Source organism: Leifsonia sp. CL147, from assembly GCF_900114565.1.
Taxonomy (GTDB): Bacteria; Actinomycetota; Actinomycetes; order Actinomycetales; family Microbacteriaceae; genus Leifsonia.
On sequence record NZ_FOTM01000004.1, the window covers coordinates 159,468 to 215,940 of the forward strand.

Consider the following 56,473-nt stretch of genomic DNA (forward strand, 5'->3'; position numbering starts at 1 on the left):
GACGATTCGTCACGAATGTGGGTTCTGAGCGCTGCTGGGCGACGATTCGTCACGAATGTGCGTTCTGAGCGCGGTTGGGCGACGATTCGTGACGAATGTCCGGGGCGTGCGGGTTACGCAGCGCCGCCCGAGCGGACCTCGTGCAGGAAGAAGAGTCCGCCGAACGGGTCCGTGACCTGCGCGAAGCGGCCGAACTCGCTGTCCCAGGGGTCGCGCACGACCGTTCCGCCGAGCTCGACGACACGAGCGGATGCGGCGGTCGCGTCCGCGACGCCGAAGTAGACGACCCAGTGCGACGGGACGCCCTCCGGCAGCATCTTGTCCGCGTCGTAGACGCCGCCGCCGGGTGAGGCCGGATCGCCGAAGGTGACGTAGCGGAAGTCGGCCGTGTCGCCGAGTGTCTGTGTCGTCCAGGCGAACACCGAGGTGTAGAAGCCGACCTGCGCGGGGAAATCACGCGCGTACAGCTCGTGCCAGGCGGGCGCGCCGACCTCGGCCACCAGTTCGAAGCCGCGGTGCCGGTCGGGCTGCCAGAGTCCGATGACCGCTCCGCCCGGGTCGACGACGACGGCGAGCCTGCCCTGGTCGCCGACGGTCATCGTCGGGGCGACCACTTCGGCGCCTGCCTTCTCTGCGGCCTTCTCCGCCGCCTCCGCATCCTCCACCAGGAGGTACGTGGTCCACGTGTTCGCCTGCGCACCCTCCATCACCGCTCCGAGCCCCGCCACCATGCGGCCGTCGCGGCGGAAGGTCGTGTAGCCGCCGTACTCTCCGCCCCCGACGTCGGGGGTCCAGCCGAACAGGCCTGCGTAGAACTCCGAGGCGCGCGGGACGTCGGATGCGGCGTAGTCCACCCAGTAGGGCTCGCCGAGGCGGTGTGTGGTGACGACGGTCATGCGCACAAACTACTCCGGCCGCCCCGATCTCCGAAGTGCAGGATCGTGGCGGCCGGAGTGGGGCGGCGACGCCCTAGAGCGTCAGCGCCCGCTGGATGAGGATCTGCTGCTCCTGCGCGTGCCGCTTGGCCGAGCCGGCGGCGGGCGCGGCCGACGGCGGGCGCGACACGACGCCGAGCGGGCGCGGGCCGAGCTTCGAGGTCTCCAGGATCATGTACGGCCAGGCTCCCTGGTTCTCCGGCTCGTCCTGCACCCAGACGAGTTCGGCGTTCGGGTAGGAGTCGACGATGGCCTTGAGCTCCGCGGGAAGCGGGTAGAACTGCTCCACCCGCACCAGGGCGATCTCCGGGTTCGGGTTCTTCTCGAGATCGTTGAGCAGGTCGTAGTAGAGCTTGCCGGCCATCAGGAGGACCCGCTTGACCGAGCTCTTGTCCGTGATCCGTGCGTCGTCGATCACCGGCTCGAAACGACCCGTCGTGAAGTCCTCCACGTTGCTCGACGCGCCGCGGAGCCGCAGCATCGCCTTCGGCGTGAAGACCACGAGCGGCCGACGCGGACGCGCGTACGCCTGGCGGCGCAGCAGGTGGAAGTACGAGGCGGGAGTGGAGGGACGCGCGACGGTCATGTTGTTCTCGGCGCACATCTGCAGGTACCGCTCGATGCGAGCGCTGGAGTGGTCCGGTCCCTGTCCCTCGTAGCCGTGGGGGAGGAGCAGCACCAGCGACGAGCGCTGGCCCCACTTCTGCTCGGCCGAGGAGATGAACTCGTCGATGATCGTCTGGGCGCCGTTGGCGAAGTCGCCGAACTGGGCCTCCCAGAGCACGAGCGCATCCGCACGCTCCACCGAGTAGCCGTACTCGAAGCCCATGGCGGCGTACTCGCTGAGGAGCGAGTCGTAGATCCAGAAGCGTGCCTGGTTGTCGCTCAGATTCGCCAGCGGCAGCCATTCCTGGCCGTTCACGCGGTCGTGCAGCACGGCGTGACGCGAGACGAAGGTGCCGCGTCGCGCGTCCTGCCCGGCGAGGCGCACGGGCGTCCCCTCGGCCAGCAGTGTGCCGAGGGCGAGCAGTTCGCCGAAGCCCCAGTCGATGTTGCCGTTCCTGCTCATCTCGCCGCGCTTGGTCAGCAGCTGCTGCAGCTTCGGGTGGACGGTGAAGCCGGCGGGCGGGTTGTTGAACGCGTCCCCGATCATGTGGATGACCTGCTCGCTGACCGCGGTCGACGCCGGCTCCCCGACGTTGTCGTCCTGCGGGGCCGGCTGCTCCAGGTCGCCGGTCTCTTCGGACGTGAGGACGGGAGCCGGGTGGGTCTGCGCCGCGTGCGTCTCCATGAACGCGCGCTCCAGGCGTTCCTGGAAGTCGCGGTGGGCCTGCTCGTACTCCTCCTCGGTGATGTCGCCGCGGCCGACGAGCGCCTCGGTGTAGAGGCGCCGCACCGAACGCTTGGCCTCGATGAGGCTGTACATCAGCGGCTGCGTCATCGAGGGGTCGTCGCCCTCGTTGTGACCGCGGCGGCGGTAGCAGACGAGGTCGATGACGACGTCGCGCTTGAACTCCTGGCGGTAGGCGAAGGCCAGCTCGGCCACGCGGACGACCGCTTCCGGGTCGTCGCCGTTCACGTGGAAGATCGGCGCCTGGATGGTCTTGGCCACATCCGTCGAGTACACGGACGTGCGCGCCTCGGCGGGAGGCGTGGTGAAGCCGACCTGGTTGTTGATGTTGACGTGGATGGTGCCGCCCGTGCGGTACGCCCGCAGCTGCGACATCTGCATCGTCTCGACCACGACGCCCTGACCGGCCATTGCGGCATCGCCGTGGATGAGGATGGGCAGCGTGAGGAAGGTGCCGGCCGGCCGGCGGTCCTGCTTGGCGCGGACGATGCCCTCCAGGACGCCGTCGACGGCCTCCAGGTGGGACGGGTTCGCGGCGAGGTAGACCGGGATCTCTTCTCCGTGGACGCCGCTGAAGGTGCCCTCGGTCCCGAGGTGGTACTTCACGTCGCCGGAGCCCTGGATGGTGCGCGGGTCCTGCGTGCCCTCGAACTCGCGGAAGATCTGGCCGTACGTCTTGCCGGCGATGTTCGTCAGCACGTTGAGGCGGCCGCGGTGGGCCATCCCGATCGCGACCTCGTCGAGCTCCGCCTCCGCCGCTCCCTGGAGGATCGCATCCAGGAGGGCGATGGTCGACTCCCCGCCTTCGAGGCTGAAGCGCTTCTGTCCGACGTACTTGGTCTGCAGGAAGGTCTCGAAGGCCTCCGCCTCGTTCAGCTTGCCGAGGATGCGCAACTGCTCTTCGTGCGTCGGCTTCTCGTAGGGCCGCTCCAGCTTGTCCTGGAACCAGCGGCGCTGCGCCGGGTCCTGGATGTGCATGTACTCGATCCCGACCGTGCGGCAGTAGGAGTCGCGGAGCACGCCGAGGATGTCGCGCAGCTTCATCTTGCGCTTGTCGCCGAACTGGCCGGTGACGAACTCCCGGTCGAGGTCCCAGAAGGTCAGTCCGTGGTTCTCGATCTCGAGGTCGGGGTGCGTGCGCTGCTTGTACTCCAGCGGGTCGATGTCGGCCATCAGGTGGCCGCGCACGCGGTACGAGTTGATGAGCTCCTGGACACGGGCGGTCTTGTCGACGGCGCTCGCCAGGTCGACGCTGATGTCCGGGTTCCAGTGGATCGGCATGTACGGGATGCGCAGCTCGGCGAAGATGTCCTCGTAGAAGTTGCGCTTCCCGATGAGCATCTCGTGCACGATCTTGAGGAACTCGCCGGACCCGGCGCCCTGGATGACGCGGTGGTCGTAGGTGCTGGTCAGCGTGATGGTCTTGCCGATGGCGAGGCCCGCCAGCGTCTTCTCGCTGGAGCCCTGGAACTCGGCCGGGTACTCGAGGGCGCCGGCGCCGATGATGCAGCCCTGGCCCTTCATGAGCCTCGGGACGGAGTGCACCGTCCCGATCCCGCCGGGGTTGGTCAGCGAGATCGTGGTGCCGGCGAAGTCGGCTGCGGTGAGTTTGTTGTTGCGGGCCCGGTTCACCAGGTCTTCGTAGGCGGAGAGGTACTCGCCGAAGCGCATGGTGTCGGCGCGCTTGATGCTCGGGACGAGGAGGGCGCGCGATCCGTCGGGCTTCGGGAGGTCGATCGCGATGCCGAGGTTGATGTGCGCGGGGGCGACGACGGACGGCTTGCCGTCGACCTCCTCGTAGTACACGTTCTGGCTCGGGAACTCCTTGAGCGCCTGGATGAGCGCCCAGCCGATGAGGTGCGTGAAGGAGACCTTGCCGCCTCGGGCGCGCTTGAGGTGGTTGTTGATGACGATGCGGTTGTCGATCATCAGCTTGGCCGGGATGGTGCGGACGCTCGTCGCCGTCGGAACGGTGAGCGACGCATCCATGTTGGTCGCCAGGGACTTGGACATGCCGCGGAGCGGGGTGACCTTGTCCTCCTCGGCGGCCTCGACGACCGCGTTCGGGGCGGTGACCGGTGCGTCCGCCGGGACCGGCTGGGGCTTCGGTGCGATGGAGGTGGTGCGCGCGACGGGCTGCTGGCCGATGATCGGGATGGGCGTCGTCACCGGCTTCGGCTCGTTCGGGTGCGGCGCGGGCGCGCCTCCCGCGGCAGTCGCAGCGGCCGGGGGAGCCGGGGCTTCGGGCGGAGTCGGCGCGGCGGGGGGCGCCGGCGTCGCCGGAGGCGCCGGGACCGTCGGCGGAGCGGGTGTCGACGGCTCGGACGGGCTCGGAGCGTTCGGCTCCGCGGGGGCGGGGACGGTCGGCTCGGCCGGGGTCGGCACGGTCGGCTCGGAGGGGGTCGGGATGCCCGGCTCGGCGGGCGCCGGGGCGGGCGTCTCGTCCGGCGAGGGGATCGACTCGGCCGATGGAGCGCCGGCTCCCGCTGCGCCCTCCTCTTTCACCGAGGGGTGGTAGTGCTCGAGGATCGGCCACCACGACCGGTCGACCGAGTTCTTGTCGTGCACGAACTGCTCGTACAGTTCATCCACGAGCCATTCGTTGGCTCCGAATTCGCCCGTGGAGCCGTCCTCGGTTCCTACTCCGGTCACTTGGCTCGACACAGCCAGATCGCCCACTCTCTCCATTGATTCGTCTCGTCCGAGTGGCCCTGCGGCCACCCGCGTCCCCCGAAGATCAAGCCTAATCCCATCGATACGCCGGTGCGCTCCCGCAGCCCAGCGGGATAGCGTTATTCGCATGCAGTTCTATGGAACGTCCCCGCGCCATGACCTGACCTATTCCGACGTCTTCCTCGTGCCGTCGCGTTCGAACGTCAGGAGCCGTCTGGATGTCTCCCTGTCGCCCGGCGACGGTACCGGCGCGACCATCCCGATCGTCTCCGCGAACATGAACTCCGTCACGGGCAAGCGGCTCGCCGCGACCCTCGCGCGGCGCGGCGGCCTGGGCGTCCTTCCGCAGGACATGCACCTCCAGGACCTGGACGAGGCCATCCGCTGGGTGAAGGCGCAGCCGGTCGCGTTCGACACCCCGCACCAGGCCGGGCCCGACGAGAGCGTCGCCGACGTGCTGCGCCGCATCCCGGCCGTCGAGGGCCACGGGATCGTGGTGAGCGACGAACACGGCGCGTATCTCGGCTGCCTCGCCGCCGTCCAGCTCGGCTCCGCCCTCCCGGACGCGCGCGTGGGCGACCTGCTGCACGGCGCCCTGACCGCGCTCGACGCCGAGGACCTCAGCGACGGTCGCGCTGCGTTCCGGGCGATGGATGCGGCCGGCCTCGACTTCGCCCCGGTGCTGCACCACGGCCGGGTCGTCGGGACGCTCTCCAAGCGCAGTGCGCTGCGCTCCACCATCTATGCGCCGGCCCTCGACGCGCACGGCCGGCTCCGGGTCGCCGCCGCCGTCGGGATCAACGGGGATGTCGCGGGCAAGGCGAAGGCGCTGGCGGCCGCCGGCGTCGACGTGCTCGTCGTCGACACCGCGCACGGCGATCAGGACGGCATGATCCGCGCCATCCGCGCGGTCAAGGAACTGGACCTCGGCCTGCCCCTCGTCGCGGGCAACGTCGTCACCGAGCAGGCCGTGCGCGACCTCGTCGCGGCCGGTGCCGACATCCTCAAGGTGGGAGTCGGTCCCGGCGCCATGTGCACGACGCGGATGATGACCGCTGTCGGCCGCCCGCAGTTCTCGGCCGTGCTCGAGACCAGCGCGGCCGCGCGCGAGCTCGGGGCGCACGTCTGGGCGGACGGCGGCGTGCGCTACCCGCGCGACGTCGCGCTGGCGCTCGCCGCGGGCGGCGCCTCCGTGATGATCGGCTCCTGGTTCGCCGGGACGATCGAGGCGCCCGGGATGCTCGACCGCGACGCGAACGGCGGCCTCTACAAGGAGAGCTGGGGCATGGCCTCCACCAAGGCGGTCACGGGGCGCTTCGAGCGGCTGGACCCCTACGAGCTGGCACGCAAGGAGCTCTTCGCCGAGGGCATCTCCAGCTCGCGCATCTACCTCGACCCGCTTCGGCCCTCGGTCGAGGACCTGCTCGACATGATCACGACCGGAGTGCGCAGCTCGTTCACGTACGCCGGGGCGCGCTCGCTGGCCGAGTTCCACGAGCGAGCGCTGGTGGGCATCCAATCGGCGGCCGGCTACGAGGAGGGCAAGGCGCTGCCGGTCAGCTGGTAGACGCTGTCGCGCGTCTGCCGCGGCTACGACCGGCGGGTCGCGTCCTGCACCTCGCCGACGAGCTCCTCGATGATGTCCTCCAGGAAGAGCACGCCCGCGGTGGCGCCCTCGGCGTCCACGACCCGGGCGAGGTGGCTGCCCGAGCGGCGCATCGTCGCCAGCGCATCCTCGACGTCGCTGCCGGCGAAGACGGTGACGAGCCGGCGGATGCGCTTGGCCGGCACGGGGAGCTCGAACCCGGTCTCCTCGAGGTCGAGCACGTCCTTCAGGTGCAGGTAGCCCGTCGGCTCGCCGTCGGGGTCCGGGACGACGTAGCGCGAGAAGCCGTGCTTGGCGACGGCCTTCTCCACGTCTGCGGGAGTCGGGGTCTCCGGGAGGGTGACCAGCGCGTCGAGCGCGACGGCGACATCCCGCACCTTCTTCTCGGTGAACTCGAACGCTGCGGTGAGCGCGCCGGTGCGGTCCATCAGGAGGCCCTCGCGCGTGGACTGCGACACGATCGTGGCCACCTCGTCCAGCGTGAAGGTGCTCGCGGCTTCGCCCTTCGGCTCCACCCGGAACAGCCGGAGGACGGCGTTCGCGCTCGCGTTGAGTGCGATGATGATCGGCCGGACCGCCCGCCCGACGCCGACCAGCGGGGGAGCGAGCAGCAGGGCCGCCCTGTCGGGCATCGAGAACGAGATGTTCTTCGGCACCATCTCGCCGAACACCACGTGCAGGAACGACACGACCACGAGCGCGACGATGAACGCGATGGTGCCGATGACCTCCTCCGGCCATCCCGTCGCGTGGAGGGGCGCCTCCAGCAGGTGATGGATGGCCGGCTCCGAGACGTTCAGGATGAGCAGCGAGCAGACGGTGATGCCGAGCTGCGTCGTCGCCAGCATCAGCGTGGCGTGCTCCATTGCGAACAGCGCCGTCTTCGCGCTGCGCTTGCCGCGCTCGGCCAGCGGCTCGATCTGCGAGCGGCGCGCCGAGATCACGGCGAACTCCGCGGCGACGAAGAACGCGTTGACGGCCAGCAGCACGACCAGCCAGCCGATTCCTGCCCAGTCGCTCATGAGCGGCCCGCCTCTCCGATGGCGTCCGTTGCGTCCCCGGTCAGCGGGACCGGATCGGGCGTGTACCGGATGCGGTCCACCCGGCGGCCGTCCAGGCGCTCGACGCGCAAAGTGCCGCCGTCGATCGGGACCTCGTCGCCGACCTTCGGCAGCCGGCCGAGCTCGTTCATCACGAATCCCGCGACCGTCTCGTACGGGCCGTCCTCGGGCACGGTGACCCCGGCCCGTTCCTCCAGCTCGTCCGGGCGGAGGATGCCCGGGAACGTGATCGAGTCGCGTCCGCGGATGACGCCGGCGCGCGTCCGGTCGTGCTCGTCGGCCACCTCGCCGACGATCTCCTCGACCAGGTCCTCCAGGGTGGCGATGCCCGAGGTCCCGCCGTACTCGTCGACGACGACCGCGAGCTGGTAGCCGCGGGCCCGCAGCTCGCCGAGCAGCGTGTCCAGGCCCATCGTCTCCGGCACGCGCAGGGCGTCGGTCATCAGCGCCGAGGCGGGCACGCGCGAGCGGCGCGGCCGCGGGACGGCAACGGCCTGCTTGACGTGGACGACTCCGAGCACGTCGTCGATGTCGTCGCCGATCACCGGGAATCGCGAGTACCCGGTCCTCCTGGCGAGGTCGCTGACCGCCTGCGCCGGCTCGGTGCGCTGCACCGCCTCGATCCGCGGTCGCGGCGTCATCACGTCGGAGGCGCTCCGGTTGGAGAACGCGAGCGTCCGGCTGAGGAGCGTCGCCGTGTCCTCCTCGAGGAGGCCCGCGCTGGCGGAGCGGCGCACCAGCGAGGAGAGCTCGTCGGCGGTGCGGGCGCCGGACAGCTCCTCCTTCGGCTCCACGCCGACCAGGCGCAGCACGCCGTTTGCCGTGCCGTTCAGCAGGGCCACGAACGGACGGAACACCGCCGTGAACACCGTCTGGAAGGGGATGACCACCCGCGCGGTCGCCAGCGGGAGGGCCAGCGCGAAGTTCTTGGGGACGAGCTCGCCGAGAATCATCGACAGCAGGGTCGCCACGGCGATGGCGACGACGGAGGCGATCGGCGTCACCGCTGCATCCGGCAGTCCGGTCGCGGTCAGCGGGCCGCGCAGCAGGGAGCTGATGGCCGGCTCCATCGTGTAACCGGTGAGCAGCGTGGTCAGAGTGATGCCCAGCTGGGCGCTGGAGAGGTGCGTCGAGGTGATCTTGAGGGCCGCGATCGTCATCGACAGGCGGGACTCGCCGCGTTCCCGCCGCGCCTCCAGATCGCCGCGATCCAGATTGACCAGGGCGAACTCGCTGGCGACGAAGAGCCCGGTGCCGACGGTGAGCAGGAGGCCGACGGCCAGCATGATCCACTCAACGAGCACAGTGTCCACCTCGCTCGCTCGCACGCGGGCTCTGACGATCGAATGGGCTACGAGAAGGAGGGTCGTCCATGTGCCCGCAAGTATATCGGTCCCTCCTCGCGCGGACGGTCGGGGAGACGTTCAGTTCTAGGGGGCCCGTCAGCCCGGCGGACGCGTATCATGCCGCCCGGATGAAGGAGGAACACCATGTTCGAGTCGTATGTGACGTACTCCGTGCTTCCCGCTTCCGACCTGCAGCGTGCCACCGGGTGGTACCGCGACAAGCTGGAGCTGGAGCCGGAACGGACCACGGAAGGCGGTGTGCTGTACGGCACCGGGTCGCAGTCGAAGATCTTCGTGTACGAGACCGCCAACGCCGGGACCGCGCAGAACACCGCGATGTGCTGGATCGTGCCCGACATCGAGGGCACGATGGCACAGCTCAAGGAACGGGGCGTCGTCTTCGCGGACTACGACTTCCCCGGCCTGAAGACCGAGAACGGGATCGCGACGGACGAGATGGGCCGTTCGGCCTGGTTCCAGGACAGCGAGGGCAACTACCTGTGCCTGACGGAGGTCGCCTGACAGCCTCCAGGATCTGACAGCCTCCAGGACTGACAGCCTCGAGGATCTGAGGGCGCCCGCGGGCTAGTCTCGCCAGCGGGCGCGGAGGTACTGCGGCGGCCAGTCGATGGCGCCGCCGAGCTCATGCGCGGCCCGCAGCGGGAAGTGCGGGTCGCGGAGGAGTTCGCGCGCCAGCATGACGGCGTCCGCCTGCCCGCTCTCGACGATCTCGGCCGCCTGCTGCGGTGTGGTGATGAGCCCGACCGCGCTCACATCCACTTCGGACGTGCTGCGCACGTGATGCGCGAACGGCACCTGGTAGCCCGGCTCGACGGGGATGCGGATGCCCGCCTGGATGCCGCCGCTCGAGATGTCGAAGAAGTCGGCTCCCGCCGCCTCAGCCCAGCCGGCCACGGTCGCCGTCTGGTGCTCGTCCCAGCCCCCTTCGGCCCAGTCGCTTCCCGAGAAGCGGACGAAGAGCGGAGCGTCGCCCGCCTCCTCCCGCACCGCAGCCACCACGCGCAGCAGCAGGCGCGCGCGGTTCTCGAGCGAGCCGCCGTACTCGTCGGTCCGGTGATTGGCGATCGGGGAGAGGAACTGGTGCAGCAGGTAGCCGTGCGCCGCATGGATCTCGACGATGCGGAAGCCCGCCTCGATCGAGCGCCGCGTCGCGGAGCGGAAGTCGGCGACGACCTTCTCGATGCCGGCGGCATCCAGCTCCTCCGGCACGTCGTAGCCCTCGAACGCGAGCGCTGACGGGGCGACGGCGCGCCAGCCGCCCTCGGCCGCCGGGACGGTGCCGCTGCGGTCCTCGAAGCCCCAGGCCGGCCAGGTGGACGCCTTCCTCCCGGCGTGGGCGAGCTGGATGCCGGGGACGGCGCCCTGCTCCTCGACGAAGGCCGCGATCGGCTTCCAGGCATCCCGCTGCTCGTCGGTCCAGATCCCGGTGTCGCGCGGGCTGATCCGGCCCTCGGGACTGACCGCGGTCGCCTCGCTGAAGACGATCCCGCTCCCGCCCGTGGCGAACCCGCCGAGGTGGACGAGGTGCCAGGTCCCCGGGACGCCTGACTCGTCCAGCACCGAGTACTGGCACATCGGCGAGGTCCAGATGCGGTTGCGGATCGTCACACCGCGCAGAGTCAGGGGATCGAAAAGAGTGGGCATGTCATCATCTAAGCGGCGAGCGCATCCAGATATGCCCGGAGTCCCTGCGGAGTCGTGAAGACATGGCCCGCGATGCCCAGGGCCCGTGCCCCGAGGACGTTGGCTTCCTTGTTGTCGACGAAGACCGTCTGCTCCGGCGTGACCCCCAGCTCCGCCATCACGTGCTCGAAGATCTCGGGGCTCGGCTTGATCGTGCCGAGCTCTCCGCTGACGAACACCTTCTCGAACAGGTCGCCGAGCGTGCCGTGCCGGAAGTAGGAGCCGAAGTCGCGGCCCGCGTTCGAGAGCAGAGCCATCCGCGTCCCGCCCGCCTTGAGGTCGAGCAGAACCTGCAGGGTGTCGTGGTCGATGGACAGCCAGCTGCGGAAGTCCGCCAGCCAGAGCCGGTGGATGGTCGCGTCGCCCCAGCTCTCGCCCAGCTCCCGCTCGATGCCCCGCCAGTACGACTGGATGCTGAGGGTGCCCTGGTCGAGCGCATCCCTGTGCCGCCAGTACGCCGGCCAGAACACCTCGGCGTCGCCGCCGGCGAGCTCGGTCAGCGCACGCCGGTCCTCCTCGGTCGGGGTCACCGAGATGACCTCGCCGTAGTCGAACACGATCACCTTGCCGGGGATGCTGATCGCCATGCTCTCAACCTATCGTGAGGACGGCAGGGGTTCGATGGGACGAGGCGGCCGCGATCGGCGGCGGGCGACGAGCGAGCGGAGGCGACCGGTGACCGGACGACAGGGCGGGCCACAGGGCGGATGGCGGGCGTGGGACGAGCGGGACGCCGCGGGGTGGATCGCGGTTCCCCAGGAGTCGAGCGACAAGTACTCCCGCGGCGTGCTCGGGGTGGTGACCGGCTCCGAGCGGTACCCGGGGGCGGCGGTGCTCGGCGTCGAGGGCGCTGCGCGCACGGGAGTCGGAATGATCCGCTACCTCGGGGCCGGCCGGCCCACCGAGAACGTGATCCGCAGCAGGCCCGAGGTGGTGACGGCGCCCGGGCGCGTGCAGGGCTGGCTGATCGGCTCCGGCATGGATGCGGCCTCGCGCCCCGAGGACGACGCGCAGCGCCTGCGCGCCGCCCTCCGCGACGGCACGCCGCTGGTGATCGACGCGGGCGCGCTCGACCTGGTCGGCCGCGCATCCGCTCCCGTCATCGTGACCCCGCACTTCCGTGAACTGGCGGCCATGCTGCGGGAGGCGGCCGACGACGACCCGGACGCCGTGACGGCCGACGACATCGCCGCCGACCCGGGCGACTGGGCCATCCGCGCGGCGGACAGCATGGGGGTCACGGTGCTGCTCAAGGGCCACACGACTTACGTCGCCGCGCCCGGAGGCCCGCGGTACACGGTGACGGCGGGGCCGGCGTGGCTCGCGACGGCGGGAAGCGGCGACGTGCTCGGGGGAGTGCTCGGTGCACTGGTGGCGACCCACGCCCGCGAGATCGACGAGGACGGCAACGCCGCACTCGCCGCGCTCGCCGCCACGGCCGCCTGGGTGCACGGCCGCGCGGGCGAACGGGCCTCGGACGGCGGCCCGATCGTGGCGCTCGACATCGTGGGTGCGCTTCCTAGCGTGGTGCGGGACCTGGTGCGGCCGGGCGGCTGACCGTATTCAGGGGCCCGGCACGGGCATCCCCTAGGATGTGGCGATATGGGGATGGAAGCGGCGTCGATCGGCGCCCGATCGACCGCATCAGCCGATCCCGGGACGGTGCGCCGCGTCCTGTACAGCCCGCTGACGCTGTGGATCGCGTTCCTCGCCGTGCACCTGATCATCAGCGGGCTCGCGCTCAATCAGGGCAAGGGTCTGGGGGACGTCTTCCTGGTCTACAAGCCATGGGCGGAACTGGCGTCGCAGGGCACGCAGATCGTCGGGGTGAACTCCGACTGGGTCTACCCGTTCGGGGCGCTCGTCCCGATCATGCTGCCGCTGCTGTTCGGCGACGCAGGCTATGTCTGGGGCTGGCTGAACCTGGTGCTGCTGCTCAACGCCGCCGCCTTCGCCGTGCTCATCGTCGGCCGCGAGCCCCGGCGCCTGGTCGCCGCGTGGTGGTGGCTCGGCTTCCTCCTGCTGCTCGGTCCGATCGCGGTCGGGCGGCTCGACGCCGTCTCCGCGTCCCTCGCCATCGTGGGACTGCTCTGGCTGACGCTGCACGAGCGCGCAGCGGTCGTGGTGCTGACGGCCGCCACCTGGATCAAGGTCTGGCCGGCGGCCATCCTCCTCGCGGCCGTCGTCGCTCTGCGTACTCGGTGGCACATCGTCCTGGTCGGCGCCGTGACCTCGGCCATCATCGTCGCCGTCCCGCTGATCTTCGGGGCCGGCTGGCACGTCCTCAGCTTCATCGGCATGCAGACCGACCGCGGTCTGCAGATCGAGGCGCCGGTGAGTACGATCTGGATGTGGCAGGCCGCCTTCCACGTGCCGGGCGCCGCGGTCTACTACGACCACAAGCTGCTGACGTTTCAAGTCAGCGGCGACGGGACGGCGCTCGCCGGCTCGCTGATGAACCCGCTCTTCGGACTCACCGCCGCGGTGGTCCTGCTGGTCGGCGTGCGCGCGCTGCGCCGCGGCACCCCGTACACGCGCATCCTGCCGGAGCTGTCGCTGGCGCTGGTGACGGCGTTCATCGCGTTCAACAAGGTCGGGTCGCCGCAGTACGTGGTGTGGCTGGCCGCGCCCATCGTCATCGGGCTGGCGTACCAGGGCCGCGGCTTCCGCACGCCCGCGCTGCTCGTGCTGGTCACCGCTGCACTCACGCAGGTGTTCTATCCGTTCCTCTACGACACGCTCCTCGTGCCCGAGGCGGGGATGGTCGCGGTGCTGACCCTGCGAAACCTCATGTACTTCGTGATCCTGGGCTGGACGATCGCCGCGCTGTGGCGGCGGCGTCACCGCCAGGAGGCGGCCGACGACCTCGTCCCCGCGCACGCGTGGCCGTTCCATTCGGCGCCGGGAGCGCATCCCGAGCCGGTCGGCGGCGCGGCGCGCTGATGGGAGGGCGCCGACGGGATGGCGCTGACGGGAGGGCGCTGACCGGGAGGGCGCTGACGGGGCTGAACGCGGACGGAGTGCACGCAGATCTGGCGTGACCGACAGAAGGAGGAAGACATGCTGGTGGCGTTCTCGGTGGCACCGAGCGGTGGCGAAGGTCCGAACGCATCCGTTCACGATGCGGTCGCGGCGGCGGTGCGCGTGGTGCGCGAGTCCGGACTCCCGAACCGCACCGACGCGATGTTCACGACCATCGAGGGGGAGTGGGACGAGGTCTTCGACGTCGTCCGCCGGGCGACCGAAGCGGTCGGCCGCTACGGGTCGCGCGTCTCCCTGGTGCTGAAGGCGGACATCCGTCCCGGCTACACCGGCGAGCTCGACGGCAAGCTGGAACGGCTCGAGGCGGCGCTCGAGCAGACCGACTGACGTGGACGACCCGTTCGTCCTGATCGGCGAGCTGCTGCTGGCCTTCTGGCCGGTGGTCGTCATCGGCGTCGTGGTCGTCGTGGTCTTCGTCGGCGGCCCGCTCCTCGGCTGCGTCCTCTTCGCGATCGCCGGCGCCGCCGGAGCGCGGGTCGCGGCGTCGGACGAGACGCAGGATGTGGACGTGACCGAGTTCTTCGAGGAGCAGGCGGCGTCCGCGGCGACGGCCACGGCGGCGGCCACGGCGGCGGCCTCGGCGACGACGGGTCGAAACGATTCGATATAGGCTGGGCCGGTGACCCTCCTCATCGACGGGCCGACGCAGCTGTCGTCGGCCCGTACTCGTCTTGCCCTGCTGGCCCTCGCCCTCGGGGGCTTCGGCATCGGAGCCACCGAGTTCGTCGCGATGGGTCTCCTGCCCAACATCGCGCACGACCTCCTGCCGCAGCTCTATGCCGCCTCGCCGACCGACGCGAACGCCCAGGCGGGCTGGATCATCTCGGCCTACGCCCTCGGCGTGGTGGTCGGCGCGCCCACGATCGCGACGTTCGCGACCCGGTGGCCGCGGAAGAAGCTGCTGCTCTGGCTGCTCGTCGCGTTCACGGCCGGGACCATCGCCTCGGCCCTCGCGCCCACCTTCCCGCTCGTCATCCTCGCCCGCTTCGTCTCGGCCCTGCCCCACGGCGCCTACTTCGGCATCGCATCCCTGGTCGCCGCCTCCCTCATGGGTCCGGGCAAGCGGGGGCGCGGTGTCGCCTTCGTGCTCTCCGGGCTGACGATCGCCAACGTGGTGGGAGTCCCGACGATCACCTGGATCGGCCAGCACAGCGGCTGGCGCATCGCGTACCTGGTGGTGGCCGGGATCTTCGCCCTCACCTTCGTCGCCGTCGCCCTTCTCGTGCCGTGGCAGGCCGGCGACGCCACCGCGAGCGTGCGGAACGAACTGCGGGCCTTCACCCGCCTGCAGGTGTGGCTCGCGCTGTCCATCGGCGCCGTCGGCTTCGGCGGGTTCTTCGCGATGTACACGTACATCGCGCCGATCGTCGTCTCGGTGACCGGGATGCCGGAGGCCGCCGTCCCGCTGGTGCTCATCCTCGCGGGCCTCGGGATGACCATCGGCAACATCGTCGGCGGCCGGGCTGCCGACCACAGCGTGCCGCGCAGCATGCTGTTCTTCTTCGTCGTGCTGGTGCTCGGGCTCACGGCGCTCTGGCTCACCGCATCCACGGTCCCCGGCCTGCTGATCTCGGTCTTCGTGGTCTCCGGCGCCTGCTCGGCGCTGTCGCCGACCATCCAGACCCGGCTGATGGACGTGGCGCGCGACAGTCAGTCGATCGCGGCGGCGCTGAACCACTCGGCGCTCAACATCGCGAATGCGTCGGGCGCCTTCCTCGGCGGACTGACCATCGCGGCCGGGTTCGGCTACGTGTCACCCGTCATCGTGGGCGGCCTGCTCGCTCTCGGGGGCATCGCCCTCGCCCTGCTCACGTTCGGGATCGACCGCTCCCGCATCCGCCGCGGCGTCCACACCGGCGCGATCCGAGCTCAGCGCCCCGCCCCCGCCCCCGTCTCCGCCCCAGCCTCCGTCTCCGCCGACTGACCCCCACCGTCGAGTCCGCACAGATTGCACAGATTCGCGTCGAAAACGTGCAATCTCTGCGGACTCGATGGTGGGGCGGAGCGCGCGAGGGGTCAGTCGTTTTGGAGGAGGATGCCGTCCTGGATGGCGCGCTTGCGGAGCGCGACCTTCGTGCCGACGTCGTAGCCGGCCACGCGGTACTTCTCGCGGATTCGCTTGAGGTAGCTCTTGGCCGTCTCGTCCGAGATGCCGAGCTGGAACGCGACCGCTTTGACCGGCTCGCCTGCGCCGTAGAGGGCCATGACGCGACGCTCCTGCGCGCTCAGCTTCGGCGCGCCGCCGGCCTCGCCGGCGTTCAGCGCGAGGTCGAGCTCGGCCGAGATGAACGACTCGCCCATGCGGGCCGCGCGGATCGCCTCCACGATCATCTCCGCATCCTCGCTCTTGACCAGGTAGCCCAGGGCACCGGCCGCGAGCGCCTCGCGAACGACCGCCGGCTCCGAGTAGGTGCTCATCAGCACGGTCGCGACGCCCGTCGTCTTCAGCGTGGAGAGCTTGAGCGAGATCGGGATGTTGTCCTTCAGATCGAGGTCGAGCAGGACGACGTCGACGGGGAACTCGGGATGGGTCAGCAGCTCAGGCCAGCTGGCCACCGCCGCCACCATGTTGATGTCGTCCGCTGCGTTGCGGATCCACTCGGTCAGCGCTCCGAGGAGCATCTTGTGATCGTCGACGATCGCGATCCGAATCGGCGGTTGCTCACCCATGGGCTGCCTTTCTCTGTAGCGGTCCCGCTGGATCAGACCAGCTCGGCCGAGGTGTCGCTCACGGTGGTGACCTCGATGCGCAGGATCGATCCGGAGAACGACTCGACATAGCGCCCCACCTTACGGATAGCTTGCCATGCTGCCGGGTCTACCCCGTTTCGCGGCACACCGCTGGTCGAGATCACGATACTCATCGTCGCGCCCGGGTTCGAGGTCCGCGGGTAGGTGCCGACCGGCCGGGCGAGCTCCAGGGTCAGCGTGCGCGGCTGCCCCGTCCCGGCGCGCACGGGGTCGCTGATCAGCAGCCACACGGCGGTGAGCAGACCATCGCGCTGATCCCGGTTGAGGCCCGCGGCCAGCCCTTCCGGGTCGCTCAGCGTCACGGACGGCCCGAGCAGGGCGGACTCGGTGACCGCGTGGTACAGCCAGGTCTCGGTGCGGCCCTGGATGAGATGGAGGCGGAGCTCCGTCGCGATGCCGGCCGCCGCGTCCGCCGTGTCCTCGTCCAGCGGGAGCTCCGTGCGGCCGGTGGCGACGCCGTCGAGCAGCCGTTCGGCGGCGAGGTCCAGGCGGGCGAGCTCCTCCGAGGCGAGCATCCCGATGGCGTAGCCGGGGGAGACGACCGTGCTCTGCACCTGGACGAGATCCAGTTCCAGCTGAACCAGCGTCCGCAGCGAGCGCACGATCTGCGTGCCGACGACGGGAGGGGCGACGGCGATGGCGACGGTCACCATCCCCGGTCCCAGCAGCTGGAGGTCGGGGAGGGCGCGCCAGACCACGACGATCAGGAGGACGCCGCCGAGGGCCGCAGCTGCGAGGAGGATGTCGCGGGCCGGCCGCACAGGCACGCAGAGCAGCAGGGCGGGCCCGATCGCCGCCGCAGCGGTCAGTGGCGCGGCGGCGCCTCCTCCCGGCCAGCTGCCCGCGATGTCGAGGGCCAGGGCGATCGCCCACACCCCGAGTGCTCCGAGGTACAGCCACAGCGGCAGCTCGTCCGGCAGCCGGAAGCGCAGCACGAGCGCGGCGACCAGGGTCACGGCGACGAGGACCCAGGCGGCGATCGTCAGGCCGAGCAGCGGGTAGTCCCCGATGTCGAGGAAGAACAGGACCAGCAGGAACGCGATGAGCGCGACCGTTGCGACGTTGAAGCCGAGATCCAGTCGGGCGCGGCTGAGCGCATCCCGTTCGTCTCCGGCCGCCCCGCGTGCGAGCGGGCTGCGCGGGACCGTCCGCTCGTCGATGCGGGTCACTTCGGCACCTCCAGCACCACGGTCGTCCCGCTGCCGGGCGACGAGAACAGGCGTGCGTTGCCCCCGACATCCCGCAGGCGCGCCACGATCGACTCGGTGAAGCCCAGCCGTCCGGCGTCGATGGTCGACACGTCGAACCCTTTGCCCGCATCCGTCACCATCGCCCGCACGTTCGCGTCGTCGTCGGTGATGGTCACGTGCGCCTCATTCACCCCGGAGTGCCTGCGCACGTTCTCGAGGCACTCGCCGAGGGCGAGGAGGAAGGCGTCGAGCACGTCGCTGGGCAGGAGGACCTGGCCGGCGCCGTGCCAGTTGACCTCCAGCCCCATTCGCCGGAAGCGCTGCTTCACCGACTCCAGGGTGTTGCCGAGCGTGGACTGCTCCACCGGTTTCAGCTTGTAGTCGCCGGACCGCGACGGGTCGGGCGTGAAGCCGAGCCGCAGCTGGCGCAGCAGCGCAGCATCCTCGGCCGCCTGCTCGCGGAGCGCACCGTGGCTGACGCCGACACCGGAATGGGCGAGCAGCGTCAGGGTGGCGAGCACGGTGTCGTGCAGCAGCCGGGCGCTCTGCCGACGGCGCGCCTCGGTCTCGCTCGCCTGGCGTTCGACGCGATAGGCGCGGCTCATCGTCGAGATGCGCTTGAGTGTCCGCGGGACGGTCCGCGAGAGCCAGACGCCGGTCGCGGTCAGCGCGATCCAGCCGGTCACCGTGAACACGAGCGGCTCGGCCAACCGCGAGCCGGTCATCCCGAGCGTCACGCCCAGCGAACCCACCGTCAGCGCGGCCGAAGCGACCAGGAGGATCAGCCGGATACGGGAGGTGACGGCAAGGACGCAGACGCAGGCGACCGACGCTGCGCCGATGACGCCGACCGCGCTGATCGCCGAGGGGCCGAGGGCGGTCCCCGGAAGGAGGTGGACGAGGATGAGCGCGTTGCCGGCGGCGACGATGATCCACATCCACATCGTCAGGCGCAGCAGCCCGGCCAGCTGCCACTGCGCGTAGCCGAGGCACAGGATGAGCACCAGGGAGGCGAAGTAAAGGGGGAGCGGGAGTGACCCGGGGACGCTCAGGCAGAGCAGCGCGGTCGCCGTGGCGGTCAGCCCGACCGTGCGGGCTGTGGCGGCGAGGAGACGATCACGCTCCTTCTGGATGCGCGACATGCCCCTCCAACCATCGTCAGCCTGCGAGCAGTCGCCTCAGCTGAGCGCTGACCGCATCGTCCTCGATCAGGAACCCGTCGTGGCCGAAGTCCGACCGGATCACCACTGGAACTCTACCGTCCAGCGTGTCCGGAACATGGTAGGCGATCTGCTCCTGTCCTTCCACGGGGAACAGACGGTCGCTGTCGATGCCCACGACGAGCGTGCGCGCGGCGACCCGCGAGAGCGCGGCGGCCTGCCCTCCGCGGCCGCGGCCGACGTCGTGGGAGTTCATCGCCTCCACCAGGGTGATGTAGCTGTTGGCGTCGAACCGGCGGGTGAACTTGTTGCCGTGGAAGTCGAGGTACGACTCCACCGCGAAGCGGCCGCCGCCGCCCAGGGGGCTGATCCCGCTCTGCCACGCGCGCTCGAACCGGACGTTCAGCTCGGAGGGGCTGCGGTAGTTGAGCAGCGCCATCCGGCGGGCGAGCGCCAGCCCGCGGTGCGGCCCCTCGCCGTCCCCGGCGTCGTAGTACTGACCGCCGCGGAACAGGGGGTCGGTGCGAACGGCCTCGATCTGCACCGAGTTGAGGGCGATCTGGTCGGCGGTGGAATGCGGCGGCGCGGCGAGCACGGCCAGCCGCTCGACACGGTGCGGGAACATCACGGCCCACTCCAGCGCCTGCATCCCGCCCATCGAGCCGCCGACGACAGCCGCCCAGCGGTCGATGCCGATCGCGTCGGAGAAGGCGGCCTGCGCATTCACCTGGTCGCGGATGGAGGTGAACGGGAAGCGGGGGCCCCACTCCGCTCCGTCCGGAGCGAGGGATGCCGGCCCGGTCGTCCCCTGGCAGCCGCCCAGCATGTTGGGAACCACGACGAACCAGCGATCGGTGTCGATCGCCTTGCCCGGTCCGATGATGCCCTGCCACCAGCCGGCGGTGAGGTGGCCGGCGCTCGCGGGGCCGACCGCGTGGGAGTCGCCGGTCAGCGCGTGCAGGACCAGCACCGCGTTGTCGCCGTCGGGCGACAGCTCGCCCCATGTCTCGTACGCGATGCGGACGTAGGGGAGGCTCTCCCCGCTCTCGAAGGTGAAGGCCCCGATGCCGGCGAAGTGCCGGCCGCCGGGATGGTCGGACTCCTTCCAGGCGCCGCTCGCCGGCGGCTTCCCGAGCAGCGTCCGCGCCTGGGCGTCCGTGATGAAACTCGACGGCGCCGTGTCGGCGGATGTCTGCCACTCCATAGGCCCATTCTCCCGGAGCGCGCCAGCGCCCATCGCTCTATTACGTCCCGCCGCCGCCGCGCCCCTCCCCCCAACGCGCCCCGAGCCCCACCGTCGAGTACACGAAGACTGCACGCGGAAAACGTTCTCCGCGTGCAGTCTTTGCGTACTCGACGGTGGGGGGTGACGGTGGGGGGTGGGGGGTGGGGGGTGAGGGGCGGGTTACGCGCGCGCTGCCTCCGCGACCGCGCGGGCGGCGGCGAGACCGGCGGAGAGGTCCGCCTTGAGGTCGTCGATGCTCTCCAGTCCGACCGAGAGGCGGACGAGACCGGGGGTGACTCCGGCGGTCAGCTGCTGCTCGGGCGTCAGCTGCGAATGCGTGGTCGACGCCGGGTGGATGACGAGGCTGCGGACATCGCCGATGTTGGCCAGGTGGCTGAACAGCGAGAGGTTGTCCACCAGGGCGGCGCCCGCATCCACACCGCCCTTCAGCTCGAACGACAGCACAGCGCCGACGCCCTTGGGGGCGTACTTGTTGGCCGCCGCGTACCACGGGCTGGTCGGCAGGCCCGAGTAGTTCACCGAGGCGACGTCGGGGTGCGACTCGAGGAACTCCGCGATCTCCTGCGCGTTCTGCGTGTGGCGCTCCACCCGCAGCGAGAGGGTCTCGATGCCCTGGATCAGCTGCCAAGCGCTCGCCGGGGCGATGGCCGCACCGAAGTCGCGGAGCAGCTGGACGCGCGCCTTGATGATGTAGGCGAGGCCGTCGCCGACAGCCGCGGTGTAGCTCGCGCCGTGGTACGACGGGTCCGGAAGGGTGAGGCCGGGGAACTTCTCCACGTTCTTCGACCACTCGTACGTGCCGCCGTCGACGATGACGCCGCCGATGACGGTCCCGTGGCCGCCGAGGAACTTCGTGGCCGAGTGCACGATGATGTCGGCGCCGTGCTCGAACGGGCGGATGAGGTACGGCGTCGCGATCGTGTTGTCCACGATGAGCGGGACGCCCGCCTCATGGGCGATGTCCGCGACGAGGGAGATGTCCAGCACGTTGATCTTCGGGTTGCCGATGGTCTCGGCGAAGAACAGCTTCGTGTTCGGCCGCACCGCCCGGCGCCACTCGTCGGCGTCGTCCTGGTTCTCGACGAAGGTGGTCTCGATGCCGAGCTTGGCCAGCGTGTACTTGAACAGGTTGTACGTGCCGCCGTAGATGGAGCTCGAGGAGACGATGTGATCGCCCGCCTGGGCGATGTTCAGCACGGCGAACGACTCGGCGGCCTGGCCGGAGGCGACGAGGAGGGCGCCGGTGCCGCCCTCGAGCGCCGCGACGCGCTCCTCCACGACGGCCTGCGTCGGGTTCTGGATGCGCGTGTAGATGTTGCCGAACTCGGCCAGCGCGAAGAGGTTCTTCGCGTGCTCGGCGTTGTTGAAGACGTACGACGTGGTCTGGTAGATCGGCGTGGCCCGGGCATTCGTCACCGGGTCCGGTGCGGCGCCTGAGTGGATCTGCTTGGTCTCGAACTGCCAGTCGGCGGCATCGGTCATGGCGTCTCTCCTTCGGGTGTTGCGATGCGCGGAGCGCACCGGCTGCGGCGGTCGGCCACCGCCGACTCCTGCAGGCTAGACGCGCGGGGGCTACCGGGCAACGTATCCGAAACACGCCGTAACCCGCAGAATGGGGGCATGAGCAGCAGACGCGTGGTCGTGACGGGAGCCAGTTCGGGAATCGGTGCGGCCACGGTCCGCGCCTTCCGCACGGAGGGCTGGGAGGTGCTGGGCGTCGCCCGTCGCGAGGACCGTCTGCGCGCGCTCGCCGCAGAGACGGGCGCCGAGGTGTTCGCGGCGGACCTGACCAAGCAGGACGATGTGGATGCGCTGCGCGACCATGTGGCCGCGACCGGCGGCATCCATGCGCTCGTCAACAACGCCGGCGGGGCGCGCGGCCTCGAGTCGGTGGAGGAGTCCAGCCTCGAGGACTGGGCCTGGATGTACGAGATCAACGTCCTCGGCACGAAGCGGGTGATCTCCGCCCTGCTGCCGTTGCTGCGCCAGGGCGCCTCCGAGACCGGGCACGCCGACATCCTCGTCGTGACCTCGATCGCAGGCCTCACCGCATATCCGGGAGGCGGTGGCTACAACGCGGCCAAGTTCGCCGAGCACGCGCTGACCGAGGTGCTGCGGCTGGAGTTGAACGGTGAGCCCATCCGGGTGGTCGAAGTCGCCCCCGGGATGGTCGCGACGGAGGAGTTCTCGCTCGTCCGCTTCGGCGGCGACAAGGAACGTCGCGACGCGGTCTACGAGGATGTGCCTGAGCCGCTCTCCGCGGAGGACATCGCCGAGACGATCGTGCACGCGCTCACGCTGCCGCGGCACGTCGATCTGGATCTGATCGTCGTCAAGCCCGTGGCCCAGGCCGCTCCCTACCGGCTCCACAAGGGCGCCCTCACGGTCCGGGGCTGAGGGCGGGATCCGGGAAGGGCCGGCACGATGGCGGTCGCGGACGACACGAAGCGTGAGCGCTGGGAGCGCGCCACCGGGTGGCCGGCCATCGTCGCATCCTTCGCCTTCCTCATCGCCTACTCGTGGAGCATCCTGGATGAGCACCCGACGCCTGTCGTGCAGGGGACGCTGATCGTCGTCCTGCTGCTGGTGTGGGCCTTCTTCCTGGTCGACTACCTCGTGCGGCTGATCCTCTCCGTCCGGAAGCTCGCGTTCGTCCGGCGCAACCCGATCGATCTGCTGTCGGTGTTCATCCCGATGGTCCGGCCGTTCCGGCTCCTCACCGCTCTCAGCCGCATCCCGGGCCTGGGAGGCGGGAGCGCGTCCCACCTGCGGCGCCGCGTGCTCGTGGTGGCAGGCGCGTCCGTGGTGCTGTTCCTCTACGTGATCTCGTTGACGGAGCTCCGGGTGGAGCGGCACGCGCACGGCGCGACCATCGTCAGCTTCGGCGACGCGGTGTGGTGGGCGTGCGTGACCATGTCGACGGTCGGCTACGGCGACTTCTACCCGGTGACGATCCTCGGGCGGCTTCTCGCGGTGGTGCTGATGATCGGCGGCATTGCGATCGTGGGCATCTCGAGTGCGACCATCGTCAGCTACCTGACCGAGAGGACGCGCTTGCTGCGCGCCGCCCATGAGTCCGAATCGGACCGTGAGGACGGCGAGCCGACGCAGGACGGCCGCACCGACGGCGATTGAGCAGCCTCACCCCTCCGCCACCGCGACGCACGCCCGCAGCAGCGCCAGCGCCTCCCGCCCGTCCCGCACCGTGAAGGCCTGCCGGTGCCCCGCCCGGTCCCGTGCCACACGTCGCAGCAGCTCGGCGTGCTCGGGCCAGCGTTCGGCCGCGAACGCCGCCGCAGCCGTCTTCGACAGCACCTCGCCGGTCTCCATGGTGGCGACGAGGCGGATGGGGCCGAGGGCCACCCAGCGGACCGTCTCCGACCGCAGCGGCGCATCCGCGTCCCGGCCGTCGAGCTCCTTCTCCAGGCCGTCGCCGATGGGCCGCCAGTAGTCCAGCAGGTTGTCCCGGGAGTGCGCGACCACGCCCTCCCGGGCGCCGGGGTGCCGGTCCGCGACGGGAGTCCAGATCACGTCCCCGCCGTCCACGACGGCCTGGACGCCGGATTCGAGCTCGCGCCAGGTGATCCAGCTCAGCTGTGCGCCGGCCAGCGCCGAGACGAGCACCCCCTCGACGACCTGTGGGGCCGTCTGCACGGTGTCCGGACCGTGCGCGAGCTCCGACTCCGTCAGGTAGACGCCGTCGATGTGCGGATCGGAGGCGGCGTGCAACTCCGCGAGCGCCGGGAGGTCCTCCGCGGGATCCCGCGTGACCACGAACACCACGTCGATGTCGCTGACGCCGGGATGCCAGTCCCCGGCTGCCGCCGAGCCCGTGACGATCGCCCTGCTCACCAGCCCCGGCGCTATCCGCGCTTGCTCGAGCAGGAAGGCGGTGAGCGCTTGGGCGACTTCGGCCGGGAGTTGCGTGGACATGGTCACTCCGAGCCGGATGTGCCGTGGATACCCGGATGCCGGACCCGACGCTGCGCCGACGTCTTCTCGGAGGTCATGCGCGATGCTAACACCGGCGCGGCCCGGGTACGGTAGACCAATGGCCAGCGAACTCGACGATTCCGGTGCAGACGTCCTTGTGGAGACGGACCGGGAGGTCCTGGGCTGGCTGGAGTTCGGTGAGGCGGCGCGACATCTGGCCGGCGAGGTGGTCGAGTCCGGCTTCGAGCCGGACATGGTGGTGGCCATCGCGCGGGGCGGTCTGCTGCTGGCCGGCGCCATCTCCTATGCGCTCGGCATCAAGGCCTGCGGCGCCCTGAACGTGGAGTTCTACACGGGGGTCGACACGCGGCTGCCGGAGCCCGTGGTGCTTCCCCCGATGCTCGATTCGGCCGCCCTCGACGCCAAGCGCGTCCTGCTGGTGGATGACGTCTCCGATTCCGGACGCACACTCGCCCTGGTGGTGGACCTGATCGCCGCCTCCGGCGCGGACGTGCGCACGGTGTGCCTCTACTCCAAGCCGCGCACCGTGCTCGAGCCCGATTTCGTCTGGCGCCGCACCGACCGCTGGATCACGTTCCCGTGGTCGGCACTGCCGCCGGTGACCGCCTCCACGCACTGAGGACGCCCGTGCCGAAGACGCTGACGGAGCTCGCCGCCGACGGCTCGCTCGACCCCGGCTGGGCGACGGCGCTGGAGCCGGTCGCCGGCCGCATCGCCGCGATGGGGGAGTTCCTGCGCGAGGAGGTGGCCGCAGGGCGCCCCTACCTGCCCGCCGGCGACGCCGTCCTCCGCGCCTTCCGCGCGCCGCTGTCGGAGGTGCGCGTGCTGATCGTGGGCCAGGATCCCTACCCGACGCCCGGCCATCCCATCGGTCTGTCGTTCGCGGTGGAGCGCCACGTGCGGCCGCTGCCGAGGAGTCTGCAGAACATCTATCGCGAGCTGCGCGACGACATCGGCGTCGTCCCGCCTCCGCATGGCGACCTGAGCGCTTGGGCCGATCACGGCGTGATGCTGCTGAACCGCGTGCTCACCGTCCGGCCGGGGGAGCCGGCCTCGCACCGCGGAAAGGGCTGGGAGGCGGTGACCGAGCACGCCATCCGGTCGCTGGTCGCACGCCGCCGGCCGTTCGTGGCCGTTCTGTGGGGCCGGGATGCGTCGACGCTGATGCCGCTCCTGGATGGCAACCCCGTGATCGAGTCGGCGCACCCGAGCCCGTTGTCCGCCTCCCGCGGGTTCTTCGGGTCCAAGCCGTTCTCGCGGGCGAACGCCCTGCTGGAGCGCCTCGGCGAGAAGCCCGTGGACTGGTCGCTCGAACCGTAACGCGCTCGCAATGAGCGCGACGTAGGCTTGTCGGCGTGCTGGAAGAGGAATACGAGCAGCGCCGGGCCCTGCCCCGCCACCTGCGCAAACCGGAGCCGCCGGAGGCGCCGTTCGAATACACGATGCGCGATGCGCGTCCGGAGGACCTCCCGCACGTCCGCGAGATCTACAACCACTACGTCGCCAACAGCACCGTGACCTTCGACGAGGATGCGATGACCCTGCGCGAGTGGAAGAGCAAGTTCGCCTATCTGAAGAAGCTCGGGATGCCGTTCATCGTGGCCGAGTCGCCCAACGGGCAGATCCTCGGCTACGCCCTCGTGCAGCCGTGGAAGCAGAAGCGCGCCTACCGGTTCACGGTGGAGAACTCGATCTACCTGGGCGCCGCCTCCACCGGCAAGGGCCTCGGGCCCGTGCTGATGCAGGAGCTCATCGACCGTTCCCGTGCCGCCGGGCTGAAGGAGATCATCGCGGTGATCGCCGACAAGGGGGCCGAGGCGTCGATCAAGATGCACGAGAACTTCGGCTTCACCGAGATCGGCCGCATGGGCCACGTCGGCTACAAGTTCGACCGCTGGCTCGGCACGATCCTCATGCAGAAGTCGCTGAAATAGCCGCGACGCTCCACCCCGGCGAAAGGATGCGGCGCTAGGCTCGCCCTCGTGACCAGCGCGACACCCGGAACCGGCCAGGTCGCCTCCGCCGCTCCCGCGACGCCGGCGAACCTGCCGCTGCGCAGGCGTCCTGTCGACATCTTCTTCATCGTGATGTTCTCGCTGTTCATCGTGACCTGCATCATCAGCGACGCGATCCCGACCCTCGGCATCCCGCAGACCGCGACGACGACGAACATCCTCGCGCAGTGGAACTACACCTACTCGTCGCAGTACGACCCCCTCTACATGCACGAGCCGCTCTGGCTGCGGTTCATCACCGGCACGAGCGCTTTCGTCTACCTCCCGTTCTACGTGGTGCTCATCGTCTGCCTCGCGAAGGGCGTCAACGGGATCCAGCTGTTCGCGGTGATCTACGCGACGATGATCATCAGCCTGACGGCCATCCCCGTCTTCGGCGTCGAGTTCTTCGGCCCGGTGGGGGAGCGGACCCCCGACCCGGTCGGCTTCCTGCTGTACAACGGGCCGTACGTGCTCGTCCCGCTCCTGCTGCTCATCAGGATGCGCAAGCCGCTGCCGTTCACCAGGAGGTTCTGAGATGCCGCTGCTGGAAGACCTGACCGTCTACGAGGACGGCGACCGCTACGACGTATACGACCACTCCTTCCCGGACGCCGACGCGGAACCGGGCCGCGGCCGGCCGCTGGGCGCGATCACGCTCACGCCCGACGGTGAGTACGTGCCCTCGGGAGTCGGGGCGGTCTACGAGTACGTCGCGCCCGCGCGCACCCTGGACGAGGCGCTGGAGGCGTTCGTCGGCTCGGCCTGAGCGGGTGTGAGCCAGCGGCCGGCTATGAGTTGGCTGCAGGTACTGTCTCTCCCGGCGGTTCCGTCTTAGCCTGAGGGCGACGACATCGTCGGACGGCGCGGGCACCGCGCCGGCCGAGTGAGGCCGATGGCATGAAAACCGTGGCCGGGAGTGGAACGCTCCCGGCCACGTCCATGCCCGGTGTGCTGAACCCGGCGTGCTGAACCCGGCGCCACGACCCGGCGTCATGAACCCGGAGGCCGAATCGTCTTGAAGGGTATGAGGTGGATCTTCGTCGCGGCCGCGGCCGCCGGGCTGCTGTGCTGGGCAGGCCGCTGGGGTCTGCGCCGCGCGGCTGTGGCGCTGGCGCGCATCGTCGTCCACCCGGCTCCGCGTGCGGCCACGCCCATCCACTCCAGCACCGGTACGAGCGTCACGCTGGCTGCGGATCGCCGCACCCTGCACCGCGGGCAGTTCGGGCTCTGGTTCGGCGAGGGCGGGCATGCGGTCATCGGCCACGTGATCGCTCACGACCCCGAGGCGCGAACGGTGACGCGCGAACTGCTCGACGTCGACGGTGATCTCGGGTCCGCGCGCTTCGGCCAGTGGACCGGGCACCTGCACCCGGGTCCGGCATCCCTTCGGCGGCGCCACCGGGAGGTGCGCATCGCCGTGCCGGGCGGCGTGGCTCCGGCCTGGCTCATCGAGCCGCGGGAGGCGGCGGGCCCGTCCGCGGCGGGCCCGTCCAGCGCGCCCGCCTCCGCGTCGTCCTCCGCGCCCTCCTCGACGTGGGCCATCCACATCCACGGCCGCAACGGCACCCGGACCACGGCGCTCGCGTCGGTGCACGCCATGGACGCACTCGGGATGGTGTCCTTGGTCGTCTCGTACCGCGGCGACGGTGAGGGGCCGGCGGCTCCTGGGGGCGCGTCCACGCTGGGGCTGCGCGAGTGGGAGGACGTGGATGCGGCGATCGGCTACGCGCTCGACCACGGAGCGCAGCGGGTGATCCTGGTCGGATGGTCGCTCGGCGGCGCGATCGCGTTGCAGCTCAGCGAGCTGAGCGCGCACCGCGCATCCATCCACCGCCTGGTCCTCGTCGGGCCCGTCACCGACTGGCGGGCTGCGGTGCGCACCGGCGCCCTGGTGCGCGGGCTGCCGAGCTGGGTAGGTGGGCTCGCCGTCCGCGCGCTCGGCGACCGGTCCCTGAGCGCGCGTATCGGACTCGTCGAGCCCATCGACTTCGAGCAGCTGGGCTGGGCACGTCCCGGTCGCCTCACGGTTCCCGCCCTCGTGATCCACTCCGACGGCGATCGGGAGGTGCCGCTGTCCTGCTCCGTGATGTTCGCCATGGCGAATCCGACCCTGGTGCGACTGGTCGAACTCTCACCTGCGGAGCACTGCTGGGAGTACAACGTCGATCCGGCGGCCTTCAACAGCGCCGTGATCGACTTCCTCCGCTCGGGCCGGGAGGGATCCCGCCGGCTCGGCTAGCCTGGTCGCATGGCCGATCTCCACGAGCTGACGGCGCTCGAGCTCTGGCAGGAACTGCAGTCCGGGCGGGTCTCCCCGAGAGAGGTCGCCTCCCACTTCCTGGACCGGATCGAACGGCTGAACCCGGAGCTCGGCGCCTTCGTCACGGTCACCCGTGACCAGGCGCTCGCGCGCGCGGACGAAGTGGCGGAGCGCGTCCCGAGGACCGCCCCGCTGTGGGGCCTCCCGTTCGGCGACAAAGACCTGTGGATGCGCGCCGGAGTCCCGGCGGGGTTCGGCTCCCGCGCGATGACGGGATTCGTGCCCGACACGAGCGACGAGCTCGTCGAGACGATGGATGCGGCGGGCGGCGTCAGTCTCGGCAAGACCAACGCGCCCGAGTTCGGGCTGCCGGCCTACACCGAGTCGCTCGCTGCGCCGCCCGCCCGCAATCCGTGGGACCCCGGACGCGGAGCGGGAGGATCGAGCGGCGGAGCGGCTGTGGCCGTGGCAGCCGGGATGCTGCCGTTCGCGCCGGGATCCGACGGCGGCGGGTCCATCCGCATCCCGGCTGCGGCCTGCGGACTCGTCGGGCTCAAGCCGACCAGGGGACTGGTACCGGCCGGAAGCGGCATCGAGTCGCTGGCCGGCCTCGTCGTGGCCGGTCCGATCGCCCGTGACACGGCGGATGCGGCCCTGCTGCTCGACGGCATGATCGCGAAGCGCAACGGGCGCATCGACCATCACTTCACGCTGCGAGCTCCGTATGACGACGACGGTCCGTTTCTCGGAGCAGCGGTGCGCGGCGAGGGCCGCTTCCAGCTCGGAGTGATGACCACGTCCGCCTGGGACGGCGCCTACGACATCGCCATCGCACCCGAGGCGCGTCAGGCCCTCTCCGTCGCGGTCGAGGCGTTCTCCGCCATGGGCCACGGAGTGGAGGAGACGGCGCTCACGCCCGATGACACGTATGCGCCCGCCTTCCGGACGATCTGGCAGGCGGGCGCTGCGCGCATCCCGGCGGAGGGCGAGACGCTCTCCCTGCTCGAGCCGCTGACCGCCTGGCTGGTCGAACGGGGACGCGCGCTCAGCGCCCGCGAGCTGAGCGAGGCTCTGTCGGCGCTCACCGCGTACGAGCGATCGTTCCTCGCGCAGCTGTCGTCGTTCGACGCCGTGCTGACGCCGGCGATGGCGCTCACCCCGCGGCCCCTCGGCTGGTACGACCAGGAGGACGGCGAGCGCAACTTCGAGCAGCAGGTCCAGTACACGCCCTTCACGTCGATGCTCAACGTGACCGGGCTGCCCGGCATCGTGCTCCCGGTGTGGCAGACCGAGGACGGGCTCCCGATGGGCGTGCAGCTGATCGGCCGGCCGGGAGGGGAGCGGACGCTCCTGTCACTCGCCGCTCAGCTGGAGCGACGCATGCACTGGCAGGACCGCCGCCCGCCCGTCTGGTAGCCGTCCGCGATCCGAGAGCCCTCGAACGTCAGCTGACGGGCCCGGTGTACTTCTCACCCGGGCCCTTCCCGATCTCGTCGGGGATCGCCGACGCCTCGCGGAAGGCGAGCTGCAGGGACCGCAGTCCGTCGCGCAGGCTGCGCGCGTGCTGGTCCCCGATGTGCTGGGCGCTCGCCGTCACGAGGCCGGCGAGGGCGTCGATGAGCTTGCGCGCCTCATCCAAGTCGGTCTGATGCTCGGGGTCGTCGGCCAGTCCGCACTTGACGGCGGCTGCGCTCATCAGGTGGACCGCGGTCGTGGTGATCACCTCGACCGCGGGGACCTCCGCGATGTCCCGCGTGGCTTCCGCGACACCGTCGCGATCGTCGCCGGTGCCGTCGAAGGTGAAGGATGTGTCGCTCACTGCATTCCTCTGTTAGAATCGTCCGGGCTCCGGGACTTCTGTCCCGGTACGAAAGTGGAGATTCCTCCCACCCGCGCTTGACCGTTTTACAGGTTACCGGGTCATTGCACTCCGCCATCGCGTGTGAACGCGGGGGTAGTCAGGGTGCTGTACCAGGCCTGCGAACCGGATCTTCCGAGATCTGGGAATCGCAGGCTCTGCTGGTGCGTGGAACCTCCTCTTTCGCCGGACCGTCGCAGACGGCCCGTGGCTGCGAAGAACATCGCTCGATCAGAGGAGACAGACATCAGCGATCCCCGTACGAATGACCGTATCCGCGTCCCCGAAGTTCGACTCGTCGGCCCCAGCGGAGAGCAGGTCGGCGTTGTCAAGATCGAGGTCGCACTGCGACTCGCGCAGGAGGCCGACCTCGACCTGGTCGAAGTCGCGCCCAACTCCAAGCCGCCGGTCGCCAAGATCATGGACTACGGCAAGTTCAAGTACGAGGCTGCGCAGAAGGCCAAAGAGGCCCGGCGCAACCAGGCGAACACGATCCTCAAAGAGGTCCGTTTCCGCCTCAAGATCGACAAGCACGACTACGAGACCAAGCGCAAGCGCGCCGAAGGCTTCCTGAAGGCCGGCGACAAGGTGAAGGCCATGATCCTCTTCCGGGGCCGCGAGCAGTCGCGTCCGGAGCAGGGCGTCCGCCTCCTGCAGCGCTTCGCTGAAGATGTCGCCGAGCTCGGCACCGTGGAGTCCAACCCCACGATCGACGGGCGCAACATGGTGATGATCATCGGCCCGCTCAAGAACAAGTCGGAGGCCAAGGCCGAGGCCAACGCACAACGTGCCGCTAACAAGGCTCGCGCTCAGGGGCGCGACCACGATGCGGTTGCTGAGACAGACGACGCTGCTCAGTCCGAAGAGAGTTCGCCCGCCCAGGCGACGAACGAGGAGAAGTAATGCCCAAGCAGAAGAGCCACTCCGGCGCCAAGAAGCGCTTCAAGATCACCGGCAGCGGCAAGGTCATGAAGCAGCAGGCCGGCATGCGCCACAACCTGGAGCTCAAGTCCAGCCGTCGTACGCGCCGGCTGAACCAGGACCAGGTCGTCCCCGAGGTGGACGCCAAGGTCATCCGCCGGATGCTCGGCAAGTAACGACTCGACACTCGCAGACTTTGTGAATCAGTAGAAGGAAATCGACTAATGGCAAGAGTGAAGAGGGCGGTAAACGCCCACAAGAAGCGTCGGGTCATCCTCGAGCGCGCAGAGGGCTACCGCGGCCAGCGGTCGCGCCTCTACCGCAAGGCGAAGGAGCAGGTCACCCACTCCCTCGTCTACGCGTACCGTGACCGCCGCCAGAAGAAGGGCGACTTCCGCCGCCTCTGGATCCAGCGGATCAATGCCGCATCCCGTGCGAACGGCCTGACGTACAACCGCTTCATCCAGGGCCTCGGCCTCGCGGGTGTCGAGGTCGACCGTCGCATCCTCGCCGACCTGGCCATCACCGAGCCCGCGACCTTCGCGGCGCTCGTCGAGACGGCCAAGAAGGCGCTGCCGGCCGACACGTCGGCCCCGAAGGCCGCGGCGTAACCCCACCGTCGGAACGGCCCGGTCGAGTCACCTCGACCGGGCCGTTCGTCGTTTCGTGGGGGGCCGCTGTGCCGGGGGGACCTTCGTGACGAATGTCGCGCTGGGCGGTGCTGAGGGGGACATTCGTGACGAATGTTGCGCTGGGCTGTGTTGAGGGGGACATTCGTGACGAATGTTGCGCTGGACTGTGTTGAGGGGGACATTCGTGACGAATGTTGCGCTGGGCTGTGTTGAGGGGGACATTCGTGACGAATGTTGCGCTGGGCTGTGTTGAGGGGGACATTCGTGACGAATGTTGCGCTGGACTGTGTTGAGGGGGACATTCGTGACGAATGTTGCGCTGGGCTGTGCTGAAGGGGACATTCGTGACGAATGCTGACCCCTAAGCTGGTGACATGCTGGACAACCCGCGCTCGCCGCGCGTCAGGGCCGTCGCCAAGCTCGCCAAACGCGCAGCACGCGCGGAGACCGGGCTCTTCCTCCTCGAAGGGCCGCAGGCGGTCACCGAGGCGCTGTCCTTCCGACCAGAGCTGATGGTGGACCTCTTCGCCACGCCGACCGCTCTCGAGCGGTACCCGGAGATCGCCCGTGCCGCAGCGGAGGCGGAGCTCGAGGCCGAGTTCGTCTCGGAGCACGTGCTGGATGCGATGGCCGACACCGTCACTCCGCAGGGCTTCGTCGCGGTCGCGCGGCAGTTCCCGACCTCGGTCCGCGACATCTTCGCCGGCGCGCCGCGCCTCGTCGCCGTGCTCGAGGAGGTGCGCGATCCCGGCAACGCCGGCACGATCATCCGCGCGGCCGACTCCGCCGGCGCCGATGCGGTCGTGCTGAGCGGCCGCACGGTCGACCTCTACAACCCGAAGGTCGTCCGCTCCACCACCGGGTCCCTCTTCCACCTGCCGGTCGCGGTCGGTGCGGACCTCGCCGACGTCGTGGGCCGCGCCCACACCGCCGGCCTGCAGGTGCTCGCCGCGGACGTCAAGGGCGAGGATCTCCTCTCGGCGCGTCGCGACGGCGAGCTGGCACGGCCGACCGCCTGGGTCTTCGGCAACGAGGCGCGCGGACTCGCCGACGAACTGCTCGAGCTGGTGGATCGGGTGGTGACGGTCCCGATCTATGGCCGGGCCGAGTCCATGAACCTCGCGACGGCGGCCTCCGTCTGCCTGTACGAGTCGGCCTTCGCACAGCGTTCCTGACTCACGCTGCGCACAGCCCGGCGGTTGTCCACAGGCGCCGGCCGGGACCGGGATGGGCGATGCTCGCCGACTAGACTGGGTGACCGTGTCAGATTCCACGCAGATCACCGAATCCGCGGTCGAAGCGGCCGTCACGGCCGCTCTCGCCGCGATCGATGCCGCCGCCGATTCGGCGGCGCTGAAGACGGTGCGCCACGACCACACGGCAGAGGGCTCGCCGCTCGCCCGGCTGAACGCCGCCATCCGCTCGCTCCCCGGTGACCAGAAGGCCGCTGCCGGCAAGCTGGTCGGCGGCGCGCGGTCTCGCGTGGCCCAGGCATTCGCGGCCAGGGAGGCGGAGATCGCTGCGGCGGAGCAGGCGGCGCAGCTCGCCGCCGAGGCCGTCGACGTGACGGCTCTGCCGTCCCGCTGGACGCCGGGTGCGCGGCACCCGCTGAGCCTGCTCCAGGAGCGGATCGCCGACGTCTTCGTCGGGATGGGATGGGAGGTGGCCGAGGGACCCGAACTCGAGAGCGAGTGGTACAACTTCGACGCGCTGAACTTCGACGCCGACCACCCCGCGCGCGCCATGCAGGACACCTTCTTCGTCGAGCCGACGGATGCGCACCTCGTCCTGCGGACGCACACCTCGCCGGTGCAGCTGCGCGCCCTGCTGGGCGACGACCTCCCGGTGTACCGGATCGCGCCCGGCCGGGTGTTCCGCACGGACGAGTTCGACGCGACGCACCTCCCGGTGTTCCACCAGACCGAGGGCATCGCGGTCGACAAGGGCCTGACCATGGCGCACCTCCGCGGCACGCTCGACCACTTCGTCAAGACGCTGTTCGGCGACGAGGCGCGTGTGCGCCTGCGTCCCAACTACTTCCCCTTCACCGAGCCGAGCGCCGAGCTCGACCTGTGGCATCCCACCTTCAAGGGCGGCGCACGCTGGATCGAGTGGGGCGGCTGCGGCATGGTCAACCCGAACGTCCTGCGCTCCGCGGGCATCGATCCCGACGTCTACTCCGGGTTCGCGTTCGGGATGGGCGTGGAGCGGGCCCTGATGTTCCGCAACGACGTCCAGGACATGCGTGACATGGCCGAAGGCGATGTCCGGTTCTCCCAGCAGTTCGGAATGGTGGTCTGATGCGCGTCCCTCTGAGTTGGCTCGGCGAGTTCGTCGACCTGGAGCCCGGCACGAGCCCGGAGGAGGTGCACGCCGCCCTCGTCTCCGTCGGACTGGAGGAGGAGGACGTCCACACCTTCGAGATCTCCGGACCGGTCGTCGTCGGCCAGGTCCTGGAGTTCGAGGAGGAGCCGCAGAGCAACGGCAAGACCATCCGCTGGTGCCAGGTGCGCGTCGCGCCCGAGGGCCGGAGCGCAGCGGACGGCGGTGCGGACGTGCGCGGAATCGTCTGCGGCGCCCGCAACTTCCTCGCCGGGGACAAGGTCGTGGTGACGCTGCCCGGTGCCGTGCTGCCCGGTCCGTTCCCCATCGCCGCGCGTAAAACGTACGGCCACGTCTCGGACGGCATGATCGCCTCCGCACGCGAGCTCGGGCTGGGCGAGGAACACGACGGCATCCTGCGCCTGAGCACCCTCGGGCTCGACCCGGAGGTCGGCACGGACGCTGTGGGGCTGCTCGGGCTCGACGACGCTGCGGTCGAGGTGAACGTCACGCCCGACCGTGGCTACGCGTTCTCCATCCGCGGCATCGCCCGCGAGTACTCGCACGCGACCGGCGCCGCGTTCCGCGATCCGGCCGACGCCGTGCCGGTGCGTTCCGCGGCGGACCACGCCCGGGGCTTCAGCGTGACGATCGACGACACCGCGCCGCTGCGCGGCCACGTCGGCGCGAGCGTCTTCGTGACGCGCGTCGTGCGTGACGTCGACGGCTCGCGCCCGACGCCCGCATGGATGATCGCCCGGCTGAAGCTGGCGGGCATCCGCTCGATCTCGCTCATCGTCGACATCACCAACTACGTGATGCTCGAGCTCGGGCAGCCCATCCACGGCTACGACCTCGACCGGCTGTCCGGCGGGATCGTCGTGCGCCGGGCGGCGCCGGGGGAGACGCTGGTCACCCTCGACGACCAGACCCGGACGCTCGACCCGGAAGACCTCGTCATCGCCGACGATTCCGGCGCGATCGGCCTGGCCGGAGTGATGGGAGGCGCCTCCACCGAGATCGGCGCCGGAACCCGCAACGTGCTCATCGAGGCGGCGAACTTCGACCCGGTCTCCATCGCACGGACCGCACGACGCCACAAGCTGCCGAGCGAGGCCTCCAAGCGTTTCGAGCGCGGAGTGGACCCGCAGGTCGCCGTCGCGGCGGCGGCACGCGTCGTGCAGCTGCTCGAGCAGCTCGCGGGCGGACACGCGGACGAGCTCGGCTCGCTGCTGGACGCTTCCGAGTCCGCGGAGCCCATCCACCTTCCCACGGGATACATCGCCGGGCTGATCGGCGTCGACTTCAGCGACGACGAGGTGCGCGGTGCCCTGGCCGAGATCGGCGGCACGGTCAGCGAAGCGGCGGACGGCCTGCTCGTCGCCGCGCCGACCTGGCGACCGGACCTGCGCGACAAGTCGGACCTGGCCGAAGAGGTCGCCCGCATCGTCGGCTACGACCGCATCCCCTCGGTGCTGCCCGTCGCGCCTCCGGGTCGCGGGCTGACGCGTGAGCAGCGGCTGCGCCGTGCGGTCGTGCAGACGCTGGCCGACAACGGCGCCACCGAAGTGCTGTCGTTCCCGTTCGTCAGCGAGGCGCAGAACGACCTGTTCGGTGCACCGGAGGCCGGCGGCGTCCCCGCCGTCCGGCTCGCCAACGCGCTGGATGCCACTGCGCCGTACCTGCGGACCTCGCTGCTTCCCGGCCTGCTGGATGCGGCCAAACGCAACCTCGCCCGCGGGCTCGTCGATCTGCGCGTGTACGAGCTCGGCACGGTGTTCCGTCCCTCGGAGGGCTCGATCGGCAGCGAGACGCTGCCGCCGGGCGCCGCCCTGCCCGGCCCCGACATCCTCGCCGGGCTCAATGCCGGCATCCCGGCTCAACCCCGGCATCTGGCCGGACTCGTCGTGGGCAACGTCCTCGAGAAGCAGCCCGGCGTCGCCCCGGTGCCCGCGGGCCTGACCGACGCCCTCGACATGGTGCGCCAGACGGCCGCCGCGGTGGGACTCGCCGTGGACGTCGCGCAAGCGTCGCATCAGGCGCTGCACCCGGGCCGCACGGCCGAGCTGCTCGCCCGCGCCGCGGACGGAACCGTGGTCTCCGTCGGCTATGCCGGCGAGTTGCTGCCGGCGCTCGCCCACGACCTGGATCTGCCTCGCGTGGTCGCCGTCTTCGAACTCGATCTCGACGCCCTGATCGGCGTCGCCCCGGCCGATATCGTCGCGGGCGTCATTGCGGGCTTCCCCGCCGCCACCCAGGACCTGTCCCTCGTCGTACCTCCGGACGCGCCCGCCGGCGAGGTGCTGCGAGCCGTGCGGGAGGGCGCGGGTGCGCTGCTCGAGGACATCCGACTCGTCGACGACTACCGGGGCCCAGGCCTGCCCGAGGGACACAAGAGCCTCACCTTCGCGCTCCGCTTCCGTGCCGCCGACCGCACCCTCACGGCGGCGGAGGCCACCGAGGCCAAGCTCGCCGGCGCCGCCTGCGCCGCCGACCGCTTCGGCGCGGCCATCCGCGAGTAGTCCCGCGCGCTCCGGAGCGGACGGCCGCGCCCGTGCCGCGACGACGGTGCGCGGGCACACCGAACGCGAGGCGTACCGAAGGAGATCGGGTGTCGAATCTCCTTCGATCGGCAGTACTGAAGGAGATTCGAACCCGACCCGTTCGATTCTCCTTCAGTCGGCCGCACCAGGAGGAGATCGAGGGGGAACCTTCCTGGGCTGGCGGTAGCGGAGGAGATCGGAGGGGAACCTGGGCTGGCGCTGACGGAGGAGATCGGAGGGGAACCTGGGCTGGCGCTGACGGAGGAGATCGAAGGGGAACCTGGGCTGGCGCTAAGGGAGGAGATCGGGTGCCGAATCTTCGTGGATTGGCGGTAGCGGAGGAGATCCGGACCTGATCCGCTCGAATCTCCTCCCCTGGCGTGGCAAGACGTGACTGGGGCGGTCGCGGCGGGAGGCGGCGGTCCCGGACCACGGGTGAGGGACCGGATTTGGCGGGGGCCGGGGAGGGGGCGCTAGGGTTGTCCCATGCTTTCCGTCCGGTGCACCGCTTCGACGGGTGCGGCTTCCGCCGCCCGTGTCATGCGCCGACGCCTGCGCGACCGCCGAAGCTAGGCGGCGTTCCGGGCGGTCCTGTGCTGTGGATCGACGTGGGCGCCGCCGTCGCCGAGACTTCTGTCGTCCACTCGAATAAGGAACAAGCATGACTCTCTCGGTCGCCGTCGCAGGCGCCTCCGGTTACGCGGGCGGTGAGCTGTTGCGTATCCTCGCCGGGCACCCGGACTTCGAGGTCCGCACGGTCACCGCGCACCAGAACGCCGGCCATCCGCTGATCGCTCACCAGCCGCACCTCCGCTCGCTCGCGCACCTGACCCTCCAGGAGACGACGCCCCAGACCCTGGCCGGGCACGACGTCGTCTTCCTCGCGCTTCCGCACGGCACCTCCGGTGCGATCGCCGCGGAGCTGCCGGAGGACACCGTGGTCGTCGACTGCGGCGCCGACCACCGGCTGGAGGACCCGGCCGACTGGGCCGCGTTCTACGGCGGCGAGTACCACGGGGCGTGGGCCTACGGAGTGCCCGAGCTGCCCCTCGCCGCACACGAGACCGGAGCGGAGACCGGAGCGGCGGCAGGAGCGGAGACCGGAGCCGCGGCCGCTTCCGACGCCGGACCCACGCCCGCCTCGGCCGGCACCGGCAAGCAGCGCGACCGGCTCCGCGGCGCCCGGCGCATCGCGGCGCCCGGTTGCAACTCCAGCAGCGTCTCCCTGGCGCTCGCTCCGGGCATCCGGGCCGGTCTCATCGACGACGAGGACATCGTCGCCGTGCTCGCGGTCGGCCCGTCCGGGGCGGGCAAGTCGCTGAAGACGATGTACCTCGCCAGCGAGATCCTCGGCTCCGCCAACCCGTACGCGGTCGGCGGAACGCACCGCCACATCCCCGAGATCCAGCAGAACCTGCGCAAGGCCGGCGCCGTCTCGCCGACCCTGTCGTTCACGCCGGTCCTCGTGCCGATGTCACGCGGCATCCTCGCGACGTCGACGGCGCGGGTGAAGCCGGGCGTCACAGCGGAGCAGGTGCAGGCGGCCTGGGAGGACGCCTACGCGGGTGAGCCGTTCGTGCAGGTGCTGCCGGCGGGGACCGTCCCGCGGACCGCCGACGTCCTCGGCGCCAACACCGTCCTCATCGGTGTGGCGCTGGATGCGGCGGCCGGCCGCGTCGTCACGGTGCTCGCGATGGACAATCTGTACAAGGGGACGGCGGGAGCCGCCATCCAATCCGTCAACATCGCCCTGGGTCTCGACGAGACCGCGGGCCTGACCGTGAACGGAGTCGCACCGTGAACGTCGAGGCCGCAGACCGGTCCGCCACCAGAAAGGCGACCGTTTCATGAGCGTGACAGCAGCCTCCGGATTCGCCGCGGCCGGCGTGGTCGCCGGACTCAAGGCGAGCGGCAACCGGGATCTGGCCCTCGTCCACAACCTCGGCCCGCTGAACGCCGCGGCCGCCGTCTTCACCACCAACCGCTGCAAGGCCAACCCGGTGCTGTGGAGCGAGCAGGTCATCCAGGACGGTGTGGTCTCCGCCATCGTCCTCAACTCCGGCGGCGCGAACTGCTACACGGGCGCCCAGGGGTTCCAGACCACGCACGCCACGGCCGAGGCGGTGGCCGAGAGGCTCGGGATCTCCGCGGGCGACGTGCTGGTCTGCTCCACCGGGCTCATCGGCGACCAGCTGCCACTCGACAAGCTGATCGACGGCGTCGGCACGGCGGCGGGTGCGCTCGCGACCGACGCCGGCCTCGGCGCGGCCGAGGCGATCATGACCACCGACACGCGGCCCAAGCAGGCGGCGTTCCGGTCTCCGGACGGCTGGACCGTCGGCGGGATGGCGAAGGGCGCCGGGATGCTGGCCCCGGGCCTCGCGACCATGCTCGTCGTGATCACGACGGACGCCGTCCTCACCTCGGAGCAGCTGGATGGGGCGCTGCGTTCGGCGACGCGCGTGACCTTCGACCGACTCGACTCCGACGGCTGCATGTCCACCAACGACACCGTCGCCCTGCTGGCCTCCGGCGCGAGCCGCGTCGAGCCGGACGAGGCGGACTTCGCCCGTGCGCTGACGGAGGTCTGCCGCGATCTCGCCGAGCAGCTGCAGGCGGACGCCGAGGGCGCCGCGCACGACATCGCGATCGAGGTGGTCCAGGCGGCGAACGAGGACGACGCCGTGATCGTCGGGCGCGCGGTCTCGCGCAGCAACCTGTTCAAGGCGGCGATCTTCGGGAACGACCCGAACTGGGGCCGGGTCCTCGCTGCGGTGGGGACGACCGACGCGGAATTCGACCCGTACGGGATCGACGTCTCGATCAACGGCGTCCAGGTGTGCACCGCCGGCGAGCCGGATCAGCCCCGCGACCTGGTCGATCTGCATCCACGGAATGTCCACGTGCTGATCGATCTGCACGCGGGTGACGCGACGGCGACCATCCTCACCAACGACCTCACCCACGACTACGTGCACGAGAACAGCGCGTACGCGAGCTGATGACGAGCGAAACCGAGATGCCTCCCACCGCGACGCCGTCCACCGAGTCGACCGAGAGCCGCAGCATCGCCGACGAGGCGGCCGCGGAGCACGAGTCGGCGGCCGCCAAGGCGGCCACGCTGATCGAGTCCCTGCCCTGGCTGAAGAGCTTCCACGACCAGATCGTCGTGGTGAAGTTCGGCGGCAACGCGATGGTCAGCGAGGAGTTGCAGCGCACCTTCGCCGAGGACATGGTCTACCTCCGCTACGCGGGCCTGCGTCCCGTCGTCGTGCACGGCGGCGGACCGCAGATCTCCGCGATGCTCGAACGACTCGGGATCGACTCCGAGTTCCGCGGCGGCTACCGCGTGACGACTCCCGAGGCGATGGATGTCGTCCGGATGGTGCTCACCGGCCAGATCAACCGGGACATCGTCGGCAACATCAACAAGCACGGCCCCCTCGCCGCAGGACTCTCCGGCGAGGACGCCGGGCTGTTCCAGGGCCGCCGCCGCGCGGCCGTCATCGACGGCGAAGAGGTCGACCTGGGGCTCGTCGGCGATGTGGTCGCCGTCGATCCGGAGGCGGTGCTGACGCAGCTCGCGGTGGGCCGCATCCCGGTCGTCTCCTCGATCGCGCCGGACATCGACGACGCCGGGCAGGCGCTCAACGTCAACGCCGATGCGGCGGCTGCGGCGCTCGCGGTCGCGCTGGGGGCGGCGAAGCTGGTGATCCTCACCGATGTCGCCGGCCTCTACAGCGACTGGCCGAACCGCGAATCCCTGCTCTCGAAGATCGGCGCGGACGAGTTGCGCGCGCTGCTGCCGTCGCTCGAGGCGGGCATGATCCCCAAGATGGCGGCGTGCCTGGATGCGGTCGACGGCGGGGTCGCGAAGGCCGCGATCATCGACGGGCGGATAGCGCACTCCATCCTGCTCGAAATCTTCACGCAGTCCGGCATCGGGACGGAGGTGGTGCCCGCGTGAGCGAGGACCAGAATCGGGAGAGGACCACCACCGAGGGCCGCCCGCCGGGGACGGAATGGCGCGACGGGGCCTGGAGGGCGCCGTTCACGGACGCGATCATGCGCACGCTGTCGACCCCGAAGCTGATGCTCGCGCGCGGCGAGGGCTGCCGGGTCTGGGATGTGGACGGCAACGAGTACCTGGACTTCCTGGCCGGCATCGCCGTGAACTCGCTCGGCCACGCCCATCCCGCCCTCGTGGAAGCCGTGAGCGCCCAGGTGGCGACGCTCGCCCACGTCTCCAACTACTTCTCGACAGCCCCGCAGCTCGAGCTGGCCGAGCGGCTGCGCACCATCACGGGCGCGGGCGAGCGCGGCCGTGTGCTGTTCGGCAACTCGGGGGCCGAGGCGAACGAGGCCGCATTCAAGCTGGCGCGGCTGAACAAGGGCCCGCACGGGCGCCGGACGCGCATCCTCGCCCTGCACAACGCCTTCCACGGCCGCACCATGGGGTCGCTCGCCCTGACCGGAAAGCCCCCGATGCGGGAGGCGTTCGAGCCGCTCCCCGGCGGAGTCGAGCACATCGACTCCACCATCGCCGCGCTCGAGTCGGCGATCGACGACCGGGTGGCAGCGCTCTTCGTCGAGCCGATCAAGGGCGAGGCCGGCGTGCTCGACCTGCCGGCCGGCTTCCTGCAGCGCGCCAGGGAGCTCACCGAGCAGCACGGCGCCCTGCTGATCCTGGATGAGATCCAGACCGGCATCGGACGCACCGGCGAATGGTTCGCGTACCAGCACGACGGCATCCTCCCGGACGCTGTCACCGTGGCCAAGGGGATGGCGGGAGGCGTTCCGATCGGGGCGCTCGTCACCTTCGGCTGGGCGTCCGACCTGTACACGCAGGGCCAGCACGGTTCCACCTTCGGCGGGAACCCGCTCGCGACGGCCGCCGGTAACGCGGTCCTCTCCGAGATCGAGCGCTCGGACCTGGTCGGAAACGCCGCGCGTCGTGGTGAGCAGCTGAAGGCGATCATCCGCTCGTTCGACTCGCCCCTGATCGGGGATGTGCGCGGGCACGGCCTCCTCATCGGCATCGGCCTGACCGAGGGCGAGGCCCACCGGCTCTCGGATGCGGCCCTCGCCCAGGGCCTCATCATCAATGCGCCGAACGAGTCCAGCATCCGGCTCGCGCCGCCGCTGATCGTCGGGGACGCGGAGCTCGAGGAGTTCCGCGACCGCTTCGGGCGGGCTCTGGCAACGCTGTGAGCGCCATGCCGACCAGCGCCGCCCTGCCGACAGTGACCTCCATGCCGACCAGGGCCTCCCTGCCGACCACGACCTCCATGACGACGACGACCTCCATGCCGACCACGACCGACATCACGAAAGGGCGGGCAGAATGACCCGGCACTTCCTCCGCGACGACGACCTCTCGCCTGCCGAGCAGGCCGAAGTCCTGTCCCTCGCGGCCGACCTGAAGCGCGACCGCTTCTCGGCGACGCCCCTGGCCGGCCCGCAGACGGTCGCCGTCATCTTCGACAAGACCTCCACGCGGACGCGCGTCTCCTTCGCCGTCGGGATCGCCGACCTCGGCGGCAGCCCGCTCATCATCCAGAGCGGGGAGAGCCAGCTGGGCGGCAAGGAGTCCCTCGCGGACACGGCCCGGGTGCTGGAGCGGATGGTCGCGGCCATCGTCTGGCGCACGTTCGCGCAGTCCGGGCTGGAGGAGATGGCGGCGGGGACGCGTGTTCCCGTCGTCAACGCGCTGTCCGACGACTTCCATCCGTGCCAGATCCTGGCGGACCTGCTGACCATCCGGGAGCACAAAGGCCGCACCGAGGGCCTGACCCTCAGCTACTTCGGCGACGGCGCGAACAACATGGCGCACTCCTACCTGCTGGGCGGCGTCACCGCCGGGATGCACGTGCGGATCGCGGCACCCGCCGACTACGCACCCGCTGCCGCCGTGGTCGCCGACGCTCAGGCGATCGCGGCGCGCACCGGAGGGTCGGTCGCCGTCCTAACCGATCCGGCGGAGGCCGCGGCGGGGGCCGACGTCATGGTCACCGACACCTGGGTCTCGATGGGCAAGGAGGACGAGAAGGCGCAGCGTGTCGCCGTCTTCGGCGACTACACCGTCGACTCCCGCCTGATGGGCCTCGCCGACCCGGACGCGATCTTCCTGCACTGCCTCCCCGCGTACCGCGGCTACGAGGTCAGCGCCGACGTGCTGGAGGGGCCGCAATCGGTGGTCTGGGACGAGGCGGAGAACCGGCTGCACGCGCAGAAGGCGCTGCTCGCCTGGCTGCTGGAGAAGAACGAGGAGACGGTGGCATGAGCGACGCGAACGACGGCGGCAAGACCGGCGAAGGGTCGCTCTGGGGCGCACGGTTCGCGGGCGGCCCATCGCCGGAGCTCGCCGCGCTCAGCAAGTCGACGCACTTCGACTGGGAGCTGGCCGCCTATGACATCGCGGGCTCGCGTGCCCACGCCCGGGCGCTCGCCGCAGCCGGGTATCTGACCCCCGAGGAGCTCGACGGGATGCTGGCCGCGCTCGACGAGCTCGACCGCGATGTCGCCTCCGGCGCTTTCGTCGCAGCGGAGTCGGATGAGGATGTGCACGGCGCGCTCGAACGCGGCCTCATCGACCGGGCGGGGCCGGAGATCGGTGGCAAGCTCCGGGCAGGTCGCAGCCGCAACGACCAGATCGCCACGCTCGTCCGCCTGTACCTCCGCGACCACGCGGGCGTCATCGCCGAGCAGGTGATCGCCCTCGTGGATGCGATCGCGTCGCAGGCGGACGCGCATCCCCTCGCCGTCCTCCCGGGCCGCACGCACCTCCAGCACGCGCAGCCGGTGCTGCTGGCGCACCACCTTCTCGCGCACTGCTGGCCGCTGGTGCGCGACCTGGAACGCCTGCGCGACTGGGATTCGCGCGCCGATGTGTCGCCGTACGGGTCCGGCGCGCTCGCCGGCTCCACTCTGGGGCTGGATCCGCTGGGCGTGGCCCGCGAGCTCGGCTTCTCGCGCAGCTCGGAGAACTCGATCGACGGCACCGCCTCCCGGGATGTGGTGGCCGAGTTCGCGTTCGTCGCGGCGCAGATCGGCATCGACCTCTCCCGGTTCGCCGAGGAGATCATCCTCTGGAACACGCGGGAGTTCGGCTTCGTCACCCTCGACGACGGCTACTCGACGGGGTCGTCGATCATGCCGCAGAAGAAGAACCCCGACATCGCGGAGCTGGCCCGCGGCAAGGCGGGGCGCCTGATCGGCAACGTCACGGGCCTGCTGACCACGCTGAAGGGCCTCCCGCTCGCGTACAACCGCGACCTGCAGGAGGACAAGGAGCCGGTCTTCGACTCGGTGCGGACGCTCGAGACCGTGCTCCCCGCGTTCACCGGGATGGTCGCGACCCTCCGGTTCCACACCGATCGGATGGCGGAGCTGGCGCCGCAGGGCTTCTCGCTCGCGACGGATGTCGCGGAGTGGCTCGTCAAGCGGCATGTGCCGTTCCGGACCGCCCACGAGCTGAGCGGCAGTCTCGTCCGCTTCGCCGAGGAGAACGGCCTGGAGCTGCACGAGGTCGACGACGAGCAGCTGGCCGCGATCTCCCCGCTGCTGACCCCGGAGGTGCGCTCGGTGCTCTCGGTCGAGGGCTCGGTCGCCAGCCGGGACGGGATCGGCGGGACGGCTCCGGTCCGTGTGGCCGAGCAGCTCGCGGCACTCACCGACAACGTGCGCAAGGCCGCCCTGGCCCTGCGCTCCTCCCGAAGGGATCTGGTCTGATGGCGCGGTTCGAACCGGAGAGGAAGCGTCCGTGGATCATCCCGGCCATCGTGGTGGTCGCCGTGGCGGTCGTCATCGTCGGGCTGATCGTCACCCTGGCGGTGGGCGGGCGGATCTTCTGACGTGACGCTGCACCGCCCCGAGCGCGCCGCCTTCCTGGCGTCGTCGCTGGAGGTCGCCCCGCGGCTCCTGGGCGCCGTGCTGCGCCACGAGACGCCGGAGGGGCCGGTCGCGCTGCGCATCACGGAAGTGGAGGCGTACGTCGGCGACGGCATCGACCCGGGGTCGCACGCCTTCCGCGGCAAGACCAAGCGGAACGCGGTCATGTACGGCCCGCCCGGGCACGTCTACACCTACTTCACGTACGGGATGCACGTCTGCGCGAACATCGTCTGCTCGCCCGAGGGGGAGGCGTCGGCGGTGCTCCTGCGGGCGGCCGAGGTGGTCGAGGGGGAGGACCTCGCGGAGCGGCGGCGGGTCGGAGCGAGCGGCCGCAGCATCCCGCCTCGCGACCTCGCGCGGGGTCCCGCGCGGCTCGTCGTGGCGGCCGGGATGAGCCTGGCGGACGACGGAGCGGACCTGTTCCGTCCTCCCTTCGAGCTGCTGCTGCCGAGTGAGCGGCTGGAGTACGCGACCGGTGCACGCACCGGCGTGTCCGGCGCGGGCGGAGGTCTCGCCTTCCCCTGGCGCTACTGGCTGCCGGGGGACCCGACAGTGTCGCCCTACAAGCGGCATCCCCGCGCCCACGCGTGACGCCCGGGCAGACATTCGTGACGAATGTCGCGTTGGACAGCGGTGGGGGCGACATTCGTGACGAATGTTGCGTTGGACAGCCGTGAGGGCGACATTCGTGACGAATGTCGGGTTGGACAGTGGTTAGGGCGACATTCGTGACGAATGTTGCGTTGGACAGTGGTGGGGGCGACATTCGTGACGAATGTCGCGCTCAGCCTCAGCCCGCGGCCATCCGGAAGAGGCCGGCGCACGCGCACGCCCAGATGATGCTCGTCAGGCTGCCGATGATGAAGCGCTCGCGCGCCTCGGCCTCCTCCAGCTCGGTGAAGCGCCCGACGCCCTTGATGGCGATGAGCACCGCGAGGCCCTCCGGAAAGCCCGCCATGATCGTGCCGGCGGCGGCGAACCGCTCCAGCAGGCCGATCGTCATCCCTCCGCGCAGAACCTCCCGCGTCGTCACGCCCTGCGCCGTCATCTCGTGCACCAGGATGCCGCCGTGCGGACTCAGCTCGGTGGTGCTCCGCGTCGCCAGCGCCAGGACGAGCTGAGCCGCCGGTCCGCCGCCGAGCACGGCCAGGGCGAGCGCGACGATCCCGATGAGCAGCCGGAATGCGAGCGGCGCATGCTGGCCCGGAAGGAGGAGGGCGATGAACGCCGCGGCCAGCAGCCCCGCAGCGCAGTACACCAGTGGCCGGCGCGGCGTGCGCATGGTCGCGACGATGCAGCCGAGGGATGCCAGGAGCAGGAGCAGGGCGAGTGCCCAGAGAGCATGCGGGACGATCTGCGTCACCAGCACCGGTGTGGGCGGCCAGCTGGTCATGCGTCCTCCTCGACGGTCATCGGGTTGGGGTGTCCGCCTCGGCCTGTGCGGCGTCGGCGCGTGCCAACAGCCTAGTCAGGGCTGGAAGCGCAGCGAGCTCGACACGGAGGCCGGCCGCCCGGCCGCGATCGCTGGCGGACTGCGGCGAGATCCCGAGGCGCGCGGCCGCATCCGCCTGGGTGAGGCCCGAGGCCACCAGGTCGTACAGCTCCCAGCCGGCCGGAGTGCGACTCTCGCGGAGGGTGAGCAGCAGGGTCAGGACGGCTTCCACGTCAGCGGCGGACTCCGGATCTGCGACGCCGTCCACGGCGAACCGGGCCGGCGTGCGTTTGGCCCGGGTGACCGCCGTGCGTGCCGCGACGAACGCGTCGCCCGTCGCCTCCCGGGTGTTGCCCGGCAGCGGCGTCCGGACACCGCCCATCCCGAGGCCGACGCTCCATGCGCGCTCCCGGGTGAGGCTGAGGACGAGGTCGAGCGTCGTTGCGGCGTCCGGCGTGAGCGCCTGGATCTCGTCGCCGGCGTTCCGGTCCGGCGGCAGGGCGAGGCGGTCGCCGAACCGCTCTCCGATGCTCTCCAGGGTGCGTCCCACGATGTCGGCGCGTTGCGTGCTGTCCACCTGGTCGGCTGTCACGACGAACACACGGCCTCCCTTCATCAGGTCTCAGCCCCTGATTCGGTTGTCATCAGGTCTGTGGGCCTGATCTACATCGTATCAGGTCTAGAGCCCTGATCTCTATGGGATCAGGTCTACAGCCCTGACCTCCAGGAGATCAGGGCTACGGACCCGATACACCGCTGCGCTCCTCCCGCCCGGAGCTCCGGACGACAGCAGCGCGGACCTGGGTGCCGACGCCCCGCTGATAGCCTGAGCAGGTGTCCGAAATCGCCCCTTTCCGCGACCAGCGCCCCTCCGCGGAGACCACCGCCGGAGGCCGCCTCGCGGCGCAGACCAACGACGCGTCCTTCGACGACGTCTGGGACGAGCTGAAGTGGCGCGGTCTCATCCACGTGTCCACGGACGAGACCGCCCTCAAGGAGCTCCTGGCCGGCGACCCGATCACGTACTACTGCGGCTTCGACCCGACGGCATCGAGCCTCCACCTCGGCAACCTCGTCCAGCTGCTCACCATGCGCCGCCTCCAGCTGGCCGGCCACAAGCCCCTGGGGCTGGTGGGGGGGTCCACCGGCCTCATCGGCGACCCGCGGCCGACCGCCGAGCGCACCCTCAACACCAAGGAGACGGTCGCCGAGTGGGTCCAGGCGCTTCAGGTGCAGGTCACCCGCTTCCTCAGCGATGAGGGCGAGAACGCCGTGCGACTGGTCAACAACCTCGACTGGACCGCCCCCCTCTCGGCGATCGACTTCCTCCGCGAGATCGGCAAGCACTTCCGCATCGGCACCATGCTCAAGAAGGATGCGGTCGCCGCGCGACTCAACTCCGACGAGGGCATCTCGTACACCGAGTTCAGCTACCAGATCCTGCAGGGGATGGACTTCCTCGAGCTCTACCGCCAGTACGGCTGCGTCCTGCAGTCCGGCGGCAGTGACCAGTGGGGCAACCTCACCAGCGGGACGGAGCTGATCCGCAAGGTCGAGGGGGTCCACGTCCATGCCATCGGGACTCCGCTGATCACCAACAGCGACGGCACCAAGTTCGGCAAGAGCGAGGGCAACGCGATCTGGCTCGACGCGGAGCTCACCACGCCGTACGCGCTGTACCAGTTCTGGCTCAACACCGACGACGCCGATGTGATCAGCCGGCTCAAGGTCTTCACGTTCCTCACCCGAGCAGAGATCGAGGAGCTGGAACGCAAGGTCGCCGAGGAGCCGTTCAAGCGGGAGGCTCAGCGCCGCCTCGCGTACGACGTGACGTCGCTCGTGCACGGAGTGGCCGCGACCGAAGCGGCGATCGCAGCCTCCCAAGCCCTGTTCGGCCAGGGGGAGCTGACCGACCTCGACCCCACCACCCTCGAGGCCGCGCTCCGCGAGCTGCCGAACACCACCACCACCGAACCCTCGGCGACGGTCGCCCAGGCACTCGCCGACACCGGGCTGACCGCGAGCCTCGGCGAGGCCCGGCGTGCTGTGGCGCAGGGCGGCGTGTACGTCAACAACGCGAAGGTGGAGGACGCGGACCAGCTCATCGGCTCGGCGATCCTTCCCGGCGACATGGTCGTGCTGCGGCGCGGCAAGAAGACGCTCGCCGGTGTCTTCGTCGTGCCGTCCCCGTGATGGAGGCGCCGACACGAGGGCGGACGGTGCTCGCACACCGGCGGACCGTCGCAGCCCTGTCGTACCGTTGACCCATGTCCGATGAACAGCAGCCCGCGCCGACAGACCCGGCCACACGGGGACAGTCCGCGGCAGCGCCCTCGGCCCCAGGCCCGGCTCCGGCAGGAGAGGACGGTCTCGTCGCCCGTCTCGACGTGATCGAGGAGCAGCCGCTGGAGGCGCGCGCCGACGCGTACGCGCACCTCCACGAACAGCTGCGACGCACGCTGGAGGGCGACGACGAGCATGGCCGGAGCTGACCGCCGGCTGGATGTGGCGCTCGCCGAGCGCGGCCTGGCCCGGTCCCGGTCGCATGCGGCTGCGCTGATCGCCGAGGGCCTCGTGACGGTCGACGGCCGGCCGGCGCTGCGCGCGTCCGCGAAGGTCGGCGACGGGCAGGAGCTGCGGATCGCCGGCGCCGACCACTACGTGAGCCGCGGCGCGCATAAGCTGATCGCGGCGCTCGATGCCTTCGGCGTCGATCCGGCGGGCCGGGTCGCACTGGATGCGGGAGCATCCACGGGTGGCTTCAGCCAGGTGCTGCTGGAGCGCGGGGCGGCCCGGGTCATCGCGGTCGATGTCGGGCACGGCCAGCTCTCGCCCGCGCTGGCGGGGGAGGAGCGGCTGGAGTCGTACGAGGGCGTGAACGTCCGTTCCCTCACGGCGCAAGCGCTCGGCGAGCTCACCGGGAGCGATGTCCGCCCGGACCTCGTCGTCGCCGACCTCTCCTTCATCTCGCTGACCCAGGTGCTGCCCGCTCTCGTGGCGACGGCGACCGGGGGCGCGGACTTCGTCCTCCTGATCAAGCCGCAGTTCGAGGTGGGCAGGCAGGGCATCCGGGAGGGCGTGGTCCGGGATGCGGGGCTGCGTGCCGACGCCGTCTCCGATGTGCTCTGGGCGGCTCATGACGCGGGTCTGGGAACGGCCGGGCTGGTCGCGTCGCCCATCGCGGGAGGCCACGGCAACCGGGAGTTCCTGGCCTGGCTCCGGGCCGGCGCGCCCGACCCGTCCGGCTTGAGCGAAGAGGTCGTCCGCCTTTCGCGCTAGGTGAACGTTCTCCACAAACCGGCCGCGTGACGTGGCCCCCCGTCGGAAAACCGACAGAATGGGAGGACGGCTTTCGACAGGAGGGAACGTGACACCGATGGGTGCAGCGACGCGGTACATCCTCGTCGTCGCGCACACCGGTCGTGAAGACTCCCTCGAGGCGGGCGTGCGGGTGTCCCGGCAACTGCTCGCCGCGGGCGTCGTCCCGGTGCTGAGCGCCGACGAGCGCAGAGACCTCCTGGCCGCGGATCCCTCGCTCGAGAGGGTGGCCGTGCTCGGCGACGATGTGGCGTCGAGCGAGCTCGAGCTCGTGATCGTGCTGGGAGGCGACGGCACCATCCTGCGCGCCGCCGAGCTGGTGCGTGGATGTTCGGCTCCCCTTCTCGGCGTGAACCTCGGCCATGTGGGCTTCCTCGCCGAAAGCGAGCGGGACGACCTCGAGACCGCGGTCGCCCGGGGGCTGGCCAAGGACTACGAGGTCGAGGAGCGGATGACACTGTCCGCCCGGGTCAAGGTCGGGCGCGAGGTCGTGTACGAGAGCTGGGCGCTCAACGAGGCCACGGTCGAGAAGGCGAGCCGGGAGCGGATGCTCGAGGTCGTCATCGAAGTCGACGGCCGGCCGATGTCGAGCTTCGGCTGCGACGGCGTCGTGATGTCGACACCCACCGGGTCGACGGCGTACTCCTTCTCGGCCGGGGGACCGGTCGTCTGGCCGGGCGTCGCCGCCCTCCTCCTCGTTCCGCTGAGCGCGCACGCGCTCTTCGCGCGTCCCCTCGTCGTCGACGCCGACTCGTCGCTCGCGGTCGAGCTGCTCGACCGCACCGGCGGCGCCGGCGTCCTCTGGTGCGACGGGCGCCGTCCGTTCGACCTCCCGCCGGGCGCACGAGTCGTCGTCCGGCGCTCGCCCATCCCCGTGCGGCTGGCACGCCTGCATCCCGGTCCCTTCACCGATCGGCTCGTGCACAAGTTCGACCTCCCCGTCACGGGGTGGAGGGGGCCGGCCGGCCGTGACTGATGTGCGTGGAGGCATCGAGGAGATCTCGATCAAAGACCTGGGCGTCATCGCGGACGCATCCCTCCCACTGGGTCCCGGATTCACTGCGATCACCGGCGAGACCGGCGCGGGCAAGACCATGGTGGTGTCGGCGCTCGGCCTGCTGCTCGGCGAGCGCGCCGACACCGGAGCTGTCCGGCTCGGCAGCGCACAGGCCTGGGTGGAGGGCCGCTGGCGCGTACCGTCCGCCGGCGAGGTGGTGGCGCGCGTGCGCGACGCCGGCGGCGATGTGGATGCGATCGACAGGGAGGAGGCGGAGCTCGTTCTCAGCCGCTCAGTGTCGGCGGAGGGCCGGTCGAGGGCGGTGGTCGGCGGGCGCAGCGCACCCGTCGCCGTGCTGACGGAGCTCGGTGAGCAGCTCGTTGTGGTGCACGGGCAGTCCGACCAGCTCCGGCTGCGATCCGCGCTCGCCCAGCGTGCAGCGCTCGACCGGTTCGCGGGCCCCGAGTTCGCCGAGGCGCTCCGCGCGTACGAGCAGGTCTACTACCGGTGGCGCGACAACCGGGCCGAGCTGGACGAGCTGGTCAGCGACCAGGACCGCCGCGCCCGGGAGGCGGACGACCTGCGGGTCGCGATGGCCGAGATCGAGGCCGTCGCGCCGCAGCCCGGCGAGGACGACGAGCTCGCCGACCGCGCCGAGCGGCTCACCAATCTCGAAGACCTGCGACTCGCTGCAGCCGCGGCACGCGAACTGCTCAGCGCCGAGGAGTCGGAAGGAGCGGACGCGCTCGCACTCCTCGACAACGCACGGCGGCAGCTCGAGCGCGTCTCGCCCCACGACGCCGCCCTGCAGCCGATGGCGGATGCGGTTGCCGAGGCCAACTACCTGATCTCCGACATCGCCGCGCAGCTGTCGACCTACCTGGCCGCTCTGGACACCGAGGGCGCCCGCGAGCTGGAGGTCGTGCAGGAGCGGCGCGCAGAACTGGCCGGCCTCACCCGCAAGTACGGTCCCACGCTCGAGGATGTCATCGGCACCCTCGAGACGGGCAGCCTGCGCCTCCTGGAGCTCGATGGCGACGCCGACCGCATCGGCGAGCTGGCGCGCGAGGTCGAGTCCGACGCGGCACTGGTGGTGGAACTGGCCGCAGGGCTCAGCGCCGCGCGCACCGCCGCCGCCGGGAGGCTGTCCGAGGCGGTCACCGCAGAGCTGGCGGCCCTCGCGATGCCCGACGCGCGCATCGTGGTGGAGGTGACGCAGCGCGACGGCGGCGATCGACCGGTCGCCGGTGCTCGGGCGGCTGGTGCGCCGGCTGCCGATTCGCATCCGCCCGACCTGGCGGCGTACGGCGCGAGCGGGCGCGACCAGGTCGCCATCCTGCTCCAGCCGCATCCCGGAACCGAGCCCCGGCCGCTCGCCAAGGGTGCCTCGGGCGGCGAGCTCTCGCGGGTCATGCTCGCGATCGAGGTCGTCATCGCGGGCACCGATCCGGTCCCGACGTTCATCTTCGACGAGGTCGATGCCGGCGTGGGCGGAGCGTCAGCGACCGAGATCGGTCGCCGGCTGGCGCGCCTCGCCGAGTCGGCGCAGGTCATCGTGGTCACCCACCTCGCGCAGGTGGCCGCCTTCGCCAACAACCATCTGACGGTCGTGAAGGGCAGCGACGGCGCGGTCACCGCCTCCAGTGTCCGCCGCCTCGACGGCGACGAGCGCATCGCCGAGATGGCGCGCCTGCTCTCCGGCCTCCCGGACTCCGAGAGCGGCCTGGCGCACGCGCGCGAGCTCGTCGAGCTGGCTTCCGCCGCTCGCCGGTGAGCTCACATTCGTGACGAATGCGCGCTTCTGCCGCCGGTAAGTACACATTCGTGACGAATGACCGCTTGTGTCGCCGCTGAGTGCACATTCGTGACGAATGACCGCTTCTGCCGCCGTTAAGTACACATTCGTGACGAATGACCGCTTCTGCCGCCGGTAAGTACACATTCGTGACGAATGACCGCTTCTGCCGCCGGTAAGTGCACATTCGTGACGAATCGGGGCGGGGCGGGCGGGGCGGGCGGGGCGGGGCGACCGGGCCACGACGGGCACGACGTATCCCGCTGAGCGGGCGGGTCCCGCACAGGTGATAAGCTGCAAGCCCGTGGTGGATAATTCAGACGCGGGCTCATCGAACGGCATTACCAAGCACATTTTCGTGACAGGTGGTGTCGTTTCTTCGTTGGGGAAGGGCCTGACGGCCGCCTCTCTCGGCAATCTTCTGACGGCCCGCGGACTCCGCGTCGTCATGCAGAAGCTCGACCCGTATCTCAACGTGGACCCGGGGACGATGAACCCGTTCCAGCACGGCGAGGTCTTCGTCACCGACGACGGCGCCGAGACCGACCTCGACATCGGGCACTACGAGCGCTTCCTCGACATCAACCTGGGCCAGTCGGCCAACGTCACCACCGGGCAGATCTACTCGAACGTCATCGCCAAGGAGCGCCGCGGCGAGTACCTCGGCGACACCGTGCAGGTCATTCCGCACATCACCGACGAGATCAAGCGGCGGATGCGGCTCCAGGCGCAGCCGGGTGCGGACGGGGAGCCCGCTCCCGACGTCATCATCACCGAGATCGGCGGTACCGTCGGCGACATCGAGTCGCAGCCGTTCATCGAGTCCGCCCGGCAGGTGCGGCACGAGCTGGGGCGCAAGAACTGCTTCTTCGTGCACGTGTCGCTCGTCCCCTTCATGAACGCCTCGGGCGAGCAGAAGACCAAGCCCACGCAGCACTCGGTCGCGGCCCTCCGCTCCATCGGCATCCAGCCGGATGCGCTGGTGCTCCGCAGCGACCGCCCCGTGTCGGACAGCAACAAGCGCAAGATCGCGCTGATGTGCGACGTGGACGAGCAGGCCGTCGTGAACGCGATCGACGTTCCGAGCATCTACGACATCCCGACCATGCTGCACGACCAGGGCCTCGACGCGTACATCATCGACCAGCTGGGGCTGGATGAGGCCGGCGACGTCGAGTGGGACGGCTGGGCCCGGCTGCTGGAGGCTGTGCACGACCCGAAGCACGAGGTCACCATCGGCCTGGTCGGCAAGTACATCGACCTGCCGGACGCCTACCTCTCGGTCACGGAGGCGCTTCGCGCCGGTGGATTCGCGCACCGCACGAAGGTGACGCTGAAGTGGATCCCCTCCGACGCCTGCCAGACGCCCGAGGGCGCCGCGTCGCAGCTGAGCGAGGTCGACGGCGTCTGCGTGCCCGGCGGGTTCGGCGTCCGGGGCATCGAGGGCAAGGTCGGCGCGCTGCGCTTCGCTCGCGAGAACGGCATCCCGGTGCTCGGCCTGTGCCTGGGGCTGCAGTGCATGGTCATCGAGTACGCCCGAAACGAGGCCGGTCTCGCCGGAGCGTCCTCGTCCGAGTTCGACCCGGAGACCGAGTTCCCGGTGATCGCCACGATGGCCGAGCAGGTCGACATCATCGCCGGCGGCGACCTGGGCGGCACCATGCGCCTCGGCCTCTACCCGGCCACGCTCGCCGACGGCTCCCTCGTCTCCGAGCTGTACGGCGCCGCCGAGGCGTCCGAGCGGCACCGCCACCGCTACGAGGTCAACAACAACTTCCGCGAGCAGATCGCGGACGCCGGCCTGTGGTTCTCCGGCACTTCGCCCGACGGCCACCTGGTGGAGTATGTGGAGCTGCCGCGCGATGTGCACCCGTTCTACGTCGGCACCCAGGCGCATCCCGAGCTCCGGTCGCGCCCGAACCGCGCGCATCCCCTGTTCGCCGGCCTCGTCGGGGCGGCGCTCGAGCGGCAGAAGGCCAGCCTGCTGTTCGAGGTGGCCGAGGCGGACGCCGAGATGGCCACGGAAGCCTGATGACCGACGAGCAGACGACCACCCAGCTGAACGACCAGCCGTTCCGGCCGGAGGTCGTCTCGTCCGAGACGGCGTTCCACGGCAAGATCTGGGACGTGCGCCGTGAGGTCTTCCGCTACAACGGCGACGAGATCACCCGCGAGTACGTCGATCACACCGGCGCTGTGGCCGTCCTGGCACTGGACGACGACGGCCGGGTGCTGCTCATCCGGCAGTACCGTCACCCCGTCCGCCATCGCGACTGGGAGATCCCGGCGGGGCTTCTGGACCAGCACGGCGAGCGGCCGCTCCTCGCGGCCCAGCGCGAACTGAGCGAGGAAGCGGACCTCGAGGCGGAGCAGTGGAACGTCCTCGCCGACGTCTTCACGAGCCCCGGCGGAAACGACGAGGCCATCCGCATCTACCTGGCGCGCGGCATCCGCTCCACCGGGTCCGCCTTCGCCCGCGAGGCCGAGGAGGCGGACATCGAGGTGCGGTGGGTCCCTCTCGACGAGGCAGTGGATGCTGTGCTGCAGCGCCGCGTCCACAACGCGCCGCTGATCATCGCGCTGCTGGCGGCCCGGGCGGCGCGCGACCAGGGCTGGAGCACGCTCGGAGCGGCCGACGAGCCGTGGCCGAGCCACCCCAAGCTGTCCCGATGACCGGTGCCGCCGGTGTGGCCGCCGACGTGGATGCGTTCCTCCGGCACGTGGCCATCGAGCGCGGACTCTCGGCGAACACGGTGGCTGCGTACCGGCGCGACCTGGCCGTCTACGGTGCCTGGCTGGCGGAGCAGGGGATCGGCGACCTCCGCTCGGTGACGCCGGTCACCCTCTCGGCTTTCGCGGTGAACCTCGGAACGCGTGAGGAGTCGCCGCTGACCGCATCCTCCCTCGCCCGGATGCTGTCCACCGTGCGCGGGTTCCACCGCTTCCTGCTCGAGGAGGGCCGCGTGGAGGTGGATGCCGCCCGCGACCTGCGCCCGCCCAAGCTGCCCAGCCGCCTGCCGAAGGCCATCACGGTCGATCAGGTGGCCGCGCTGCTCGCCGCGACGGACGGCGACGAGGTGGCGGCGCTGCGGGACAAGGCGCTGCTGGAGCTGATGTACGCGACGGGAGCCCGGGTCAGCGAGGCGGTCGGACTGAACGTCGACGACGTGATCGACGTGGAGGTTGTCCGGCTCACCGGCAAGGGCGGCAAGCAGCGGCTGGTCCCGCTGGGCAGCTATGCGCGGGAGGCTGTGTCGGCGTACCTGGTGCGCGCCCGGCCGGTGCTGTCGGCCCGCGGGCGCTCGACTCCCGCGCTGTTCCTCGGGATGCGCGGCGCGCGGCTGGGCCGGCAGAACGTCTGGCTGATCATCCGTGCGGCAGCGGAACGGGCGAAGCTCGGCATCGAGATCTCGCCGCACACGCTGCGGCACTCCTTCGCCACGCACCTGCTGGCCGGGGGAGCGGATGTCCGGGTCGTGCAGGAGCTCCTGGGACACTCCTCGGTCGCCACGACGCAGATCTACACGCTGGTGACGGCGGACACTCTGCGCGACGTGTACACCTCGGCGCACCCGCGGGCGCGCTGACCCATCCATGTGAGAGGACACGCCGTCGCGCCCGCGTGCCGGAAAGCGTGTTGCGGACGGCGTGTCGCGGATGGCGTGTCGCGTCAGCCCGCTGCGGCGGGAGCCTCGCGGTGGCGGCGCCGCGGTGCGCGCCGGCGCATCCACACCAGCACCTTCCGGCCGTCGCCGGAGACGCGGCGGGTCGTCGTGAAGCCGAGTTTGGCCAGCACGCCGAACGACGGCGCGTTCCAGGTCTCGACCGTCGCCCAGACAACCGGGAAGCCGGCCTCGAAGGCCGCTTCCGCCACGACCCCCGCCGCCTCGGTGGCGTAGCCGTTGCCCACGTGCGCCCGCAGCAGTTCGTAGGCCAGCTCGGGCTGGGCGGCGCTGGCCCGGCCGACGATCAGGCCGCAGTAGCCGGCCGCCTCGCCCGTCTCGGCCAGCTCGACCGTGTACAGGCCGAAGCCCACCTCATCGAAGCGGCGGCGCTGCTCGTCGAGACGCAGCTGCTCGTCGTCCAGCCGTACCTGCTCGTCGTCGAGCTCCACCTGCTCGTCGTCGAGCTCCACCTGCTCGTCGTCGAGCTCCACCTGCTGGTCGTCGTGAGCCCGCGGCGCGGACTCCGGGGGATGCTCGGCGAGAAGGGCGAGGTTCCACGCGGCGTCGCGTCCGTCCCGCGGCCGCAGCCGCAGGCGCGGGGTCTCGAGGGTGGACGGCATCGGCTGCACGTCGCCAGCGTACCGAACCGCCGCGCCCACGCCCCGCAAGCGGGGCACGGCCCGGTTAGACTTCCCCATGGAAGACCGGCCACGAGAGGGACGAGGAACACCCAGGTGACGCGCAACGACGAGGTCGAGACCCAGCTGCCTGGCATGGATGACGCATCCATCGCCACCAAGCTCGGCCCCACCGGTCGTCCG

General features: G+C 70.6%; 56 protein-coding genes (1 of these 56 running past the window's edge). 40 read left to right on the plus strand and 16 right to left on the minus strand.

Going from position 1 to position 56,473, the window contains the following annotated elements:
• Positions 1–113 precede the first annotated feature (113 nt).
• Positions 114–896 (minus strand): VOC family protein, encoded by a 783-nt coding sequence (locus BM287_RS05550; RefSeq protein ID WP_090036775.1) that lies wholly within the window; start codon positions 894–896, stop codon positions 114–116.
• Between the two features lie 73 nt (positions 897–969).
• A complete protein-coding gene (locus tag BM287_RS05555; protein WP_170857437.1) occupies positions 970–4,974 on the minus strand; it encodes a multifunctional oxoglutarate decarboxylase/oxoglutarate dehydrogenase thiamine pyrophosphate-binding subunit/dihydrolipoyllysine-residue succinyltransferase subunit in 4,005 nt (1,334 codons plus the stop codon).
• 112 nt (positions 4,975–5,086) lie between these two features.
• On the opposite strand from BM287_RS05555, the gene BM287_RS05560 reads away from it, so the two are divergent.
• On the plus strand, positions 5,087–6,526 hold the full coding sequence (locus BM287_RS05560) for a GMP reductase (protein WP_090036777.1): 1,440 nt from the start codon (positions 5,087–5,089) through the stop codon (positions 6,524–6,526).
• Positions 6,527–6,549: 23 nt separating this feature from the next.
• Here the strand turns inward: BM287_RS05560 and BM287_RS05565 are convergent, their stop codons facing one another.
• Positions 6,550–7,587, minus strand: a complete 1,038-nt coding sequence (locus BM287_RS05565) for a hemolysin family protein (RefSeq protein WP_090036779.1) — start codon at positions 7,585–7,587, stop codon at positions 6,550–6,552.
• The gene (locus tag BM287_RS05570; RefSeq protein WP_090036908.1) at positions 7,584–8,939 is read right to left on the minus strand and encodes a hemolysin family protein; all 1,356 of its coding nucleotides are present in this window, start codon (positions 8,937–8,939) and stop codon (positions 7,584–7,586) included. Before BM287_RS05570 ends, BM287_RS05565 begins: the two co-directional genes overlap by 4 nt.
• A 177-nt stretch (positions 8,940–9,116) precedes the next feature.
• Here BM287_RS05570 and BM287_RS05575 point away from each other — a divergent pair, with 177 nt between their 5' ends.
• Positions 9,117–9,494 carry a VOC family protein gene (locus BM287_RS05575; RefSeq protein WP_090036781.1) on the plus strand — a complete coding sequence of 126 codons (378 nt, stop codon included), beginning with the start codon at positions 9,117–9,119 and terminating at the stop codon, positions 9,492–9,494.
• 63 nt (positions 9,495–9,557) lie between these two features.
• Here the strand turns inward: BM287_RS05575 and BM287_RS05580 are convergent, their stop codons facing one another.
• Both BM287_RS05580 and BM287_RS05585 read right to left on the minus strand, forming a co-directional pair.
• The gene (locus BM287_RS05580; RefSeq protein ID WP_090036783.1) at positions 9,558–10,637 is read right to left on the minus strand and encodes an NADH:flavin oxidoreductase/NADH oxidase; all 1,080 of its coding nucleotides are present in this window, start codon (positions 10,635–10,637) and stop codon (positions 9,558–9,560) included.
• Positions 10,638–10,645: 8 nt separating this feature from the next.
• On the minus strand, positions 10,646–11,263 hold the full coding sequence (locus BM287_RS05585) for an HAD family hydrolase (RefSeq protein WP_090036785.1): 618 nt from the start codon (positions 11,261–11,263) through the stop codon (positions 10,646–10,648).
• A gap of 88 nt (positions 11,264–11,351) precedes the next feature.
• Here BM287_RS05585 and BM287_RS05590 point away from each other — a divergent pair, with 88 nt between their 5' ends.
• The 5 genes from BM287_RS05590 (at position 11,352) to BM287_RS05610 (ending at position 15,642) form a co-directional block, all read left to right on the plus strand.
• Positions 11,352–12,233, plus strand: a complete 882-nt coding sequence (locus BM287_RS05590; protein WP_244527925.1) for an ADP-dependent NAD(P)H-hydrate dehydratase — start codon at positions 11,352–11,354, stop codon at positions 12,231–12,233.
• A gap of 45 nt (positions 12,234–12,278) precedes the next feature.
• A complete protein-coding gene (locus tag BM287_RS05595; RefSeq protein WP_244527927.1) occupies positions 12,279–13,619 on the plus strand; it encodes a hypothetical protein in 1,341 nt (446 codons plus the stop codon).
• Positions 13,620–13,736: 117 nt separating this feature from the next.
• Positions 13,737–14,045, plus strand: coding sequence for a thiamine-binding protein (locus tag BM287_RS05600; protein ID WP_090036789.1), 309 nt, complete (start codon positions 13,737–13,739; stop codon positions 14,043–14,045).
• Between the two features lies 1 nt (position 14,046).
• Positions 14,047–14,328 (plus strand): hypothetical protein, encoded by a 282-nt coding sequence (locus tag BM287_RS05605; protein ID WP_175463922.1) that lies wholly within the window; start codon positions 14,047–14,049, stop codon positions 14,326–14,328.
• A 9-nt stretch (positions 14,329–14,337) separates the two neighbouring features.
• Entirely contained in the window at positions 14,338–15,642 is a 1,305-nt protein-coding gene (locus BM287_RS05610; protein WP_090036791.1) for an MFS transporter, read from the plus strand.
• A gap of 92 nt (positions 15,643–15,734) precedes the next feature.
• Here BM287_RS05610 and BM287_RS05615 read toward each other — a convergent pair whose 3' ends face one another.
• The 5 genes from BM287_RS05615 to BM287_RS05635 all read right to left on the minus strand — a co-directional run bounded on the left by BM287_RS05615 (position 15,735) and on the right by BM287_RS05635 (position 21,547).
• Positions 15,735–16,388: a response regulator transcription factor gene (locus tag BM287_RS05615; protein ID WP_090036793.1), complete on the minus strand. Its 654-nt coding sequence runs from the start codon at positions 16,386–16,388 to the stop codon at positions 15,735–15,737.
• Between the two features lie 32 nt (positions 16,389–16,420).
• Positions 16,421–17,638 (minus strand): hypothetical protein, encoded by a 1,218-nt coding sequence (locus BM287_RS05620; protein WP_090036795.1) that lies wholly within the window; start codon positions 17,636–17,638, stop codon positions 16,421–16,423.
• The gene (locus BM287_RS05625) at positions 17,635–18,801 is read right to left on the minus strand and encodes a sensor histidine kinase (protein ID WP_090036797.1); all 1,167 of its coding nucleotides are present in this window, start codon (positions 18,799–18,801) and stop codon (positions 17,635–17,637) included. The genes BM287_RS05620 and BM287_RS05625 overlap by 4 nt, the downstream gene beginning before the upstream one ends.
• 16 nt (positions 18,802–18,817) lie before the next feature.
• Positions 18,818–20,023, minus strand: coding sequence for a homoserine O-acetyltransferase MetX (locus tag BM287_RS05630; protein ID WP_090036799.1), 1,206 nt, complete (start codon positions 20,021–20,023; stop codon positions 18,818–18,820).
• Between the two features lie 201 nt (positions 20,024–20,224).
• Positions 20,225–21,547, minus strand: a complete 1,323-nt coding sequence (locus tag BM287_RS05635) for a bifunctional o-acetylhomoserine/o-acetylserine sulfhydrylase (RefSeq protein WP_090036801.1) — start codon at positions 21,545–21,547, stop codon at positions 20,225–20,227.
• Positions 21,548–21,685: 138 nt separating this feature from the next.
• On the opposite strand from BM287_RS05635, the gene BM287_RS05640 reads away from it, so the two are divergent.
• Both BM287_RS05640 and BM287_RS05645 read left to right on the plus strand, forming a co-directional pair.
• Entirely contained in the window at positions 21,686–22,462 is a 777-nt protein-coding gene (locus BM287_RS05640; RefSeq protein ID WP_170857438.1) for an SDR family oxidoreductase, read from the plus strand.
• A gap of 27 nt (positions 22,463–22,489) precedes the next feature.
• Positions 22,490–23,200 (plus strand): potassium channel family protein, encoded by a 711-nt coding sequence (locus BM287_RS05645; protein ID WP_090036803.1) that lies wholly within the window; start codon positions 22,490–22,492, stop codon positions 23,198–23,200.
• Between the two features lie 6 nt (positions 23,201–23,206).
• Here BM287_RS05645 and BM287_RS05650 read toward each other — a convergent pair whose 3' ends face one another.
• Positions 23,207–23,998, minus strand: coding sequence for a nucleotidyltransferase domain-containing protein (locus BM287_RS05650; protein ID WP_090036805.1), 792 nt, complete (start codon positions 23,996–23,998; stop codon positions 23,207–23,209).
• A 118-nt stretch (positions 23,999–24,116) separates the two neighbouring features.
• Here BM287_RS05650 and BM287_RS05655 point away from each other — a divergent pair, with 118 nt between their 5' ends.
• The 7 genes from BM287_RS05655 (at position 24,117) to BM287_RS05685 (ending at position 29,692) form a co-directional block, all read left to right on the plus strand.
• Entirely contained in the window at positions 24,117–24,638 is a 522-nt protein-coding gene (locus BM287_RS05655; protein ID WP_090036807.1) for a phosphoribosyltransferase, read from the plus strand.
• 8 nt (positions 24,639–24,646) lie between these two features.
• On the plus strand, positions 24,647–25,339 hold the full coding sequence (locus tag BM287_RS05660) for a uracil-DNA glycosylase (RefSeq protein ID WP_090036913.1): 693 nt from the start codon (positions 24,647–24,649) through the stop codon (positions 25,337–25,339).
• Positions 25,340–25,374: 35 nt separating this feature from the next.
• A complete protein-coding gene (locus tag BM287_RS05665; protein ID WP_170857439.1) occupies positions 25,375–25,953 on the plus strand; it encodes a GNAT family N-acetyltransferase in 579 nt (192 codons plus the stop codon).
• Between the two features lie 48 nt (positions 25,954–26,001).
• Complete coding sequence (locus BM287_RS05670) at positions 26,002–26,550, plus strand: DUF2781 domain-containing protein (protein ID WP_090036809.1); 549 nt, start codon at positions 26,002–26,004, stop codon at positions 26,548–26,550.
• A 1-nt stretch (position 26,551) separates the two neighbouring features.
• Positions 26,552–26,782: a hypothetical protein gene (locus BM287_RS05675; protein WP_090036811.1), complete on the plus strand. Its 231-nt coding sequence runs from the start codon at positions 26,552–26,554 to the stop codon at positions 26,780–26,782.
• 258 nt (positions 26,783–27,040) lie between these two features.
• Entirely contained in the window at positions 27,041–28,255 is a 1,215-nt protein-coding gene (locus tag BM287_RS05680) for an alpha/beta hydrolase family protein (RefSeq protein ID WP_090036815.1), read from the plus strand.
• Positions 28,256–28,264: 9 nt separating this feature from the next.
• The gene (locus BM287_RS05685) at positions 28,265–29,692 is read left to right on the plus strand and encodes an amidase (protein ID WP_090036817.1); all 1,428 of its coding nucleotides are present in this window, start codon (positions 28,265–28,267) and stop codon (positions 29,690–29,692) included.
• Between the two features lie 28 nt (positions 29,693–29,720).
• On the opposite strand, the gene BM287_RS05690 is transcribed toward BM287_RS05685, so the two are convergent.
• On the minus strand, positions 29,721–30,095 hold the full coding sequence (locus BM287_RS05690; protein ID WP_090036819.1) for a DUF1844 domain-containing protein: 375 nt from the start codon (positions 30,093–30,095) through the stop codon (positions 29,721–29,723).
• A 246-nt stretch (positions 30,096–30,341) separates the two neighbouring features.
• Here BM287_RS05690 and infC point away from each other — a divergent pair, with 246 nt between their 5' ends.
• The 15 genes from infC to BM287_RS05755 all read left to right on the plus strand — a co-directional run bounded on the left by infC (position 30,342) and on the right by BM287_RS05755 (position 45,036).
• On the plus strand, positions 30,342–31,037 hold the full coding sequence (infC, locus tag BM287_RS05695) for a translation initiation factor IF-3 (protein ID WP_244527929.1): 696 nt from the start codon (positions 30,342–30,344) through the stop codon (positions 31,035–31,037).
• Positions 31,037–31,231: a 50S ribosomal protein L35 gene (rpmI, locus tag BM287_RS05700; RefSeq protein WP_090036821.1), complete on the plus strand. Its 195-nt coding sequence runs from the start codon at positions 31,037–31,039 to the stop codon at positions 31,229–31,231. Before infC ends, rpmI begins: the two co-directional genes overlap by 1 nt.
• 48 nt (positions 31,232–31,279) lie before the next feature.
• Positions 31,280–31,666 (plus strand): 50S ribosomal protein L20, encoded by a 387-nt coding sequence (gene rplT, locus BM287_RS05705; RefSeq protein WP_090036823.1) that lies wholly within the window; start codon positions 31,280–31,282, stop codon positions 31,664–31,666.
• 395 nt (positions 31,667–32,061) lie between these two features.
• Positions 32,062–32,862: a TrmH family RNA methyltransferase gene (locus BM287_RS05710; protein WP_090036825.1), complete on the plus strand. Its 801-nt coding sequence runs from the start codon at positions 32,062–32,064 to the stop codon at positions 32,860–32,862.
• A gap of 85 nt (positions 32,863–32,947) precedes the next feature.
• Positions 32,948–33,988, plus strand: a complete 1,041-nt coding sequence (gene pheS / locus BM287_RS05715; protein WP_090036919.1) for a phenylalanine--tRNA ligase subunit alpha — start codon at positions 32,948–32,950, stop codon at positions 33,986–33,988.
• Entirely contained in the window at positions 33,988–36,531 is a 2,544-nt protein-coding gene (pheT, locus tag BM287_RS05720) for a phenylalanine--tRNA ligase subunit beta (protein WP_090036827.1), read from the plus strand. Before pheS ends, pheT begins: the two co-directional genes overlap by 1 nt.
• A 682-nt stretch (positions 36,532–37,213) precedes the next feature.
• On the plus strand, positions 37,214–38,353 hold the full coding sequence (locus tag BM287_RS05725; protein ID WP_090036829.1) for an N-acetyl-gamma-glutamyl-phosphate reductase: 1,140 nt from the start codon (positions 37,214–37,216) through the stop codon (positions 38,351–38,353).
• A gap of 46 nt (positions 38,354–38,399) precedes the next feature.
• Positions 38,400–39,554, plus strand: coding sequence for a bifunctional glutamate N-acetyltransferase/amino-acid acetyltransferase ArgJ (argJ, locus tag BM287_RS05730; protein ID WP_090036831.1), 1,155 nt, complete (start codon positions 38,400–38,402; stop codon positions 39,552–39,554).
• 17 nt (positions 39,555–39,571) lie between these two features.
• The gene (argB, locus tag BM287_RS05735; RefSeq protein WP_090036921.1) at positions 39,572–40,519 is read left to right on the plus strand and encodes an acetylglutamate kinase; all 948 of its coding nucleotides are present in this window, start codon (positions 39,572–39,574) and stop codon (positions 40,517–40,519) included.
• Positions 40,516–41,763: an acetylornithine transaminase gene (locus BM287_RS05740; protein ID WP_090036833.1), complete on the plus strand. Its 1,248-nt coding sequence runs from the start codon at positions 40,516–40,518 to the stop codon at positions 41,761–41,763. Before argB ends, BM287_RS05740 begins: the two co-directional genes overlap by 4 nt.
• Positions 41,764–41,768: 5 nt before the next feature.
• Positions 41,769–41,900, plus strand: coding sequence for a hypothetical protein (locus tag BM287_RS18195; RefSeq protein WP_280140926.1), 132 nt, complete (start codon positions 41,769–41,771; stop codon positions 41,898–41,900).
• Complete coding sequence (argF, locus tag BM287_RS05745; RefSeq protein ID WP_090036835.1) at positions 41,897–42,835, plus strand: ornithine carbamoyltransferase; 939 nt, start codon at positions 41,897–41,899, stop codon at positions 42,833–42,835. Before BM287_RS18195 ends, argF begins: the two co-directional genes overlap by 4 nt.
• Entirely contained in the window at positions 42,832–44,283 is a 1,452-nt protein-coding gene (gene argH / locus BM287_RS05750) for an argininosuccinate lyase (RefSeq protein ID WP_090036837.1), read from the plus strand. The genes argF and argH overlap by 4 nt, the downstream gene beginning before the upstream one ends.
• Positions 44,283–44,405 carry a hypothetical protein gene (locus BM287_RS18200; RefSeq protein ID WP_280140927.1) on the plus strand — a complete coding sequence of 41 codons (123 nt, stop codon included), beginning with the start codon at positions 44,283–44,285 and terminating at the stop codon, positions 44,403–44,405. Before argH ends, BM287_RS18200 begins: the two co-directional genes overlap by 1 nt.
• A gap of 1 nt (position 44,406) precedes the next feature.
• A complete protein-coding gene (locus BM287_RS05755) occupies positions 44,407–45,036 on the plus strand; it encodes a DNA-3-methyladenine glycosylase (protein WP_090036839.1) in 630 nt (209 codons plus the stop codon).
• Between the two features lie 199 nt (positions 45,037–45,235).
• Here BM287_RS05755 and BM287_RS05760 read toward each other — a convergent pair whose 3' ends face one another.
• Together BM287_RS05760 and BM287_RS05765 are read right to left on the minus strand one after the other, a co-directional pair.
• Positions 45,236–45,838: a hypothetical protein gene (locus BM287_RS05760; RefSeq protein WP_090036841.1), complete on the minus strand. Its 603-nt coding sequence runs from the start codon at positions 45,836–45,838 to the stop codon at positions 45,236–45,238.
• A gap of 16 nt (positions 45,839–45,854) precedes the next feature.
• Positions 45,855–46,478: a DNA-binding protein gene (locus tag BM287_RS05765; RefSeq protein ID WP_090036923.1), complete on the minus strand. Its 624-nt coding sequence runs from the start codon at positions 46,476–46,478 to the stop codon at positions 45,855–45,857.
• Positions 46,479–46,711: 233 nt separating this feature from the next.
• Between BM287_RS05765 and tyrS the strand changes: the two genes are divergently transcribed.
• The 8 genes from tyrS (at position 46,712) to xerD (ending at position 55,574) form a co-directional block, all read left to right on the plus strand.
• Positions 46,712–48,070 carry a tyrosine--tRNA ligase gene (gene tyrS, locus BM287_RS05770; RefSeq protein WP_090036843.1) on the plus strand — a complete coding sequence of 453 codons (1,359 nt, stop codon included), beginning with the start codon at positions 46,712–46,714 and terminating at the stop codon, positions 48,068–48,070.
• A gap of 74 nt (positions 48,071–48,144) precedes the next feature.
• On the plus strand, positions 48,145–48,369 hold the full coding sequence (locus BM287_RS17485) for a hypothetical protein (RefSeq protein WP_139230622.1): 225 nt from the start codon (positions 48,145–48,147) through the stop codon (positions 48,367–48,369).
• A complete protein-coding gene (locus BM287_RS05775; RefSeq protein WP_090036845.1) occupies positions 48,356–49,156 on the plus strand; it encodes a TlyA family RNA methyltransferase in 801 nt (266 codons plus the stop codon). The genes BM287_RS17485 and BM287_RS05775 overlap by 14 nt, the downstream gene beginning before the upstream one ends.
• A gap of 97 nt (positions 49,157–49,253) precedes the next feature.
• A complete protein-coding gene (locus BM287_RS05780) occupies positions 49,254–50,171 on the plus strand; it encodes an NAD kinase (protein ID WP_090036847.1) in 918 nt (305 codons plus the stop codon).
• Positions 50,164–51,966, plus strand: a complete 1,803-nt coding sequence (recN, locus tag BM287_RS05785) for a DNA repair protein RecN (RefSeq protein ID WP_090036848.1) — start codon at positions 50,164–50,166, stop codon at positions 51,964–51,966. Before BM287_RS05780 ends, recN begins: the two co-directional genes overlap by 8 nt.
• A gap of 325 nt (positions 51,967–52,291) precedes the next feature.
• Entirely contained in the window at positions 52,292–54,019 is a 1,728-nt protein-coding gene (locus BM287_RS05790) for a CTP synthase (RefSeq protein ID WP_280140928.1), read from the plus strand.
• Positions 54,019–54,660, plus strand: coding sequence for an NUDIX domain-containing protein (locus BM287_RS05795; protein ID WP_090036850.1), 642 nt, complete (start codon positions 54,019–54,021; stop codon positions 54,658–54,660). The genes BM287_RS05790 and BM287_RS05795 overlap by 1 nt, the downstream gene beginning before the upstream one ends.
• Entirely contained in the window at positions 54,657–55,574 is a 918-nt protein-coding gene (gene xerD, locus BM287_RS05800; RefSeq protein WP_090036851.1) for a site-specific tyrosine recombinase XerD, read from the plus strand. The genes BM287_RS05795 and xerD overlap by 4 nt, the downstream gene beginning before the upstream one ends.
• Positions 55,575–55,657: 83 nt before the next feature.
• On the opposite strand, the gene BM287_RS05805 is transcribed toward xerD, so the two are convergent.
• Positions 55,658–56,272: a GNAT family N-acetyltransferase gene (locus tag BM287_RS05805; protein WP_244527946.1), complete on the minus strand. Its 615-nt coding sequence runs from the start codon at positions 56,270–56,272 to the stop codon at positions 55,658–55,660.
• 114 nt (positions 56,273–56,386) lie between these two features.
• Here BM287_RS05805 and BM287_RS05810 point away from each other — a divergent pair, with 114 nt between their 5' ends.
• Positions 56,387–56,473 carry the beginning of a ParA family protein gene (locus BM287_RS05810; protein WP_090036853.1) on the plus strand. It continues 813 nt past the right edge of the window, so 87 of the gene's 900 nt are visible here — the first part of the coding sequence; the start codon lies at positions 56,387–56,389; its stop codon lies off the right edge, out of view.

What these genes read in the sequence shown, in the direction of transcription:
- BM287_RS05550 (WP_090036775.1), bottom strand. Translation starts at nt 896, where the DNA reads ATGACCGTCGTCACCACACACCGCCTCGGCGAGCCCTACTGGGTGGAC.
- BM287_RS05555 (WP_170857437.1), bottom strand. Translation starts at nt 4,974, where the DNA reads ATGGAGAGAGTGGGCGATCTGGCTGTGTCGAGCCAAGTGACCGGAGTA.
- BM287_RS05560 (WP_090036777.1), top strand. Translation starts at nt 5,087, where the DNA reads ATGCAGTTCTATGGAACGTCCCCGCGCCATGACCTGACCTATTCCGAC.
- BM287_RS05565 (WP_090036779.1), bottom strand. Translation starts at nt 7,587, where the DNA reads ATGAGCGACTGGGCAGGAATCGGCTGGCTGGTCGTGCTGCTGGCCGTC.
- BM287_RS05575 (WP_090036781.1), top strand. Translation starts at nt 9,117, where the DNA reads ATGTTCGAGTCGTATGTGACGTACTCCGTGCTTCCCGCTTCCGACCTG.
- BM287_RS05580 (WP_090036783.1), bottom strand. Translation starts at nt 10,637, where the DNA reads ATGCCCACTCTTTTCGATCCCCTGACTCTGCGCGGTGTGACGATCCGC.
- BM287_RS05585 (WP_090036785.1), bottom strand. Translation starts at nt 11,263, where the DNA reads ATGGCGATCAGCATCCCCGGCAAGGTGATCGTGTTCGACTACGGCGAG.
- BM287_RS05595 (WP_244527927.1), top strand. Translation starts at nt 12,279, where the DNA reads ATGGGGATGGAAGCGGCGTCGATCGGCGCCCGATCGACCGCATCAGCC.
- BM287_RS05600 (WP_090036789.1), top strand. Translation starts at nt 13,737, where the DNA reads ATGCTGGTGGCGTTCTCGGTGGCACCGAGCGGTGGCGAAGGTCCGAAC.
- BM287_RS05615 (WP_090036793.1), bottom strand. Translation starts at nt 16,388, where the DNA reads ATGGGTGAGCAACCGCCGATTCGGATCGCGATCGTCGACGATCACAAG.
- BM287_RS05625 (WP_090036797.1), bottom strand. Translation starts at nt 18,801, where the DNA reads ATGTCGCGCATCCAGAAGGAGCGTGATCGTCTCCTCGCCGCCACAGCC.
- BM287_RS05630 (WP_090036799.1), bottom strand. Translation starts at nt 20,023, where the DNA reads ATGGAGTGGCAGACATCCGCCGACACGGCGCCGTCGAGTTTCATCACG.
- BM287_RS05635 (WP_090036801.1), bottom strand. Translation starts at nt 21,547, where the DNA reads ATGACCGATGCCGCCGACTGGCAGTTCGAGACCAAGCAGATCCACTCA.
- BM287_RS05640 (WP_170857438.1), top strand. Translation starts at nt 21,686, where the DNA reads ATGAGCAGCAGACGCGTGGTCGTGACGGGAGCCAGTTCGGGAATCGGT.
- BM287_RS05645 (WP_090036803.1), top strand. Translation starts at nt 22,490, where the DNA reads ATGGCGGTCGCGGACGACACGAAGCGTGAGCGCTGGGAGCGCGCCACC.
- BM287_RS05650 (WP_090036805.1), bottom strand. Translation starts at nt 23,998, where the DNA reads ATGTCCACGCAACTCCCGGCCGAAGTCGCCCAAGCGCTCACCGCCTTC.
- BM287_RS05655 (WP_090036807.1), top strand. Translation starts at nt 24,117, where the DNA reads ATGGCCAGCGAACTCGACGATTCCGGTGCAGACGTCCTTGTGGAGACG.
- BM287_RS05675 (WP_090036811.1), top strand. Translation starts at nt 26,552, where the DNA reads ATGCCGCTGCTGGAAGACCTGACCGTCTACGAGGACGGCGACCGCTAC.
- BM287_RS05680 (WP_090036815.1), top strand. Translation starts at nt 27,041, where the DNA reads ATGAGGTGGATCTTCGTCGCGGCCGCGGCCGCCGGGCTGCTGTGCTGG.
- BM287_RS05685 (WP_090036817.1), top strand. Translation starts at nt 28,265, where the DNA reads ATGGCCGATCTCCACGAGCTGACGGCGCTCGAGCTCTGGCAGGAACTG.
- rpmI (WP_090036821.1), top strand. Translation starts at nt 31,037, where the DNA reads ATGCCCAAGCAGAAGAGCCACTCCGGCGCCAAGAAGCGCTTCAAGATC.
- rplT (WP_090036823.1), top strand. Translation starts at nt 31,280, where the DNA reads ATGGCAAGAGTGAAGAGGGCGGTAAACGCCCACAAGAAGCGTCGGGTC.
- BM287_RS05710 (WP_090036825.1), top strand. Translation starts at nt 32,062, where the DNA reads ATGCTGGACAACCCGCGCTCGCCGCGCGTCAGGGCCGTCGCCAAGCTC.
- pheT (WP_090036827.1), top strand. Translation starts at nt 33,988, where the DNA reads ATGCGCGTCCCTCTGAGTTGGCTCGGCGAGTTCGTCGACCTGGAGCCC.
- BM287_RS05725 (WP_090036829.1), top strand. Translation starts at nt 37,214, where the DNA reads ATGACTCTCTCGGTCGCCGTCGCAGGCGCCTCCGGTTACGCGGGCGGT.
- argJ (WP_090036831.1), top strand. Translation starts at nt 38,400, where the DNA reads ATGAGCGTGACAGCAGCCTCCGGATTCGCCGCGGCCGGCGTGGTCGCC.
- argB (WP_090036921.1), top strand. Translation starts at nt 39,572, where the DNA reads ATGCCTCCCACCGCGACGCCGTCCACCGAGTCGACCGAGAGCCGCAGC.
- BM287_RS18195 (WP_280140926.1), top strand. Translation starts at nt 41,769, where the DNA reads ATGCCGACCAGCGCCGCCCTGCCGACAGTGACCTCCATGCCGACCAGG.
- argF (WP_090036835.1), top strand. Translation starts at nt 41,897, where the DNA reads ATGACCCGGCACTTCCTCCGCGACGACGACCTCTCGCCTGCCGAGCAG.
- argH (WP_090036837.1), top strand. Translation starts at nt 42,832, where the DNA reads ATGAGCGACGCGAACGACGGCGGCAAGACCGGCGAAGGGTCGCTCTGG.
- BM287_RS18200 (WP_280140927.1), top strand. Translation starts at nt 44,283, where the DNA reads ATGGCGCGGTTCGAACCGGAGAGGAAGCGTCCGTGGATCATCCCGGCC.
- BM287_RS05760 (WP_090036841.1), bottom strand. Translation starts at nt 45,838, where the DNA reads ATGACCAGCTGGCCGCCCACACCGGTGCTGGTGACGCAGATCGTCCCG.
- BM287_RS17485 (WP_139230622.1), top strand. Translation starts at nt 48,145, where the DNA reads ATGTCCGATGAACAGCAGCCCGCGCCGACAGACCCGGCCACACGGGGA.
- BM287_RS05775 (WP_090036845.1), top strand. Translation starts at nt 48,356, where the DNA reads ATGGCCGGAGCTGACCGCCGGCTGGATGTGGCGCTCGCCGAGCGCGGC.
- BM287_RS05780 (WP_090036847.1), top strand. Translation starts at nt 49,254, where the DNA reads ATGGGTGCAGCGACGCGGTACATCCTCGTCGTCGCGCACACCGGTCGT.
- BM287_RS05795 (WP_090036850.1), top strand. Translation starts at nt 54,019, where the DNA reads ATGACCGACGAGCAGACGACCACCCAGCTGAACGACCAGCCGTTCCGG.
- xerD (WP_090036851.1), top strand. Translation starts at nt 54,657, where the DNA reads ATGACCGGTGCCGCCGGTGTGGCCGCCGACGTGGATGCGTTCCTCCGG.
- BM287_RS05805 (WP_244527946.1), bottom strand. Translation starts at nt 56,272, where the DNA reads ATGCCGTCCACCCTCGAGACCCCGCGCCTGCGGCTGCGGCCGCGGGAC.